Origin of the sequence: Sphingomonas elodea ATCC 31461 (assembly GCF_000226955.1) — a bacterium.
Classification (GTDB): Bacteria; Pseudomonadota; Alphaproteobacteria; order Sphingomonadales; family Sphingomonadaceae; genus Sphingomonas; species Sphingomonas elodea.
In genome coordinates, this window is record NZ_AGFU01000051.1 from 1 (window position 1) to 41482 (window position 41482).

A 41482-nucleotide genomic window follows, 5' to 3' on the forward strand; every position below is an offset into this window, starting at 1 on the left:
TCCGCACCGAAGGCGCCTGCCGTCGGGACATAGGTCGCCGTCGTACCGGCGATGGTCACCGCCCCCTTGGTCGGCGCGGTGCCGATCGCAAGCGTGGTGAACACGCCGCTCGGCGCCAGCGGTATCGCCTGGCCGGTGCTGCCATAGGCGACATCCGCGCTGGCATTCGCCGCCGTCGGCGCCGCCGGCGTGCTGACGGTGAGCGTCACGGTGCCCGGTGCCGAGGTGCCGCCGGGGCCGGTCGCGGTGTAGGTGAAGCTGTCGCTGCCGAAATAGCCGCTCGCCGGCGTATAGGTGACGACATCGCCTGCCACGCTCGCCGAGCCATGGGCAGGTGCCGTTGCGATGGCAATGGCAGTGTGCCCGCCGCCGCCGATGCTGGCGGCAAGGTCGATCGCGGTGCCGGTGCTCGCAAAGGGGACGACGACGCCCGAGCGGCCGCCTGCCACCGGTGCCGCCGCCACCGTGATTGTCTGGGTGATCGCCGTCGCCGCATTGTAGTTGGCATCGCCCGCCTGCGACGCCACCACGGTGCACGTGCCCGCGCCCGTGAAGCTCACCGTGCTGCCGCTGATCGTGCAGACGCCGGCACTTGCCGCGTCGATCGCAAAGCTCGGGGTGAGCCCGACCGACGAGGTCGCCGTGACCGCATAGCCGACGCCGCCGACCGGCGCCGGGACCGGCGGCGAGGAGGTGAAGCTCAGGCTCTGGTCGCCCTTGGCGATGCTGCCGCTGACCACGCTGGTCGTCGCCGTGGCCGCCGGGCTGGCGCTGTCGGTGACGGTGATCGCGTAGTTGTAGCTGCCGATCGCGGTCGGGGTGCCGCTGACCACGCCGGTGGCGGTGTCGAGGATGAGCCCCGCCGGCAGCGTGCCGGAGGTGACCGCGAAGCTGTAGGGCGCCACGCCGCCGGTCGCCGTGCTGGTCTGGCTGAAGGTCGCCCCGACCTTCGCCGTGGCGGGCGATCCGCCGCTGATGGTCAGCGTCGGGGGCCGCACGGTGAAGCTGCGCGTCACGGCCGGCGCGGCGTTCCAGCTGGCATCGCCGCCCTGGTCGGCCACGATCGTGCACAGGCCCTGGGCCGCCAGCGTCACGCTGGTGCCGGAGACGGTGCAGATCGTGCCCGTGCTGCTGGTGAAGCTGACCGGCAGCCCGGACCCCGCCGTCGCATTGAGCGTCACCGGCGATGCGGTGATCGCCACGTCCGGCAGCGCGGAGAAGATGATGGTCTGGCTGCCGCGCCCGACGGCGAAGCTCTGCTGGACCTGGGGCGCGGCGGTATAGTCGGTATTGCCGGCCTGGTTGGCGTTGACCCGGCAGCTGCCCACGCCGGTGAAGCTCACCGCCCCGCCCGAGATGGCGCACACCGCGCTGCTCGACGGGTCGATGGTGAAGGCTACGGCCAGGCCCGAGGTCGCGGTCGCGGCCGGGGTGTAGCTCGCGCCGCCCGCCACCGCGGCGCTCGGCGCCGTCGAGGTGAAGCTGATCGACTGCGTGCCTTGCGCCACGGCGAAGCTCTGTTGCACCTGCGGCGCCGGATCATAGCTGCCGTTGCCCGCCTGATTGGCGTTGATCGTGCAGGTGCCGACGCCAAGGAAGCTGACCGTGCTGCCCGAGATCGAACACACGCCGCTGCTGGCCGAGTCGATGGTCAACGCAACCGTGAGGCCCGAGCTGGATCCCGCCGTCACCGTATAGGTCGTGCCGCCCACCCGCGCCGATCCCGGTGCGGTGGAGGTGAAGGCGACGATCTGGCCGCGGTCGGAATTGACGGCCAGACGCACGATCTTGCTGCTGGCCTGCCCGATCGAATCGGTCACCGTGATCGTGAAGTCCGTCGCGGCGAGGACGCTGGTCGGCGTGCCGTTCAACCCGCCATTGGACGTGTCGAACGTCACCCCCGTCGGCAACGTGCCGCCACTGATCGCATAGGCGAGCGGGGCCTTGCCGCCGGATGCGGTGACCGGGCGGGTCGCGCTGAAGCTGGTGGTGTTCATCGTGGCGGTGATCGAGGTGGACACCTGCGTGACCGCAAGTTCGCTGTAGGCGGTGAACGACCGGGTGCTCGAATCGACGGAGGTGTTGCCGGCCGCGTCCGTCGCGCGCGCCTTGATGGTATGGGCAGCCGCGCTGAGCGCGGTCAGCGTGTAGGTCCAGTTGCCGCTGCCATCCGCGGTGGTCGTGCCATCGGCGCTGCCGTCCAGATAGACCGTGATCGTCGCATTGGCTTCGCTGGTTCCGCTGGTCGCACGGTTGGTGACGACGCGCTCCGAAGCATTGGCCGGAGTCGTAACGATCGGCGCGCTCGGCGCGGTCGTGTCCACCGTCCAGCTGTAGCTGGCGGCTGCGCTCGTACCACCGCCGCTGGTGGCACGGACCTGGAAGCTGTGGCTGCCGTCGGACAGTCCCGTATAGGTTCTGGGGCTGGTGCAGCTGGTGAAGGCTCCGCCGTCGATCGAGCATTCGCCCGTGCCGCTCGCCAGGCTGAACTGGAAGGTCGCGCTCGTGCTGTTGGTGAGCGTCGCAGGCGTCGAGGTCAGCGTCGGTGTCGTCGGGGGCACCGCATAGGTGAACTGGTTCGACGCGCCCGTGGAACTGGTGCCGCTGGGGGTCGTGACGGTCACGTTCACCGTGCCCGCGCTCGCCGCCGGAGACGTCGCGGTGATCTGGGTCGCGCTGTCCACGGTGAAGCCGGCCGCGGCCGTGCCGCCGAAGCTGACGCCGGTCGCGCCGGCAAGCCCCGTGCCGGTGATCACCACCGTCGTCCCGCCGCCGGTCGGACCCGTGGTCGGCGAGAGACCGGTGACGCTGGGCACCGTGACGAGATTGTTGGTCAGGCTGAAGGTGGCGAATACGGATCCCGCCGTGGCGTTCACCGAATATGCACCGCCGCTGCCGTTGGCGGTGAAGCTGCCGGCGTTTGCGATCCCTGAACCGTCGGTCGTGACGGTGATGCTGTTGCTGCCGTTCGAGAAGGTGCCGCTGGCGCCGGATGCCGGTGCGGTGAAGGTGACCGAGGTGTTCGGTATCACCGCGTTCGAGCCGTCGCGCACCGTGACGCTCAGCGGGGTGGCGAACACCGTGTTCGTCGAGGCCGTCTGGTTGGCACCGGTCGCGATCGCCACCGAGGCGGGTATCTGCACCACCGCGATGGAGGTCGGATCGCTTGCGGATGCGGAACTTCCGGCATTGCCGCCCGACAGCGTGACGCTGGGCGTCAGGCTCGTCGCGGCGTTGCTCGCGATGTTGAGCCGCAGGGTGAGCGGATTACCGCTGGCGCCGTTGGCGATCGTGTTGGTGTACAGGCAGCGGGTGGACGTGCAGCTCCAGCCCGAGCCCGAGCCGGAATTGTAGCTGAGGCCCGATGGCAGGCTGAAGGTGAGCGTGACGTTGGTGCCGGTGTTCGCACCGCTGGCGCTGGGCGTGATGGTATAGTCGACCGTCCCGCCCTGCTGCGGCGTGCCCGAGTGCGTCATCGTGACGCCGAGCGAAAGGTTCGAATCGATGTAGGGCGTACAGGTGACGGTGACGTCGGTCAGGCTGTTCGAGGTCGAGCCGAGATGATCGACCGTCATGCCGACGCCCTGCAGGCCGCTCGGCACATTGTAATAGCCGGTAAAGGTGCCGGTGCCGGTCGGGTCCGGCGTGACCCGCGCCCCCGCGGGGAGGCCGACATAGCTGTTGTTCACCCGGAAGCGGATGCGCATGCCGGCGCTGCCGCTATACTGGCTGACCACGGCCGTGAAGTCGAGCCTGTCGCCGGGCGTGAAGGGGTTGATGCCGGGGACCATGTTGGTGGAAATGTTATCGCTGTAGCCAGCTGCCGCAGCGATCACGGAAAGCGCCGCGGTACTAGTCGCGGTTCGCGAGGTCGTTTCCGACTGGCGCGGATCCCCGGCGACAAACCTGGCGGTGAAGTTGATCGATCCATCGTTGACCGATTGGCAACCCAGGCTCTGCGCCTGCGCCGCCCCAGGCGCGAACAGCGCGGTTCCCAGGGCCGCTGCGAGAACCACACCCCCCAGGCGCCCCGCCTTCGCAAGCAGCGAGACGTGCGTGTCCGACCGTACGTAACCCTTCATGAAGCCCCCTCACGGCCACGTCCATTTGGACTGACCATGTTCGCCAAACGACTGCATCAACATCAAATTTTGATTATTATTATAGTCGCGACTCGGGATTGGCTTCGCCATCTCCTCCATAATTTCTATTTCAATCGAAACATTGATGCAACCGGACGCAATGTTGCACCGCGAAGTAGCCTCCAGAGTGGATATGTTAATATTTTTTCAACACCCGCACCGGCTGCTGCAACACAACGAGCAATTTTCTACTTTGGCAGAGCGCCACAAACGTCTATCGCTTCCCTGCTTACGCACAACACCTTGGACGACAGGAGGGGAAACATGGATCCGTTCATCGGGCAGATCATGCAGGTTGGCTTCCGCTACGCACCGGTCAACTGGCTCAACTGCAACGGCACCGTCATGCAGATAAACCAGAACCAAGCGCTGTTTGCGCTTCTGGGGAATTCGTTCGGCGGCAATGGAACCAGCAATTACGCCCTGCCGGATGCGCGCGGTCGCGTATTGATGGGCGCGGGCGCCGGCCCGGGGCTGACGCCGCGCAACGTCGGCGCAGCGGGCGGCGTCGAGCAACAATCGCTCACGCTTGCGCAGCTGCCGATGCACAACCATACCGCGTCCTTCACGGCGACAAGCGCGCCGACCTTTACGGGCAGGCTGACGGCGATCAGCGGCGTCGCCTATGCGGACGAGGTGAAGGAGCCCCAGGCGGGCGCCTATCTGGGCACCGTGCAGGAGCCCGACACGACCCCGACCATCTACGTCCCCGCCGACAAGGCCGCGCAGCCGGGCGCACAGCCGGTGCCGTTAGCGGGCGTGAGCGGCAGCATCAGCGGCGTGCAGGGCACGGTCACGGTCAACCCTGCCGGCACCTCGCAGCCGGTCCCCGTCCTGCAGCCCTTCGTCGCGGTGACGACCATCATCGCCGCCGTCGGGGTCTGGCCCGAACAACCCTGACCTTCGCCAGGTCTGTGGCGACGCGCGGGAGATGCCGGCCGGCATCTCCCTTCGCCGCTCAGGCAAACAGTGCCTGGTAGCGCCGCACCTCGCCTTTCGGCAGGATCTGGGACAGATGGATGCGGTACGGGCCACCGCGGCCGCAATCGCATTCATAGTTATCGTCCATGAGGATGACGTGCCACGGCGCTTCGAAGGTCAGTTCGAACGGCTCCCGAAAGTCCGCCCCGATGATCGGCTGCAGTCTGCGAAGCCGCGCCAGCACGATCTCGACCGGACGCGGCGCAGTATTGATCCGCACCTTTCTGCCGACCCACGGTTCGAAATCCTCCGGCGTCATCAACCGTATCACCTAGCCCCTCCCATGCATTCACGCTTCTTCTGGCGCAGGATCGCGCAACGCGAAAGACCTGTTCTGCGTAATGCCCCGCCACCCGGCAGGCAGGACCGATGACGGCGCCGCTCCCCCCCTTCCCGTCCGGCGTCCGGCTGCGCCCGGTCCGCCCGAGCGACGAGCCCTTCCTGCTGCGCCTGTACGGCACGCTGCGCGCACCCGATCTCGCGGCACTGCCATGGGACGCGGCACAGAAGCGCGCCTTCATCGCCGAGCAGTTCCACCTTCAGCAGACGCACTACCGGCAGACCCGTCCGCACGCCGACTATTGGCTGGTGGAGAAGGGCCCCGCCGCGCCGATCGGCCGACTTTCGCTCGACCGCAGCGACACGGCGTGGCGCATCCTGGAACTGCTGCTGCTGCCCCGGGCGCGCGGCAACGGGCTCGGCACTGCGCTGATCCACTGGGTTCAGGCAGCCGCCCGCGCCGCCGCCGCCGACGCGGTGACCCTGCATGTCGAGACCGGCAACCATCAGGCCCTGCGCCTCTATGCGCGGCTGGGCTTTGTCGACGCGCCCTCCGCGCATGCCACCCACCGTTTCCTGCGCTGGACGCCGGGGGAAGAGGCGCAAGGCCGCACCGGCTGAGCCCCGCCGCGCCCGGTCAGTGCAGCAGGTTGGTGCGGGCGAGGTCGATCACCTCGCTGACGTCGCCGTTGAGCACCGCCTTCAGGGCCCACAGGCTGAAGCCCTTGGCCTGCGCCGCCTCGATGGCGGGCGGCATCACCAGTTCCTGGGTGGCGGTCACCACGTCGAGCAGCGCCGGGCCCGGATGCGCCAGCACCTCGGCGATCGCCGCTTCCAGATCGGCGGGATCCTCGACGCGGATCGCGTGCATGCCCATGGCGCGGGCAACCGCGGCGAAGTCCGGGTTCCGGAGGTCGACGCCGGTCTCCAGCAAACCTGCCGCCTTCATTTCCAGCGCAACGAAGCCCAGCGAGCCGTGATTGAACACGGCGACCTTCACCGGCAGCTGCTCCTGCACCAGCGTGAGCAGGTCGCCCATCAGCATCGCCAGCCCGCCATCGCCGGACATGCTGATCACCTGCCGCCCGGGGTGCGAGGCCTGGGCGCCGATCGCCTGCGGCAGCGCGTTCGCCATCGATCCGTGCGCCAGCGATCCGATCATCCGCCGCTTGCCGTTCATCCGCAGATAGCGTGCCGCCCAGACGGTGCAGGTGCCGACATCGTAGGTGAACACCGCAGTGTCGCTCGCCGCCATGCTCAGCCGCTCGGCGAGCTGCTGGGGGTGGATGGGACGGCGGCCCGATGCGCCACTGGCGAGCTTGTCGAGCCCGGCGCGGGCCTTGCGATAGCGGGCGACGCTGGTTTCAAGGTGATCGCCGTCGCGATCCTCCGCAATTCGCGGAACAGCGCCTCGGGCTTGGTCTCCTGGAAATAGCCGCGGCCGATCTCGGCGGAAGGGATCTGCGCGGCGATCGCCAGCACCGGCACGCGGGTGCGGTGGCAATCGTACAGGCCGTTGATCAGGTGGAGATTGCCCGGCCCGCACGATCCGGCACACACCGCCAGCTCCCCGGTCAGCGCCGCCTCGGCGCCGGCGGCGAACGCGGCGACCTCCTCGTGGCGAACATGGACCCACGCCATGTCGTCCCGCGCCCGCAACGCATCGGTAATGCCGTTGAGACTGTCGCCGACAAGGCCGTAGATCCGGCGCACCCCCGCGGCGGCAAGAATGTCGGTCATCAACGCTGCTACGGTCTTGGTCATGCGGGTCACCTCCGGCCGGACAACCCGCAAGGTCGGAAGAAGATGCCGTTTGGGACAATCATCTGAAGGTATGCCCCGATTGCGCTCTGGTCAGCGGGAGCGGCGGGCAGTAGGGGAGCGGCCGCCAAGGGGCCGCGCCGCTGGCGTGTCCTTGCCATCGGGCTATAAGATTGTACCACCGCCGACCTCACCGGGAGCGCCACGCCATTCGCCAGATTGCCGCCTTGCCCTACCGCACCCTCGGCACCGGTGCGGACGCGCTGACCCAGGTGCTGCTCGTGACGTCACGGGGCACAGGGCGCTGGGTGATTCCGAAGGGCAATCCCGGCCAGGGCCTGAGCGGCCATGCCGCCGCGACGCTGGAGGCCGAGGAGGAGGCGGGCCTGGTCGGCCTGATCTGCCCGACGCCGCTCGGCTCCTATCGCTACCGCAAGAAGCGCGCCAACGGCGCCTCGCTGATGGTCGATGTGGAGGTCTTCCCCTTCTCGGTCACGCGCGAGCTCGCGGCGTGGAAGGAACAGTCGGAGCGGCAACGCCGCTGGTTCAGCCTGGCCGAGGCCGCCGAGGCCGTCGACGAGCCGGACCTGCGGGACCTGATTCGCTCCTTCGGCCCCGAGGAATTCCGAGCGGCGACCCGCAGGGTGGGCGTGCTCGACACCGTAGTCCAGAAATCAAAGGTCAACCGAATGTTCGCGTGGTTCCAACGCCTCCTGCCCCGCCAGGGGAATTTCTTCGAGATGTTCGAGGCACATGCCGCCACCGTCGTGGCCGGCGCCGATGCGCTGGCGCGGCTGCTGCAGGACGGCGGCGCCGACCATATCCGCGAGGTGATCGAGCGCGAGCATGACGCCGACGAGATCACCCGCCAGGTGCTGCAGACGGTGCGCGTCACCTTCCTCACCCCCTTCGACCGCGGCGCGATCACCGCGCTGATCGGTTCGATGGACGACGCGATCGACGAGATGCAGGCCACCGTCCGCGCCATCGACCTGTACGAGATCCAGGGCTTCGAGCGCGAGATGAAGGACATGGCCGGCATCGTCGTCGATGCCGCCCGCCTCACGCTGGAGGCGATGCCGCTGCTGCGCGACGTCGCCAGGAACGGCGCCCGCCTGCACGAACTGACCGAGCGCCTCGTCCGCATGGAAAGCCATGCCGACGACATCCACGCCGCCGGCCTGAAGCGCGCCTACAAGGAGCTTGGGCCGAGCGACCCGCTGAAGTTCGCCGTGCTGCGCGAGCTGTACAAGCATCTCGAGCGCATCGTCGACGCGTTCGAGGATGTCGCGAACGAGATCGACGGCATCGTCATCGATCACGCCTGATCCATCATGCACGAACTTGCCCTGCCGCTGCTGATCGGCCTCATCCTCGTCGCGCTGGCGTTCGACTTTCTGAACGGCCTGCACGACGCCGCGAACGCGATCGCCACGGTGGTCGCGACGCGGCTGCTGAAGCCGGTGCACGCAGTCGCCTTCGCCGCCTTCTTCAACTTCGCCGCCTATTTCGTGACGATCGCCTTCCCCAGCCTGCACAAGGTGGCCGAGACGATCGGCAAGGGATTGATCGACAAGGATCTGGTGACGCCCGGCGTGGTGTTCGGCGCACTCGTCGGCGCGATGTTCTGGAACGTCGTCACCTGGCTGAAGGGCATCCCCTCCTCGTCCAGCCATGCGCTGGTCGGCGGGATGATCGGCGCGGGCGTGGCGCATGCCGGGGTCACCGGCATCCAGTGGGGCGGGCTCAACAAGACGCTGCTCGCCATCGTACTGTCGCCGACGCTGGGCATGGTGCTGGCGATGGCGATCATGCTGCTGACGAGCTGGCTGTTCCGCCGCGCGACGGCGACCCGGGCCGAGCGCTCGTTCCGGATCCTGCACCTGATCTCGTCGGGCGCCTACTCGCTGAGCCACGGCCTCAATGACGCCCAGAAGACGATGGGCATCATCACCGTGCTGCTCTATTCGACCGGCTATCTCCAGGGCACGTTCGAGGTGCCGCACTGGGTGGCGATCAGCTGCTATGTCGCGATCGCGCTGGGCACGCTGAGCGGCGGCTGGAAGATCATCGAGACGATGGGCTCGCGCATCACCAAGCTTTCGCAACACCAGGGGTTCAGCGCCTCGATGGGCGGGTCGATCATCCTGTTCGCGGCGTCGTGGCTGGGCATCCCGGTCTCCACCACCCACACCATCACCGGCGCGGTGATCGGTGCGGGCACCGCCCGCCGCGCGTCGGCGGTGCGCTGGGGCGTGGCGAGCAACGTCGTGATCGCCTGGGTCATCACCCTGCCCGCCTCCGCCGCGGTAGGTGCGCTGTTCTACCTGCTGACCACGCTGTTCTGAAGACGGCGTGCCGGCGGCGCCCGCTGCCGCCGGCACGTAACCACGTCCTTCCTCGTTTCAGCCAAAGCTAGGCCTGGATTCGGCGCCGTCCTCGCACCGCACAGCCGCTCGGAGGCGGGCGATGCAGCTCCGGTTCTTCTGCGCCGCATCTTGACGCTGCGACAATAGTGCAATGCCGATCCGGGACCGGCACTGATCTCGTTCCGCTGGACAATTTCCCTTGATTGGGCTTCAGCAGAAGCGGCGGCCAAGCAGCCGTTTCAACTGGGGGAATCTGTTCGTGTTTCATGGTATCGGGGCGGCGCGCAGCCGCCGCTTGTCGTATGTGCTCGGCAGCAGCGTGCTGGCATTGGGGATGGCGACTTCGGCAGCACAGGCGCAATGCTCCCCCGATCCGACCGTTGCCAACACCACGACCACCTGCACCGGCAACGATCCGGATGGGATCATCGTCTCCACGAACGGCAGCACGGTCGTCGTCGCGAACGGCGCCGCGACCGGTCGGATCCGCGTCGACATTCCGGTGGTCCCGAATTCCTACGACCGGCGCAGCGCGACCATTTCCGTGCTCGGCACGGTCGACGGCGGCGTGCAGAGCGGCATCACCGTCCTGCCCGGCACCGTCCCTGCCAATTCGTACGATTATACCGGCACCGCAGCGACCGTGACCATTGCGGCGGGTGCGCAGGTGACCGGCCGCTACGGCGTTGCCGCGGAGGCGTCGCGCAACGGCTCCACCCCGGCGCTGGCGTCGATCACCAATGCCGGCACGATCAGCGGCACCAGCGGCATCGCGCTGTTCGCGATCCAGCCGAGCAGTGCCGGCTTTCTGTCGATCACCAATGCCGCCACCGGCACGATCGGCGCGATCAGCGGCCCCGTGGGCTCGATCACCAATGCCGGCATGATCGACGGCGGCACGCGTTCGGCCATCCAGGAAACGAGCAGCTACAATATCGGGCTCGGCTTCGGCACCTGGACCAACAGCGGGACGATCCGCTCCAACGGCGCGGCCGCGACGATCGCCGGCCTTTCGCAGCTGCAGACCGTCGTCAACAGCGGCACGATCGCCAATAGCGGCAGCGGTCCGGCACTCCAGGGCGAGCACATCACCCTCACCAATCAGGCGGGCGGGCGTATCTCTACCGGCGGGCGCGTCGCCGTGGCGGCAGGGACGGAGCTGACCCTGGTCAATGCGGGCACGATCGTCGGCGACGTAGGCTCGAACCAGGGCTATGGCACCTATTTCTCGAGCTCGATCGATTCCACCGCGGGGCAGATCGTCGGCAACGTCTCGTTCGGCAGCGGCAACGACGTCATCTATGCCCGCTATGACGGCACCGCCACGCTCGTTACCGGCATCACCGGCGCGATCGACGGCGGCTCGGGCGTCAACAGCATGGTGCTGGCGCCGACCGCCGACCTGCGCCTGACCAGCGCCGTCACCCTCCCCACCAATTTCCAGCGGCTGCGGCTTGCCCCCGGCGACGGGGCGACGCTGACGCTCGGCAACGGCTTCGTCGCGCCGAGCGTGCTGGAGATCACCGGCGCGGGCACGATCGTCAACGACACGGCGATCGCGGTCAACGACCAGGCCTTTGTGCAAAGCTACACGCTGGGCGGCGGCAAGCTGGTCAACAAGGGGACCATCCAGGCGACCGTTCCCACCTTCTATTATGCGCTCGACCTCAACAACACGAGCCTCACCAACAGCGGCCGCATCGAATCGAGCGGCAACGGCATCAACACGTCGAGCACCGTCAACAACAGCGGGACGATCATCGCGCGCGATACCGCCGTGCGGATGTTCGGCGAAGGCTTCACCAACAGCGGCACGATCCGCTCGACCGGCGGCGTCGGCGTCGTGCTGGACGGCAACACCTATTATGCCGGCACCAACAGCGGCCGGATCGAAGGCGCGACCTACGGCGTCGATATCGGCTATGTGCTGAACAACAGCGGCACGATCGCCGCAACCGGCACCGGCACCGCCGTCGGGCTCGATTATTACGGCGTGTTGAACAACCTTGCCGGCGGCGTGATCAACGGCGGCGCCTATGCCATCACCGGCAAGAGCCCCTACGGCACGACGGACACGAGCAGCGCCGCCGTGTTCAACGCGGGGACGATCAACGGCAATGTCAGCTTCGCGCCGGTCAGCGGCCCGCTGCCCTATTCCGCCACCAACAACCTCTATGTCGCGCTGCCGGGCGGCGTGCTCAACGGCAATCTCACGCTGAGCAACGGCGACACGCTGGTCACGGACCTGGTCAATACCGGTCCGGGCAGCTTCGCCGGCATCACCGGCACGGTCACCGGCACCAACGCGCTGCTGCGCTACCGCGTCTCCGGCCAGCAGAGCGCGACGATCGGCGCGGTCGGCCCGTTCGCGACGACGGGCTATGAGCTGGTCGACGGCGCCCGCCTCCAGCTTACCGCCGGCGCGACCCAGACGCGCACGCTGGTGCTCGCCGGCAAAGGCACCGTCGAGCTGAACGCCACCGTCTCGACCACGAACGCGACGACCGTGAACATCGTTGCCGCTGCCGCGATCCCCGCACTCCAGACCGGCGCGGCCACGCCGGGCCTCACCCTGGTCAACCGCGGCACCCTCACCAGCAACCGCACCGACTATTGGGGCGGCGGCTATGGCGTGGTCTCGATGGGCGGTCGCAACACGCTGGACAATCAGGGCACGATCCGCGCGCTCTACACCGCCACCAACGGGGGCGACAGCTACAACGCCGCGGTGGTCGGCGGCGACGCGCTGATCAACAACGGCCGCATCGAACTCGACGGCAGCTACGGTACCTCCGGGGTCGGCACCGTCACCAACAACGGGACGATCATCCAGACCGGCACGCGCGAATCCAACGGGATCGTCAACGCCTTCCGGGTCGTCAACAACGGCACCATCCAGACCAGCGGCCCCGCCATCACGAGCTTCTATGGCGGAGTCGTCGTCAATACCGGCACGATCACGTCCAGCGGCGGCCGGTTCGGCCAGGGCGCCATTCGGCTCGATGGCGGCCGCATCAACAATGCGGGCGTGATCCAGGGCGATGTGTCGCTCGGATATAACGGCATCTATTTCGCCAATGGCGGCACGCTTGCCGGCAACCTCGCGCTCGGCAGCGGCGGGACGTTGCTGCAGGCGGGGGATAGCACGGGGGTGAGCGGGCGCATCACCGTCAGTGACGGCACCTTCGGCCGCGCCCTCACCACCAGCGGTTCGGTCGCGATCGGCGCCGCCCCGACCAGCGGGTTCACCGCAGCGGCCGTCGCGGCGATCGGCAGCACCACCACGGTAACCCTGACCGGGCTCGACAGCCGCTATGCCGATCTGCGGGTGATGGGCGACGGCGCGGTGATCAGCCGGGCGACGATCGCGGGATCGGTGTCGCTGATCCGGAGCACCCTGTTCGCCGAGGGCGATGCCGTTCCGCTCGCCGGTTTCACCAATGCGGGCACGATCGGCGGATCGGTCTACGGCATGACGGCCGCGATGACGAACAACGGCACGATCGGCGGCGCAGGGCTGACCGGCCCGGCGGTGAGCGTCTACAACTACGCGCCCTTGTCCTTCACCAACACCGGCCGCATCGCCGCGGGGGAGGCGAATAGCGGCATGGCGGTGCTCGGCGCCTATGACATGCTGACGGCAGCGAACAGCGGCACGATCGAGGGCGGGCTCTACGCGACGGCCTCGTTCACCGCTCTCGACGCGGCGGGCGCAGCGACGATCACCAACAGCGGCACGCTGCGGGCGACGGCGGGCACCGGCACCGCGCGCGCGTTGACGGCGGACATCGGCGCGGGGACGGCGACGGTCGGCACGGTATCGCTGGCCAACAGCGGCACGATCGTTGCCGATGGGCTGCGGGCCGTGGGCGTGGACCTGCGCCTGACAGCGGGCGACCGGCCGATCACCTATGCGCTGCAGAACAGCGGCAGCATCGCCGCGAGCGGCAGCGCGACCGCACCGGAGGTGGCGGCGCGCGGCGTGCGGATCGCGAGCCCGCGCGGCGCGACCAGCGGTACGCTGACCAACCAGGCCGGCGGCACGATCTCCGCGACCGGTACCAACGCCGTCGCCCTGCTCGCCACCGACACGACGCTGACCATCACCAATGCCGGCCGCATCACCGCGACCGGCCCCGGTGCCGCGGCGATCGTCGCATCGGGGAAGGACGCATTCACGCTCACCAACACCGGCACGATCACCGGCGCGACCCTGCTCGATGCCGGGACCGATCTGGTCGACAATGCCGGGGCCATGGGTGCCCTGTCGCTCGGCGCGGGGGATGACCGCGTGGTGCTGCGCGACGGCGCGACCAATCCGCGCATCGATGGCGGAGCGGGCACCGATCGGCTCGAGATTGCCGGCACCGCGACCGGCGCGGGGATCGCGCTCGGCGATGTGGTCAACATGGAAACCCTGCGGATGAACGGCGGCTTCGCGACGCTGGCGGGGACCGCAACCTTTGCCGACGTGCAGCTGGCCGGCGGGCGCTTCGTCGGTCTCGCCGGCTCGACGATCACCGCGCCGACCATCACGGTGGCGGCGGGCGCGACCTTCGGTTCGGCGGGCACGGTCAACGGCAATGTCGCGGTCGCCGGCACGCTCAGCCCCGGCGCATCGCCGGGCACGATGACGGTGAACGGCAATGTCGCGCTCGCGGGCACGTCGACCGCGCTGTTCGAGCTGACGCCGACCGCGTCGGACCGGCTGGCGGTGAACGGGCAGGTCTCGATCGCCAGCGGGGCGACATTGCAGATCGTGCAGACCGGCAACGTCACGCCGGGCACGGTGCTCGACCTGATCACCGCGACCGGCGGCATCTCCGGCAGCTTCACCCAGGTGGTGACCTCCGGCACCAGCTTCGGCCTGTTCTCGCAGGAGAGCGGCCGGATCCGCGTGGTCTCCACCTATGTCGCGCCGGCGGCATTCGACGGCGCGGCGCGGCGCGGGCTCGACTATGTCAACGCGGTGCTGGTCGGGGGGCGCGTTTCCCCGGCGCTGCTCGCGGCGGCCCCGCAACTGCTGACCGCGTCCGGCACCAGCAGCGCCGCCGCCTTTGCACGGCTCACCCCGCAGGCCTATGCCGCAACGCGCCAGATCAGCGTGGAGAACGGGCTGACGCTGGCCGATGCGGCGCGCGGCCAGGCCTTCGCGCCGGTGCGCGACACCCCCGGCCTGTTCAGCTTCGCGGCAGCCCTGGGCGGCACCCGCTCGCTCGCCGGCGATCCGACCCGGGGCATCGCGCGCACCACCACCAACGGCTACGGCTTTCTGGGCGGCATCGGCATCGCCGGCCCGCACTGGTCGCTGGGGGCCTTTGGCGGCTACCTCAACAGCCGCCAGACGCTGGCGGACACGGGCGCGCACACCAGCGCGGACGGCGTGGTGGCCGGCGTGCACGGACGCGTACGCCATGGCGGCATCGGCCTGAAGGCAACCATCGCCTATGACGGCGCCAAGGCCGACACCCGACGCCTGTTGCCGGTCGGCAGCGCCAGCGCGCGCTACGACCTCAGCGGCTGGACCGCCGATGCAAGCCTGGACACGCAGGTGAAGCTGGCCGGCAACTGGCAGCTGCGCCCGTCGATCGGCGCCACCGCCATCCGCACCCTGCGCAAGACCGCGGTCGAACAGAGCGACAGCCCGTTCGCGCTGACGGTCGCGAAGCGCCGCGGCACCGCGGTGTTCGTCGATGGCGGCATCACCTTCGCCCGCGCGGCGGAAGGCGGCACCGGCCCGGCGTTCCGCCCCTATCTGACCCTCGGCGCACGCTACCAGGTGCGGGGACGCGTGCCCTATGCGGTTGCGGGTTTCACGGGCAACGACATCGGCCTGCTCGGCGAAGGCGCCGCGCGTGCGCGCGCGCTGGCGACCGCGAAGCTGGGCGCGGATGTGGTGCTGTCCCCGCGGCTCGTCCTGTTCGGTGTGGTTTCCGGCGAAGGCGGCAATGCCGATGCCCGGGCAGCCGCACGCGGCGGCGTTCGCCTGGCATTCTGACGATCCACCGGCCCCGCGTCCCGGCGCGGGGCCGGACGGCCCTTGCCCCGCCTATCCGGCCCCCCGCGCCGCCCGCCAGGCGGTGATCGCGGGGCCGAGGTCGGCAAGATTCCGGAAGCACTGCACCCTTGCCGAGCCGGGTGCCCAGTCCGCGGTCCGCCCGCCGCCGATCCACAGCTGGCACCCCTTGTCCAGCAGATCGCCCAGCATCGCCAGTTGCGCCTGCCCGCGCGCCGGATCGAAACAGGCGGAGAAGGACAGCGCCACGATATCCGCGCGCTGCGCCCGGGCCGCAGCGGCGATCTCGGCGACAGGCAGTCCGCCGCCCAGGCTGCGGCACGCGCATCCGTCCAGCGTCGACCAGGTCTCGACCATGGCCAATCCGATCAGATGCTGCTCGCCCGGCAGCGTCGCCAGCAGCATCCGGGGCGACCGCGGGACCGCATCGGGGCTCGCCGCACGCCAGCGCCGGGTCGCCTCGGCGAGAAAGCGGAGCAGGCAATCGGAAAAGACATGCTCCTGGTGGATCGCCAGTCGCCCGCTCTCCCAGGCCTCGCCCACGCCGGTGGCAAGCGGCACCGCGACATCGAGAAGAAAGCGGCGCAGACCGAATTCGAGCACATGCCGCTGGAACAGTGCTTCCAGCGCCTCGGGGCGATCGGCCGCCAGATGACGCAGGGCTTCGTCGAGATGCGGCACCGAGGCCACCGGCGGCACCGGCGCTGCGGCACCCAGCGCCTGCAGCCGCCCCGCCAGCACCGCATCGCTTTCGCGCATCAGTTCGGCCGGGCGACCGCCCCGGTCGACCAGCGCGCGCAGCAGATGGAGGCGACGGACCTGTTCGGCGGAATAACAGCGGCGCCCCTGCGCATCGCGGACCGGTACCGGGAAACCGTAGCGCCGTTCCCAGATGCGCAGCACGTCCTTGCTCAAGCCGGTCTCGCGCTCGACATCGGCAATACGCAGCGGGGTCGGATCCGGATCGTTCAACGCCATCTGTCTAGGACAAACTCGCTTCAAAGCCGATCAATGCGGGCTCGACCGGTATAAACTCCCGACTTGTCCAAGACAACGCACTTGGCACCGGCAAGCAACCAACGCCAGAAGGCTGGCCGATCAGGCAACGATACTTGCCGGCCACTTCTGAAATTAGCCGGCATACCCCCACTAAAATTAAATAATACGTCGCCGTTAGAAGAACCATTCGATATTATTACACCTATATCTGCCAGTAACGATTACGACAAACCCCGATCATTGGATCACCTCATCCATTAATAAATCGGACTATTGGCGCCGTAGGCAAAAATAAACCATCAAAATTCGGCCCACCGCCCACCTCTCGTTTACATGGCACCTATAAGGTCGCGCAGGGGATCAGAGTTGCCGCAGTGAGAGGTTAGGCATGGCTCTGGTTAAGAATACCGGCGTGGCGGACAAGGCCGCGCCAGCAGCAGGCCGTCCGGCCGCCGCGTCGGCACGCGAGGCCGAACTCCGCCGCAAGCGTGCGCGCACGCTCGCCAAGCAGCAGCAGGTGGCCGAGCGGATCGCCGCGGCCAGCACCGAGCTCACGGCCGGCATCAACGAGGCGGCCGCCGCCGCCGAGGAACTGAAGCGCGCCTCGGACGAAATCGCCGTCGGCGCCGAGCAGGCGTCGAGCGCGGCCCAGTCCTCGCTCACCGCCTTCCAGCAGGTCGCCGGTGCCATCACCCGCCAGCTGCAGAATGCCGAGATCAGCCGGGACAAGGGCGAGGCCTCGCAGGCCGTGATCGCGCGCACGAGCGAGGAGATCGCCGCGCTGATTGCCAACGTCACCACCGCCTCGCATCGGCAGGCGGCATCGGTGGAAATGGTCGCCGAACTGGAGAAGCAGGCCGCCAATATCGGCGATATCGTCAAGGCCGTCGGCCGCATTGCCGACCAGACCAATCTGCTCGCGCTCAATGCTGCGATCGAAGCAGCGCATGCGGGCCAGCATGGCAAGGGCTTCGCCGTGGTCGCGGACGAGGTCCGCACGCTCGCCGAGACCTCCGAGCGCAGCGCCGCCCAGATCCAGGAGCTGATCGGCAAGATCCAGAGCGACGTGCAGGATATCGCCGGCGGCATCAACCAGTCCGCCGCGGCGATCGACGAGGAAGTCGCCAAGGCGGCGATCATCACCGAGCAGCTGGCACAGATCCGCGGCGACATCGCCGCCATCGTGCGGGGCATCCAGGAAATCGCCGTGGGTGCCGACCAGTCCAACGTCGCCACCCAGCAGGCGCTGAAGGGCATGCAGGAAATCGCCTCGGCCGCCGAGGAACAGTCGGCCGCGGCGGAGGAATCGGCGAAGACCGTGGCAGAACAGTCGATGGCGCTGTCCGAATGCGAGCAGGCCGCCCAGTCGATGTCCGATCTGGCCGATGACCTCAAGAACTCGTCCGACGTGGCGAAGAGCGCCGAGGAAGTCGCCTCGGCCTCCGAACAGCTTTCCTCGGCCGTGCACGAGATCAGCAAGTCCGGCAGCCAGATCTTGGCCGCGATCGAGCAGATCCGGAAGGGCGCCGAGGTGCAGTCGGCCGCGACCGAGGAATCGGCCGCCGCCGCGCTGCAGATCGAACGCGGCGTCGACCTCGCCCGCGAGCGCGCAACCACCAGCAGCGACAAGGTCGCACAGATCCGCGAGTTGCTCGGCCGCAACAAGCTGGCGGTCGACGCGATGGTCGCGGGCATCAACAATTCCGCCGCCGCCTCGCGCGCTAGCATCCAGCAGGTCAAGGATCTGGAGCTGGTGTCGCGGCGGATCGACAAGATCGTCGACGCCATTTCCACCGTTTCGATCCAGACCAGCATGCTGGCGGTGAACGGCGCGGTCGAAGCGGCGCGGGCCGGCGAATATGGCAAGGGCTTCGTCGTCGTCGCCACCGATATCCGCAACCTCGCCCATGACTCGGCCGAGAATGCCGACCGCATCAAGGACATGGTGCGCGCGGTGCAGGACCAGATCGCGGCCGTCGGCCAGGATCTGAACGAAATCGTTGCCTCGGCGCTCGCCGAAGTCGCCAAGGCGGAGAACTGCACCGCCGCGCTGATCCGTATCGAGGGCGACATTGCGGAAATGGAGCGCGGGACCAGCGACATTCTGGGCGCCTCGATCGAGATCGCGACGGCGATCGCCCAGGTGAAGGCCGCGATCGAGCAGATCGCCGCCGCCGCGCAGGAAGCCGACAAGTCCGCGAGCGAGGCGTCGAGCGCCGCGCAGCAGCAGGACCAGGGCGCCCGCGAACTCGCCATCGCCATCGAGGAGATCGCAGCCCTCGCCGACGAACTGCAGAGCGCTGCCTGAACGGGAGGCCGGCATGGCCCAGAAAGCAAGAACGCGGCAGCGGCGGGAAGACACGCCCGCCGGCGCCGAGAAAAGCCTCGCGGTACGCCAGTTCGTCAGGTTCGCGATCGAAGGCCAGTCCTTCGCCGCGGACATGGCCGTGGTGCGCGAGATCATCCGTCTGCCCGAGGTGGTGCGGGTGCCGCTCGCGCCGCCGGCGCTGGACGGCATCGCCAATCTGCGCGGCGACGTGCTGCCGATCGTCTCCCTCCGTCAAATGCTGGGGCTGGCAGAGCGTCCGCGCGACGAGGCGAGCCGGGCGATGGTCGTCCAGCTCGGCCAGCCGCTCGGCTTCGTCGTGGATCGGGTGTCGAGCGTCGCCAGCATCGCGGAGGAACGGATCGAGCCGGCAGGCGAGAGCCAATCGGTGATCGACAGCCGCTTTCTCGCCGGCATGATCCGCGATGCGGACGGGCGGGGCATCACGCTGATCGTGGACTTCGCCAGGCTGGCCGCCGAGGCCTTTGCCGAAACCGGGGCCGCCGCGCAGACCAGCCTGCGCGGCTCCGCGGGCGTGGCGGAGCGCAGCATTGCCCGCGCCGAGGGCGAGATCGGCGACGAGACCCGGCTGGTGAGCTTCCAGCTGGACGGCCAGGAATACGGGATCGCCATCGCCGATGTGCGCGAGATCGTGCATTCGCCGGAGACCATCGTGGCCGTACCCGGGGCCGAGCCGCACGTGCTGGGGCTGATGACGCTGCGGAACCGACTGCTGCCGCTGGTCGATCTGCGCAGCCTGCTCGGCCTCCCGCTCCGTCCGCTCGACGAGAAGAGCCGGATCGTGGTGCTCAAGATCGGCGAGGAGTCGGTCGGGCTCGCGGTGGACACCGTGACCGAAGTGCTCGGCGTGCCGCGCGCGGTGATCGAGCCGCTGCCCTCGCTGCTGGCGCGCGGCCGGGGCGAGATCGCCCAGGTCTGCCGGCTCGACGAGGGCCGCCGGCTCGTCTCGGTGGTGGACAGCAAGGCACTGTTCGCCCACCCGGCGATCCAGGCCGCCGGCCAGCTCGGCGAGGAAGAGGCCGCAGCGGAACAGGCGGAGACCGCGGCGGCGGCCGACGATCAGGGCCAGCTGATCGTCTTCCGGCTCGAGAACCAGGAGTTCGGCGTGCCGATCGCCTATGTCCGCGAGATCGTGCGCGTGCCCGAGCAGCTGTTCCGCGTCCCGCGCGCGCCCAAGGCCGTGGAAGGGGTGATCAATCTGCGCGGTGCGGTGCTGCCCGTGCTCGACCTGCGCACCCGGCTGGGGCTTGCCCGGCTCGACGCGCAGGAGCGCCAGCGGATCATGGTGTTCCAGATCGACGGCGTGCGCACCGGCTTCATCGTCGACCATGTCACCGAAGTGCTGCAGGTCGGCACCGAGGCGATCGAGGAGGCCCCCGCCCTCTCGGCCGCGCAGGACCGGCTGCTGCCGCGCCTCGTCAACATGGCGGCACGGGGCCGGATGCTGCAGCTGATCGACCCCTGCCACCTGATCGACCCTGCCGACCGCGCACAGCTGACGGACCTGCTGGACGAGGCGGCATGATCCGCTTGCTGATCGTCGACGATTCCGCGCTGGTCCGCACCCAGCTCGCCCAGCTCTTCACCGAGGAGGGCGGGTTCGAGATCCGCCAGGCCCGCAACGGCGCCGAGGCGGTGGAGGAAGTGCGCGCCTTCCGGCCCGACGTGGTGACGCTCGACATCAACATGCCGCAGATGGACGGGCTCACCGCGTTGTCGTTGATCATGACCGAGCGGCCGACGCCGGTGGTGATGGTTTCCTCGCTCACCGAACGCGGCGCGCTGGTGACGCTGGAAGCGCTGCATCTCGGTGCGGTCGATTACATCGCCAAGCCGGGCGGGACCATTTCCCGCAGCTTCGGCGACATCCGCCGCGAGCTGGTGTCGAAGGTGCGGGCGGCGGCGGGCGCGCGGCTGCGCTACGGCGAACCGGTGCGGGTGCGTCCGGCCCCTGCCCCGGCCCCCACCCCCCGCCCGGCCCTGCGGGTCCGCCGCAGGGGCGTGGTGCTGATCGGCGTCTCCACCGGCGGCCCGAAGACGCTGGAAGACATTCTGCCCGATCTGCCCGCCGATTTCCCCTGGCCGGTGGTGATCGCCCAGCACATGCCCGCCGCCTTCACCCGCTCCTTCGCCGAACGGCTGAACAAGGTGTGCCCGTTGACCGTGATCGAGGTCGCAGCCCCGGTCGCGATCGAGCCGGGCACCGCCTATGTCGCAAAGGGCGGCGCCGATCTGGTGCTCGCCGATCGGGGCGGGCGGCTCTATGCCATTCCCAAGCCCGAGAACCCGGCACATGCCTGGCATCCCTCGGTGGAGGTGCTCGCCCGCTCCGCGCTCCAGCATTGCCCCGCCCAGACCCTGACGGCGGTGATGCTGACCGGCATGGGCAATGACGGGGCCGACGGTTTCGCCGAGATCCACCGTCGCGGCGGCCACACGATCGCCGAGTCCGCCGACACGGCGGTGGTCCACGGCATGCCGCGCGAGCTGATCGCCCGCGACGGGGCGGAAATGGTGCTGCCGGCACAGAAGATCGCCGAGCAGCTCAATCGCTGGGCGTTCGGAGGCTGACGATGCCGCTCCGCCAGCCCCGCCCCGCCCCCGCCGCCGGATCGTCGGGACCGCGCGACCGGCTCGACGCGGCCGATCCCGCCGAGCGCCGCCGTGCCGCCCAGGCGCTGGCGGGGCAGCCGCGCGCGGTCCCGCGGCTCGGCGCCCGGCTGGCGATCGAGACGGACCGGGCGGTCCGCGCCGCGCTGCTCGATGCGCTGGTCGCGATCGGCAGCGATACGGCGCTTGGTGCCGTGACGGCGCTGCTGACCGCCGAAGAACCCGGCGCCCGTGCCGCCGCGTTCGAGGCCATCGCGCGGATCGAGGACGCGCGCGCCGTTACGCTGCTGCTGCCGCTGCTCGACGATGCCGCCGCCGATCGCCGCGTCCATGGCCTGACCGCCCTGGCCGACCGCCGCGATCCGCTCCTCGTCGCGCGCTTGATGCGGCTGCTGGGCGAGGAGACCGATGCCAATGTCTGCGCCGCCGCCGCCGATCTGCTCGGGCGGCAGGGCGATGCCGCCGCGCGCCCCGCGCTGCTGCGCCTCAAGGCCCGGTTCCGCGCCGAGCCGTTCCTGCAGTTCGCGACCGATGCCGCGCTCGCCCGGCTGGCGGAGGCCTGAGTGGTGCCCCATACCAAGGTAAGCGACGACGATTTCCGCCAGTTCCGCGACTATTTTCATCGCGAGACCGGCATCCACTTCGATTCCTCGAAACGCTATTTCGTCGACAAACGCCTCTCCGAGCGGGTTCGCGAGACCGAAAGCATCTCCGCCAAGGCCTATCTCACGCGGCTGGCGCAGGGTGGCGCCGACATCGAGCTGCAACACCTCATCAACGCGATGACGGTGAACGAGACCTATTTCCTGCGCGAGGAATATCAGTTCAAGGCACTGGTGGAATCGGTGCTGCCGGAAATCGTCGCACGGCGCAGCCATCGCCGGCCGATCCGCATCTGGTGCGTTCCCTCCTCGACCGGGGAGGAGCCCTATTCGGTGGCGCTCTACCTGATCGAGCGCTGGCCGGCGCTGGCGACCTGGGACGTCGAAATCCTGTCCTCCGACATCGATACCGAGGTGCTGGAGCGCGCACGGATCGGCCGCTATTCGCCGCGTTCCGTCCAGCATCTGCCCCGCGCTTGGCTCGCCCGCCACTTCACCCGCTGCGGGGACGACTATCAGCTGTCGCACGAGGTGCGCGACGCGGTGCATTTCACCCGCTGCAACCTCGCCGCCCCGCGCGAGACCCGCGCTTTCCGCGACATCGACGTGATCTTCTGCCGCAACCTGCTGATCTATTTCGACGATGCCTCGCGCCGGCAGGCCGCGGACGCGCTCTACGATGCGCTGGCGCCGGGCGGCTTCGTGATGCTTGGCCATTCGGAATCGATGGCGCGGATGTCGTCGCTGTTCCGCGCGCGCAAATTCCCGCAGGCGATCGTCCACCAGAGGCCGGAGGATGCGGCATGAACCCGGTCCTGATCGTCGACGATGCCGCGGTGATCCGCACCTATTACCGCACGATCCTCACCGCCGCCGGCTATCCGGTGGCCGAAGTGGGTGACGGCGTTGATGCGCTGGAGGCCGCGCTCCAGCAGCCGTGCAGCCTGTGCATCGTCGATGTGAACATGCCCCGGCTCGACGGGTTTGCTTTCCTCGAGGCACTCCGCCGGGAGCCGGTGGACCAGCCGCCGGCGCTCGTCATCACCACCGATCGCGGCGACGACATCGCGGGCCGCTGCCGGCGGAGCGGCGCCAACGCCTATCTGCCCAAGCCCGTGCGGCCCGAGACGCTGCTGGCCCAGGTGGCGCTGCTCACCGGAGGCCGGGCATGAGCCGGCTGCTCGACCAGTTCCTCGCCGAAGCGCGCGAGCTGCTCCAGGGCATTGCCACCGGGCTGATGCAGCTGGAGCGGGCACCCGGCGACGGGGACGCGATGAACGCGCTGTTCCGCTGCGTGCATACGCTGAAGGGCAATAGCGGGCTGTTCGACTTCCCCGAGATGATGCGGCTGCTCCACGCCGCCGAGGACCTGATGGACGCCGTGCGCGGCGGCAGCCTGGCCTTCACCCCCGCGCTCGCCGACCGGTTGCTCGGCGCCGCCGATCTCGTCTCGGCGCTGTGCGACCAGGTCGAGCGCGGCGGCGATACGCGCGGGCCGCAGGGCGAGGCGGCCGTGGCGCTGGCGACATCGCTGCGGGCGCTGCTGGCGCCTTCGCCCGAGGAAGGGACACGCCCCCTCGCCGCGGTGCAGCCCGCGATCGACCTGCCCGAGGCCGCGCTGGCAGCCGCTCGTGTTCATGGTGGCGGGGAAGCGCTTCACTTCCTCCGATACACGCCCGCCGCGGACTGCTATTTCAGCGGTGACGATCCGCTCCACGCGGTGCGGCAGGCGCCCGGCCGGATCTGGGGCAGGATCGTCGCGCCCACCGACTGGCCGCCGCTCGCCGAGCTCGACGCCTATGCCAACCGCCTCGGCTTCGAGCTGCTGAGCACGGCGCCGCGCGAGGCGCTCGACCGGCACTTTCGCTATGTCGCCGATCAGGTGACGATCGTGCCGGTGCCACCGCCCGCACCGCAGGCCGATGCCGTTCCCGATCTGCCCGCGCTGCTCGCCACCCAGCGCGCGACGCTGCTCGAAGCGGACCGGCCGGACTGGCACCCCGGCCGCGTGCGCGCCGTGGTTGCGGTGCTGGTCAACACCGCACGTCAGCTCGGTAGAACAGCGCTCGCCGAACAGCTCCCGGCGCTGGGCGAGGCCTTTCTCCGCGATGACGACGTAGCACCGTTGCTCGCCGCGGTCGATGCGCTCGCCGCCCATCAGGCGCCCACGCCCGAACCCGCACGCGCCGAGGAACCCGCCGCCGCCCGGAGCAGCCTGCGCGTCGATCAGGCCCGGATCGATCGCCTGCTCAACCTGGTCGGTGAGATGGCGGTTGCCCGCAATGCCCTCCCCTATCTCGCCCGCCACGCCGCCCGGCTCGACGGCGGCCGCGAGCTGGAGCGCGAGATCAAGGCCCAGCACGCCGCGATCAGCCGCATCACCGACGAGTTGCAGGCGGCGATCATGCAGATCCGGATGATGCCGGTGGCGCTGGTGTTCGAACGCTTCCCCCGGCTGGTTCGCGACCTGGCCCGCAAGCTCGGCAAGCAGGTCGATCTCGTGCTCGAGGGCGAGGAGACCGAGGCGGACAAGAACATCGTCGAAAGCCTTTCCGATCCGCTGGTCCACATGGTCCGCAACAGCCTCGACCATGGACTGGAGACGCCCGAGGAGCGCCGCGCCGCCGGCAAGTCCGAAACCGGCCGCCTTCTGATACGCGCGGGCCAGGAAGGCGACCGCATCCGCATCGAGATCCGCGACGACGGTCGCGGCATTGATCCGGCGCGCATTCGTGCCCGTGCCGTCGAGCGCGGACTGATCGCCGCCGAGGCGGCCGCGCAGCTCAGCGATCGCGAGGCGGTGCAGCTCGTCTTTCTCCCCGGCTTCTCCACCGCCGCCGCCATCTCGGACCTGTCCGGCCGCGGCGTCGGCATGGATGTGGTGCGCACCGCGGTCGAGCGGCTGCACGGCGACATCGCGCTGGAGGGATCGCCCGGCCAGGGCACCAGCGTGCGGATCGTGCTGCCGCTGTCGGTCGCGGTCACCCGCGTGCTGGTGATCGAAAGCGACGGCCAGCGCTTCGCCCTTCCGATCGACGGCGTGGTGGAGACGCTGCGGGTGCCAGAAGCCGATATCCAGGGCATGGCGAACGGCCGCGTCATCGTGCGACGCGGGCGGATCGTGCCGCTGCGCGCGCTCAACGCCGCGCTGGGCGTCGCCGCCGAGCCGCGCCGCAATTCCGCGGGCGAGCTGGCCATCCTCGTCCTCCAGCGCGGCGACGAGCAGGTCGGGCTGATCGTCGACGATTTTCGCGAGACGCTGGACATCATCCAGAAGCCGCTCGCCGGGGTACTGGCGGGGATCGACGCCTATTCGGGGTCGACGCTGATGGGCGATGGCGGTGTGGTGATGGTGCTCAATCCCAGGAGGCTGTGGTGATGCCGATCCGGTTCCTCAAGCGCAAAGCGGTGTGCACCGAGGGCGTCGACGTCGAGGCGGCGGAGACATTGCACGGCTGGCTCCTGGAAGCACCGGGTCGCAGCGTCGATCTTGCCGGCTGCACCCATCTCCATCCCGCAAATCTCCAGGTGCTGCTGGCAAGCGGCGCGCCGGTGACCGCGCTGCCGGCCGATGCCGATCTCGCCGCCTGGCTCTCCCCCCTCCTCGCCCCGAAAGGATGATTCATGCCCAAGACGATCCTGATCGTCGACGATAGCTCGACCATGCTGATGAGCGTGAAGGCCACGCTGGAAATGAACGGCTATGCGGTGGAGACCGCCGCCGATGGCTGCAAGGCAATGTCCAAGCTGCGCGCGGGGCTGAAGGCCGACATGATCATCACCGACATCAACATGCCCAACATGGGCGGGATGGAGCTGATCCAGCAGGTGCGCGGCCTGCCCGGCTATCGCTTCAAGCCGATCCTGACGCTGACCACCGAGAGCCAGGCGGCCAAGCGCGACGAGGCGCGGCGGCTGGGTGCCACCGGCTGGCTGGTCAAGCCGGTCGCCGGCCCCGAGCTGGTGAGCGTCGTCCGCCAGGTCATGCCGGGCTGAGGCAGCGCTTCTCCGATGCCGATGCGACGTGCCTCCCCCCGCCCGTGGCTGGTGCCGCTGCTGGTCACCGCGTTCGTCGCGGTGCCGGCGGGCGTGCTCACGGGCGTGTGGGGCGCGGCATGGGTGCTGCTGCACGGCGCGGCGATGCTGGCGCTGCTTCGCGTTCGCGCAGCGCCGGCACAGGTCGTGATGCCCGAGTGCGGCCCCGCCTGCATCGAGCAGCCCCCGCCGCCAATGGCGCCCCCGCCGCCCGCGCGGGGCCGGGACGACGCACGGGATCGCGCCTGCTATTTCGATACGCTGCGCGGCCAGATCGCCGGCGCGCAGGCCGATGCCGAGCGGGGCGTGACCGGCGTGATCGAACAGACGATCCGTCTCCACCAGACCTCCTCCCGGCAGCAGGCGCTCTTGCAGCGCTCGCTGGACGACGGCGCCGCGCTGCTGCGCGCTGCCGAGCGGCCGGAACAGATTTTGCGCACCCTGACCGAAATCCTCGACCGCAGCGCCGCCGAGCGCGCCGGCGACCATGCCCGGCTGGAGGCGCTGGCCGAAAGCACCGCGCGGTTGCGGCCGGCGGCGGATGCGATCGCCAAGATTTCCGACCGCGCGGTGCTCCTGTCCTACAACGCCGCGGTCGAGGCGGGCCGGGCGGGCGCGGCAGGCGGCTCCTTCGGCGTGGTCGCCGACCAGGTCCGCGCGCTGGCGGAGTCGATCGCCGCCGTCGCCAAGACGCTGGGCGGCGAGCTCGACGCGATCGCCCGCCGCATGCGCGAGGAGCTGCTGGCGAGCCGCACGGGCGCCGCCACCGGCATCCCCGACGTGACTAAGCTCACCGCGGAGCTGGCCGGCCTGCACGAGGATGTCGGGGCGAGCGGCCAGACCCTGCTCGCGCTGATCCACGAAATCGGCGGCAATCATGGCCGGCTGGTCGATGGGCTTTCCACCATCCTCGGCGACCTGCAGTTCCACGACGTGCTGCGGCAGCGGATGGAACATGTGACCTACGCGCTCGACCAGTTGGAGGCGCATCTCGACGCGCCCGACGATGCGTCGGGACCGGACCTGGCGGCCAGGCTCCGCGCGTTGCAGGATCACTATGTGATGGAAAGCGAGCGACAGGTGCAGGCCATCGCGCAAGGGGAGCCCGCGGCCGTGGCGGCCGCCCCGCGCATCCAGCTGTTCTGACCTCAGAGCCGCCGCAGCCAGCGATCGAACAGCCCCGGCCAGCCGCCCGCCGCCGCATTGCGCGGGCCGGTGCCGAAGCCGTGGCCCCCTTCCTGGAACAGGTGCAGCTCGAACGGGCGGGCGGCCTCCGCCATCGCGCGCGCAAGCAGCAGGCTGTTCTCGAACGGCACGGCGGCATCGTCGATCGCATGGACGAGGAACATCGGCGGCGTATCCGCCCCGATCCGCGCCGCCGGGGAGCGCCGCGCGACGAGCGTCGGCGCCGGTGCGTCGCCCAGCAGCGCCGCGCGCGATCCGGCATGCGCCGCGGCCCCTGCCATGGCGACCACCGGATAGAGCAGCCCGGCCGCCAGCGGCTGCGCCGCGGCGGCATCGGCCGCATCGACCGGGGGATAGAGCGGTGCCGGCCCCTCGGTGAGCAGCGACGCGGCGAGATGCCCGCCGGCCGAGAAGCCGAGCACCGCGATCGCATCGGAGTCGAATCCCTCTGCATCGGCGCGCGCGCGGATCAGCCGCATCGCGCGCTGGGCATCCTGGAGGGGCACGTCGGCACGGTCGGTCCAGCCTTCCCCGGGCAGGCGATAGGTCAGCACGAACACCGTATAGCCGAGCGGACAGAAGACATCGGCGATGTCCAGCCCCTCGTTGCGCACCGATACGAAGCCGTAGCCGCCGCCGGGAAGCACCAGCAGCGCCCGGCCGTTCCGCGCCTCGGGGCGGAAGAGCCGCAGGTCGGGCCGGGCAATGCCCGTGCGGAAGCTCTCGGGCAGATCGGCCGCCCTTGGCGCGGGACGGAAGCTTCCGCCCGGCGGGCCGGCGGGCCATAGCGCGATCGTCTCCGCCGCCTGCCAGCGGGGCGCGATCGGCACGCGCGAGGGTGGGATGTCCAGGGGTGGTTGCGTTCGCATCGGGGGTCCTCGCCGCTCACTCTATCGGCGCGCATAGCCCGAGGCCGCTTGCCGCCCCAAGCCAAACACGATAGCTCCGCATAGCGTGCGTAATCGTTTGTTCAAGCGCATGCGGGAGGATGCATGGTGGGATCGACCTTGGACCCGGCAACGCTGCCCGGCGCAACGACGCGCTGGACCGGTGAAGGGCTGTCGCGCACGGCGATCGCGGCGGGCCAGCGCATCCCCGCCTTTCCGCTTGTGCCCGCACGGCGCATCCGCGGCATCGACCTGTGGGACATGTGGCCGATCGAGCAGGCGGACGGCACCCCAGCAGCCCCCGGTGGCGTACCGCTATGGCTGGCGCTGACCGCCCCGTGTGCGGACGATCCCGAAGCCCGCCATGCCGTCGCGCGCATCCGCCTCGTCAGCGAACGGAAGGGCGCGTGGCACGTGCACGGCCCCGCCATGCCCGACGGCCTGTCTGCCGGGAGCCGCGAATGGTCCGGCTCCGCGCTGTTCGATCCGACAACGTCGATCGTCACCTTGTTCTACACCGCCGCCGGGCGCAGGGGCGAGACCGGCACGAGCTTCGAGCAGCGGCTGTTCCAGGTGCGCTTCCGCCTCGTGCTTGACGGCGACACGCCGCGCGCCGAAGCCCCGTACGACCACCGCGAGAGCATCGTCGCGGACGACCATTGGTACATGGTGGTGAACCAGCGCGAGGGGGCGGCGGGCACGATCAAGGCGCTGGGCGACCCCGGCCTGTTCCGCGATCCCGCCAGCGGCCGCCAGTATCTGCTGTTCACCGGTTCGAAGCCCGGTTCGGCATCGGCCTGGAACGGCGTGATCGGCGTGGCCGAGGCGGTGGACGACACGCTTTCGGCATGGCGGCTGCGGCCGCCGCTCGTCTCGGCGGACGGCCGCAACAACGAGCTGGAACGGCCGCACCTGCGCCATGTCGGCGGTCTCTATTACCTGTTCTGGTCCACCCAGGCCAAGGTGTTCGCGCCCGATGGCCCGATTGGCCCCACCGGCCTCTACGGCATGGTCGGGCCCAGCCCGCTCGGCCCGTTCACGCCGCTCAACGGCACCGGGCTGGTCGCCGCCAACCCCCTCCAGGCGCCGTTCCAGGCCTATAGCTGGTGGGTGATGCAGGACCTGCGCGTCACCAGTTTCGCCGACCTGCCCGAGGTGGCGACGATGGACTCGGTCGCCGAGGTGGCGGCGCGGCGCCGGCACTTCGGCGGCTATCCCGCACCGTGGTTCCGGCTGGAACTGGACGGCGCGCACAGCCGCATCGCCTGAGCCGGCTCAGGTCGACGCGCGCACGATCAGGATCGGCTCGATCATCCGGCTTTCGGTGGTCTCCCCGGCCAGCCGGCGCAGCAGCAGGTCGACGATCATCCCCGCCCCATGGCGGAGTTGCTGATCGATCGTGGTCAGCGGCGGCGAGACCTGCGCGCCTACCGGCAGCCCGTCATAGCCGATCACCTTCACCTGCCCCGGCACGTCGATGTCGAGCGCCTGCAGCGCGCGCAGCACCCCGATCGCGGTCACGTCCGATCCGGCGACGATGCCGTCGGGCATTGCGGCGATCCCCTCCAGCTGGGCGCGGATATCCTCGAAGGCGGCCCCCGGCTCGAAATGCGAGGGCAGTTCGATCAGCGTCTCGCTCAGCCCGGTCTCGCGCAGCACCTGCTTCACGCCCTGTAGCCGCTCGCCGAATTCCGGCCCCTGGGTCGGCCCGGCAAAGGCGATGCGGCGGCAGCCCCGCTCGATCAGGTGGCGGATGGCGAGTGCCCCGCCCTTGCGATTGTCCGAGCCGACCGAGCAGTGATTCTGGCCGGAGACCTGGCCGCCCCACACCACCATCGGCAGATAGCGGCGCGACACCGTCTCGATCACCGCGAACTCGGTCGACTGGCCGATCACGATGATCCCGTCGACCTTGCCGGAGCCGATATAACGGTCCAGCCAGCGATCGCCCTTGGGGAGGACCCGGGACAGCAGCAGGTCATAGCCATGGTCGCTCAGCGCATCCGCGAGGAAGCCGGTCATGGTGTTGAAGAAGGGGTCGGACAGATGCTGCGCAGCCTCGTGGCCCAGCGGTACCAGCACGCCGATGGTCATCGTCCGCTGGGTGCGAAGGTTCCGCGCGGTGGCGTTCGGCTGATAGCCGAGCCGCTCGGCCAGCGCGGCGACCCGCTCGCGCGTTTCCTCGCTCACCCGCCCCGTGCCAGACAAGGCGCGCGAAATCGTGGCGGTGGAGACGCCGGCGAGCTGTGCGAATTCCTTCAGATTCTTGATGTTCGACATGCAGCGCCGTTCCTGCTCCCTTCCGGCCACGCTACCCCGCACCCATCGCCGGCGATAGCCATGGCGCAGCGCGACGCGCGCCGACTATTCCGCGAAAAAGCGATTGCAGCAATGCACAATCGATTCCACAAACTGCAGGCGAACGGCGCGGCAGGCGCCGGGGGAGAGGATGATGATGGCACTGGATCGGCGCGAACTCCATCGGTGGATGCTCGGCGCGGGCACCGCCGCCCTGCTGGGAGCACCCGCTCGCCTGCGCGCGGCCGAGGGCGACCCGCTCCGCCTCGTCGATCCCGAACTGCGGGCGGCGGCCCGGGTCATGCTGGGCCAGCCGCTGCCGCCGCTGACCCGTGCGGGACTGCCGACGCTGCGGGCAAGCTGGGTCGCACCGCCGCCGCTTGCCGCCCCCGGCGTCGAGATCCGCCCGGTGCCGGGCAGGAAGGGCGCGCCCGACGTGCCGGTGGAACTGATCGGACTGCGCAACCGCGCCACGCCCGCCCCAGCGATCCTGCACATCCACGGCGGCGGCATGATCTCCGGCCGGGCGCGCAACATGACCGCCTTCTGCCAGGGCATCGCGGCCGAGTTCGACTGTGTCGTCGTCAATGTCGATTATCGCCTGGCACCCGAAACGCCGTTTCCGGGTCCGGTGGACGACAATGTCGCCGCCTTCGCCTGGCTCGTCGCCAATGCCGGCGCACTGGGCGTCGACCCCAAGCGGATCGCGCTGCTCGGCGGCAGTGCGGGCGGCGGCCTGGCGGCGATGGTCGCGCTGCTCACCCCCGGCGGCGGCTACATCGTCGTCGGCACCCATGAGGGCACCGATACGGCGGAGGCGCTCGCGGCGCGCGGCTATACCTGTTACGTGCTGATCTACCGCCTGCCCGGCGAGGGCTGGACGCACCGTCAGGACGTGCCGCTGCAGGATGCCCAGCGGGCCATCCGTCTGGTCCGGGCGCGCGAGACCTCGGCACGGGTGGCGGTGCTCGGCTATTCCGCCGGCGGCCATCTCGCCGCGAGTCTGGCCACGGGGTATGGCGAGACCGTCTACACCCCGCTCGGCATCGGCACGCTGATCAACGGCGGCGATGCGGACAATTTCGTAAACGAGTTCCGCGTCGCAACCGCAAAGTCGGGTCCATTCCACGGCGTTGCCGGGGTGTTCTACCAGAAGGCCAAGGGCCTCTACACCTTCGACCTCAACTTCCCCACGCTGGCGCTCGCCGGCAACACGATCACCCGCACGGAGAATGCCGCGCTCTTCTCCGAAGCCAGCTATGAGCTGTTCGGCGGCAAGCTCGTGCCGCTGCTCGGCCTGCGCTATTTCAAGGACACGCGCTCCTCGGACTCTCTGTCGAACGGCGACCGCGTATTCAGCCGGGCGACGCCGGACGCGCTCACCTGGCGCGCCAACCTCGCTTATTATCCGGCCAAGGACTGGATGGTCTTCTTCAACAGCGGCACCGGCTTCCGCAGCGGTATCCTTCAGTCCAAGGCGCAGGCGGACGCGGTGATCGCGGACGGCGTGCCGAGTGCGCTGTCGCTCTCGCCGGACAAGCTGCGCAACCTCGAACTGGGGATGAAGGGATCGCTGTTCGACGGGGCGCTGCGCGTCGCGGTGAGCATCTACGACATCAAGTTCACCAACATCCAGAGCGCCTTCAACACCTCGATCGGCCTCTCCGCCTTCGCCAATCTCGGGGACGGCAAGGCACAGGGCATCGACATCGAGACCACTTGGCGCACCCCGGTGAAGGGGCTGTCGCTCTCGATGGTCGGCAACCTCAACGATTCCACCTACACGGCCGTGATCCCCGCCTACACGAAGAGCGATCCACGCATCGCCAACGGCACGCGCCTGCTCAACACGCCGCCGCACAACTTCCGGCGCGATGCGACCTATGACCGCAAGGTCGGCGGGCTCGACTGGTTCGCCACCGCTTCCGCCACGGCGGTCGGCCGGGCGCGCAACGGCGATGCGACGGTGAACACGCTCAATCCGTACCAGCTGTTCCAGGCAAGCGTCGGCGTGCGCTTCGATCGCTACGAGGTGGGGCTGTTCGGCGACAACCTCTCCGACGAGCGCGGCCCGACCGCCGCGAACGGACCAACCCTGCTGGCCGGACCGCGCCTGCCAGCGGCGCGGTTCCGGAATCGGCCAGCTGGACCATGCTGCTGGTTGGCTTCGGTATCGCGGACGCGTCGTGCAGCGCCCCGCCTTCTCGATCGCCGAAAGTCGGGCATGCGGAAGCCTCTACGCTCACAGGGCGTTTGCCGCTCAAGGTCTCTTCTCGAACGCGATGTCCCCTCCCAGCGCACGGTACAAGGCAGCCGCCGCGGCCAGCTGATCGCGTCGCACGACCAGCGCGGCCTGCCGCGCCGCATAAGTGGTGCGCTGGGCGTCGAGCAGTTCCAGGCGACTGGTCTGACCCGCGGCATATGCCATGGCGGCCAGCATGGTCCGGCGCTCGGCTGCTGCGACCACGGCGCGCTGTTCGCTGACCTGCGCGGTATAGGTCGCTTGCGCGGCGAGCCCGTCGGCAACTTACCGAAATCCGGTCTGAATCGCCTTTTCGTAGCTGGCGACAGCGCTCGACGTCCGCAGCTTTGCGAGATCGAGGTTGCCGCGCAACTCACCGCCGCGGAAGATCGGTACGCTCACCGCCGGTGTATAGGACCAGCTGCGATTGGCGCCGCGGAACAGCCGCCCGAACAGGTCGAGCTCGAAGCTGGTCAACGCAGCCTGCGCGGCGAATTGTCCGACGGTGAAACCGCTGGTTCCGCCGCCTGTCACAAGGCCGACACCCGCACGCGCCACCGACGCAGGTTGGCGCTGGCGCGTGTAGCTTCCCTCCGCGCTGACCGCGGGTAGGACCTGCCCGCGCTGGACGCGCAACTGCACGCGCGCCGCCTCGGCGTTCAGCGCGGCGATACGCAGATCGCGGTTGCTGTCGAGCGACAGGGCGATCAGCCGCTGCAGCCGCGGATCGCCGAACATGCCCCGCCATTCGGGCAGCGCGTCGGTTCCATCCGCGACCGGATAGGCCTCTGCAACCGGCGCGGCGGGAAGGGTGAGCTTCGGCGTCATCGAGCAGGCGGTCGTCGCCAGCAGCAGCAGGAGCGAGAGGGGACGCATCGTCACGCCTCCCGGCCCGCGCGGCGATTCTGCCAGCGCTCCGCCAGTCCCACCAGCACCACGAAGAACACCGGCACGAACAGCAGTGCCAGCACCGTTCCCGTAATCATGCCGCCAAACACGCCCGTGCCGATCGCATGCTGCGTCTCGGCGCTCGCCCCTCGCGCCAGCATCAGCGGCACCACCAGCATCACCGCGACCGGGATCGACCAGCTTTCATAAAGCGCGGCCAGCACCAGGAAGACGACCAGCATCGAGAGCAGGATCAGCATCGGCGCCTGCGCGCCCGCCTCCCGCTCCTGCAGCGACTGACCGGTCCATTCGATTCCAAAACCCGGCGGCAGCTGCGACGCCAGCCGCTCCATCTCGCGCATCGCCTCGCCGCTGGAGGTGCCCGGCGCGGCGGTGCCGGTGACGCTTACCGAGGGATAGCCGTTATAGGTGGAGAGCTGGAGCGGGCTGGTGCTCCATTCCGGCGTCACCAGTTCGGCAAGCGCGACGGTCTTTCCTTCGGCACCGCGGACCCGCAGCCGTAGCACGTCTTCCAGCTGCATGCGGTCCTTGGCGTCGGCCTGGACGATCACCTGCTGCAGGCGTCCCTTGTTGGGGAAATCGTTGACATAGCTGCTGCCGAGCGCGGTGCCGACGATTATGTCGTCAAGCCGTTCAACCCGGTGGAAGTCGTGGCGCGGGTGAAGGCAGTGCTGCGCCGCGCGGGGCCGGGGGCATCGAGCGGCGTGCTTCGGATTGGCCCGGTCGAGATAGACACCAACGCGCATCTCGTCCGCACCGCGCAGGGCGCAGTGGCGCTGACGCTGACCGAGTTCCGCCTGCTCACCCACATGGCGCGCACCCCCACCCGCGTCTTCAGCCGCAGCGAACTGCTCGATGCCTGCCTGCCGGGATCGGACGCGCTCGATCGTACGGTCGGCAGCCATGTCAGCAAGCTGCGCCGCAAGCTGGAACAGGCCGGCGCGCCCGACATGCCCGAGGGCGTACGCGGCGTCGGCTACCGGCTCAGTTCGCGCACATGAAAAAGCGGATCTGGATAGGCCTCACATCCGCGCAAGCTGCGTCGCTCGCGTTCTAAAGTCCCGCACCGCAGCGGTATCGATGTCAAGGGCGGCCACGTCGCCTCGAACCGCGCCGAGTCTATGCCCGAGAGAGTATCCATCGGTACAGGCTCGGCAGCAGCACCAGCGTCAGCAACGTCGAGGTAACGATGCCGCCGATCACCACCGTGGCGAGCGGGCGCTGGACCTCCGCCCCCGCGCCGCTGGCGATCGCCATCGGCAGAAACCCGATCGAGGCGACCAACGCGGTAGAAAGCACCGGCCGCAGCCGATCGCGGGCGCCCTGGCGCACCGCGGTGTCGATCGGCAGCGCCTCGCCCTCCCGGCCGTCGCGCAGGCCGTTGATGTGGTCGATCAGCACCAGCCCGTTGAGCATCGCGATACCCGACAGCGCGATGAAGCCGATCGCTGCGGTGATCGAGAAGGGCATGCCGCGCAGCCACAGCGCCAGCACGCCACCGGTGATCGCGAACGGGATGCCGGTGTAGACGATCGCCGCCTCTCGCAGACTGCCGAGCGCGGCATAGACCAGTGCGAAAATCAGCAGCAGCGCGAGCGGCACTACGATCGCCAGCCGCCGCTGCGCCGCCTCCAGCTGGTGATACTGGCCGCCGAATTCGATGCGATAGCCTTGCGGCAGCTTGATCTGCCGACCCAGCTCGGCCCGCGCCTTGTCGACATAGCCGGCAAGATCGCTGGTCGACAGGTTGACCATCAGCGCGGCGCGGCGATTGCCATCGTCGTGTAGGATCGGCTCGACCATCTGCGTTTCCCGCAGGCGGGCGACGCGCGACAGCGGCACCATGCCGAACGGGCCGACTCGCAAGGGCAGCGCAAGGATCGCTTGGCGGTTCGCGCGCAACCCCTCGGCCATGCGGATCACGATTGCGTGACGCGCCGCATTGTGTGGGATGAAGCCGACTTCGGCCCCGGCCACGGCGTCGCTGATCGCCTTGTTCACCTCCTGCGTGCCGATCCCCAGCCGCAGCAATGCGGCATGGTCGAGCTCGACCACGATGGTTTTGGGGCGCCCCGAAGTCTCGAACGCGACACCTTCCGTGCCCGGCTGTTTCTCCAGGATCGCCTTGGCCTGCGCCGCCGCGCGTTCGAGCACGTCATAATCGTCGCCATAGATCTTCACCGCGACGTCGGCGCGCACGCCCTCCAGCATTTCGTTGAACCGCATCTCGATGGGCTGAGCGAATTCGAAATGCTGGTCGGCATAAACCTGTTGTGCGACCTTCTCGATCCCGGCGATCAGTGCTGCCTTGGTGCGCGGCTTGCCTTCGCCCTCGGGCCAGTCCTTTTCAGGTGCGTAGAAGATGTAGAGGTCGTTCTGCTCGGGCGGCATCGGATCGGTAGCGACCTCGCTGGTGCCGATGCGCGAGAAGGTGTGGGTGATCTGCGGGAAGGCCTTGCGGATCGCAACTTCGGTCGCCTGCTCGATCGCGAGGCTGCGCTCCAGCGACATGCCGACCGGGCGATAGACCATTGCGGTGATCGCCCCTTCATCCAGCTGCGGGGTGAACTGCGCGCCGAGCGTGCGGAAGGCGAGGAAGGTCGCCCCCAGCAGCGCTGCCGCGCCGATCACCAGCAGCAGCGGGTGCGCGAGGGCCGCGGAAAGCACCGGCGTATAGGCGCGGTTGGCAAGGCCGATCAGGCCCTTCTCCTCGCCGGGCTCGGCATGGGTTGCCGGCGCTCGGAGCAGCCAGGCCGAAAGCATTGGCACGATCGTGAAGGTCCAGGCGAGCCCGGCGACGATCGCCAGCATCACCGCCTGCGCCATCGGCTGGAACAGCTTGCCCTCCACCCCGCCCAGGCTCAGCACCGGCACATAGACGAGCGCGATGATCGCGATGCCGAAGAAGGTCGGCCGGGCCACGCTGCGCGCCGCCTCGGCGACGATCGCGCGGCGTTCCTCGGGCGAGAGGTCGCCGCCCTTTTCCTGCCGCCGGGCCGCCAGCAGCCGCAGCCCATTCTCGACGACGACGATCGCGCCGTCGACGATCAGCCCGAAGTCGAGCGCGCCCAGGCTCATCAGATTGCCCGACACCCCGATGGCATGCATGCCGGTGACGGTGACGAGGAAGGCGAGCGGAATGACGAGCGCGACAATCAGCGCCGCCCGCCAATTGCCCATCACCACCAGCAGCACCAGCGCCACCAGCAACGCGCCTTCGCCGAGGTTCCGTTCCACCGTCGCAATGGTGCGATCGACCAAATCTGCGCGGCTGTACTGCCGGTCGATCACCATGCCCTTGGGCAGCGCGTCCTGGATTTCGGGCAGCGCCGCCTCGATCCGCAGCGCCACCTGCCGGCTGTTCTGGCCGACCAGCATCATCGCGGTGCCAAGCACCGTCTCGCGCCCGTTCTGCGTTGCTGCCCCCTGGCGCGGACCATGGCTGGTGACGACGGTGGCGAGGTCGCGCACCTGTATCGGTAGCACGCCGCCCGCGAACTTTACCGGAATCGCCCCGATCTCCTCCGCGCTCATCACCCGCGCGTCGGTGCGCACCGCAAAGCGCTCTGCCCCGCGTGCGACGATGCCCCCGCCGGCATTCTCGACATTTCCCGCCACCGCCTGCGCCAGTTCGGCCGCGGTGACGCCGTGCGCGGTCAGCTTGGCCGGGTCCGGCTGGACGACATATTGCTCCTCCAGCCCGCCGTTCGAGTTGACGTCAGCCACGCCGGGCACCGCGCGGAGCATCGGCCGCACGGTATATTCCTGCGCCTCGTACAGCTCCATCAACTGGCGCTCGGCCGACATGCCCTGCGGCGGCTGGCGCCATTCGAGCGTATAGTAATAGATCTCGCCCAGCCCGGTGGTGATCGGCGCGAGCTGCGGCGTACTGCCCGCCGGCAGTTGGTCACGCACCGCGTTCAGCCGCTCGGTGACGAGCTGGCGCGCTTTCAGGGGGTCCGTCCCGTCCTTGTAGAGCAGGGTGACCTGGCTCAACCCGGTCTTGGTGAGCGAGCGGGTCTGGTCCAGCCCGGGCTGGCCGCCCATCGCCCGCTCGATCGGCAGCGTCACAAGCCTTTCGATCTCTTCGGGCGCAAGGGCCGCCACCGGCGTGTTGATCTGCACCTGCACGCCGGTGATGTCCGGGATCGCATCGATCTGCAGGCTGAAATAGGACCAGAGCCCCACCGCCGCGACGATCGCGCTCACCGCCGCGACGGCGAGCCGATGATGGGTGACCCAGTGAAGCCAGCGATTCATCGGGTCAGCGCGCCAGCGGGTTGCCGCCGTTCAAGGCGCGCAGCTGGAGCAGCGCCTCGATCGCGTCGCGCCGGGTATCGAGAATGGCGCTGGTCGCCTCCAGATAAGCTTGCTGCATCTGGGTGTAGGTGGTCAGCGGCACCGCCCCCAGCCGATAGTTGCGATCGGCCTCTGCGGCGGCGGCGGCGAACCGTTGGGGCGAGGCGCCGTCCCATTTCGCCAGCGCCTCCCGCTTGGCCTGATATTGCGCGGCCTGGTCGAACACCTCGCGCAGGATGCGGCGCTCGGCGGCGACCAGCGTGGCGTTGGCCTGGGCCTGGCGCCCCTCCTCCGCCGCGACGTCCCCCGCCTGCCGGTTCCACAAGGGAATGCTGGTGGTGAGACGCACCCCGACATTGGTCTCACGAATGTCCGAGCGGGCCCGATCATAATAGGGCCCGACACTGACCACCGGGATGCGCGCCTTGCGCGCCAGATCCACCCGTAGTCCCTGCTGTTCGAACTGGGCGCGCAGCGCCTGCAGCTCGAAATTGTTGGCGCTGGCCCTTGCGGCGAGCGTCGCATCGGGGGGCAGGTCCGGCAGGCCCATGTCCGGTCGGACAATACGGACGCGCGCGGCGAAGGGCGCGCCGCGCAGCTGGTTGAGCTCGTAGAGGATCGCGTTCGCCTCGGCATCGGCCGCCGCCGCGCTGCGCTCGGCGCTGATCGCGCTCGCCTGAAGCGCGGTTGCCTCGAGCTGCGGCGAGGGGCCGGCGGGGTCGCGCGCGACGATCACCTGCGCCAGCGTCCGCATCCGGTTGGCGACCGCGCGCGCCGCCGCCGCCTTCTCGTCCGCCGCGAACAGCCGGTAACCGAGCGAACGCGCCCGCGCCGCCAGCGTCGCGTCGAACTGCTGCAGTCCGATCCGCGCCAGCGCAACCCGCCGGTCGGCAATCGCCCGCCGCAGCGCGATGCGTCCGCCGAACTCGATCGGCTGGGTGACCGAGACGGCATAGGTCATTCCCTCGCCGTTCAGCGCGCCGGTGGTGATATCGGTGGCCCGGCGCTGGCCGAACTCGATGGTCGCCTCGGGATCGGCCCAGCGACCGGCGGCCTCCCGCTCCATACCCGCGGTCTCGATCTGGCGCTGGTAGAACTGCCGCTCCGGATTGTTGGCGACCACGTCCTGGGCCAGCGCATCCAGCGACAGTGCCGGCCCGCCTTGCGCCAGCGCCGGTGTCGCCAGACACATCCCCAGGGCGGCCGCCAGCATCCGCATCTTCGGTCTCCGATCCATGGTGGCGCCCCTACCGGCGCTGGTCCGCGGGCGTCGACTAAAACCGCGTTCAGACTCTGAACTGCAATTCAGTTGACCCCGCGCTCGCCGCACGAAACACCGCAGGCGTGACGCAGATCCTGCTCCTCGAAGACGATTCCGGCACCGCCGACGAAATCCGGCTGGAACTCACCGCCGCCGGCTTTGCGATCGTGCACCGGACCAGGCTGTCCGAGGCAGCCGAGGCAGTACATGCCGGCGGCATCGACCTGCTGATCGTCGACCGCCAGCTGCCCGATGGCGAGGGGCTGGACCTGATCGCGGCCCTGCGCGCCGACGGCCTTCGTACGCCGGCGCTGGTGCTGAGCGCGCTCGGCAGCCTGGATGATCGCGTGCGCGGCCTGCGCGCGGGCGGCGACGATTACCTCCCCAAGCCGTTCGCGCTGGTCGAGCTGCTCGCGCGCGTCGAGGCGTTGCTCCGCCGCCCGGACGAGCGGCGCGACACAAGGCTGATCGTCGGGCCGCTCGATCTCGACCTGCTGGAGGGCAAGGCGAGCCGTGCCGGCCGCCCGCTCGACCTGCTGCCGCGCGAGCTCAAGCTGCTCGACTATCTGGTGCGCCGCCCCGGCCGGATCGTCACCCGCTCGATGCTGCTCCAGGATGTGTGGGGCTACAGCTTCGAGCCGAACAGCAACGTCGTCGACGTCCATATCGGCCGCCTGCGCCGCAAGGTGGATGGCGAGGGCGAGGTACAGTTGATCCGCAACGTGCGCGGGCAAGGCTATGTCTTCGATGTTCCGGCGTGACCCCCGCACCCGCGCGACCTGGCGCTGGGGCGGTGCCATCGCCGCGATCCTGATCCTCCAGTCGCTCGTACTTGCGGGCATCTTCTGGGTGACCGCGACTAACAACCATCGCCGCGCGATCGAGCATATCCTGGCGGACGATTGCAGCTTCTTCGCGCTGACCCCGCCCGCCGAGCGCGCCGACGAGCTGCGCGAGCGGCTGGCCCGCGACATCCACCGCGAGCGCTTCCTGGCACTGTTCGATGCGAGCGGGCGCCGCATCGCCGGCAATGTCGCGAGGATGCCCAGGCCTGCGCCCGATACCGGTACATCCTTTGTCGCGCCGGTCGCCCCTACCGAGCTGCCCGGCAAGACCAGCGACGTCGCCCGGCTGACGCTCTGCCCGCTATCGGACGGGACGCGCCTGCTCGCCGGCATGGACCTCGACGATACCGAGGAAGCGCTGCGGCTGACCTGGCAGTCGCTGCTGTTCGGGCTGCTGCCGGGTGTCGTCCTTGCGCTGGGCGTCGGTCTGGTAGCCGGGCGTCGCGCGGCACGACAGGTGGACACGGTGCGGCTGCTGACCGAGCGGATCGTCTCCGGCGATCTCAGCCAGCGTCTGCCCGTATCGGCCCGGCCGGACAGTTTCGGGCTGCTCTGCGCACACATCAACACCATGCTGGACCGGCTGCAGATGCTGGTCGCCGAAGTGCGCGGCATCGGTGACGACATTGCGCACCAGCTCCGCACCCCCCTCACCCGGCTGCGCGCCGGGCTGGAGCGCGGACTGCGCGAGGCCGAGGATCGCGCCGGTTTCGAAGCCGTGATCGACCGCGGCCTGGCGGAGATCGACGGCCTGCTCGGCATCGTCGCGGCGCTGCTCCGCCTGCGCGAGCTGGAGGACGGCGAACGCCGCAGCCGCTTCGCAGCCGTAGATCTGATGCGCCTGGTCGAGGATGCCTGCGACCTCCACCGCCCGGTGGCCGAGGATCGCGGCATCACCCTGCACTGCGCGTGCGCGCCGGTACCCCCCATCGAAGGCGATGCCAGCCTGCTGATGGAGGCGGTGGCCAATCTGATCGACAATGCGATGAAGTTCGGCCCTGCCGGCGGCACCGTGACGGTAGGCCTCGCCTGCGATGCGGGCGTGCCGCTCATCACCGTGGCCGATGAAGGAAAGGGGGTCCCACCGGCCGAGCGCTCGCTGGTGACGCAGCGCTTCTATCGGGGTCGCCGCGACGGAACGGGCGCCGGGCTGGGGCTGGCCCTCGTCACGGGCATCGCCGAACTGCACGGCTTCACCTTGTACTTCGCGCCCGAGGGCAGTCTGGTGGCGATCCGCTGCGGCCCGGGCCGGCCCTGAATGACGGGAGAGGATCCAGCATCGTCGTGATCCATTCCAGTTGATTCGTTCGCGGTTCAGCCTCAGCCCTTCCTTACCGCGCTGCCTCCACGACGTCCGACTTGGGGATTAGCGCGGATTTCGACCGAGCTGAATCGTCGAGGGATTCCCAAAGGGG

30 protein-coding genes and 1 pseudogene are annotated in these 41482 nt (G+C 69.3%); 20 read left to right on the forward strand and 11 right to left on the reverse strand.

The features are described 5' to 3' along the window. The coding region (locus KK7_RS0114220; protein ID WP_010545311.1) for a beta strand repeat-containing protein at positions 1–4082 on the reverse strand (4082 nt) is incomplete at its 3' end. A gap of 324 nt (positions 4083–4406) precedes the next feature. Here KK7_RS0114220 and KK7_RS0114225 point away from each other — a divergent pair. After that, complete coding sequence (locus KK7_RS0114225) at positions 4407–5042, forward strand: phage tail protein (protein ID WP_010545312.1); 636 nt, start codon at positions 4407–4409, stop codon at positions 5040–5042. A gap of 58 nt (positions 5043–5100) precedes the next feature. Here KK7_RS0114225 and KK7_RS0114230 read toward each other — a convergent pair whose 3' ends face one another. After that, the gene (locus KK7_RS0114230; protein WP_237709220.1) at positions 5101–5394 is read right to left on the reverse strand and encodes a DUF6916 family protein; all 294 of its coding nucleotides are present in this window, start codon (positions 5392–5394) and stop codon (positions 5101–5103) included. 98 nt (positions 5395–5492) lie between these two features. Between KK7_RS0114230 and KK7_RS0114235 the strand changes: the two genes are divergently transcribed. After that, the gene (locus KK7_RS0114235) at positions 5493–6023 is read left to right on the forward strand and encodes a GNAT family N-acetyltransferase (RefSeq protein WP_010545314.1); all 531 of its coding nucleotides are present in this window, start codon (positions 5493–5495) and stop codon (positions 6021–6023) included. Between the two features lie 16 nt (positions 6024–6039). Here KK7_RS0114235 and KK7_RS23430 read toward each other — a convergent pair whose 3' ends face one another. Both KK7_RS23430 and KK7_RS23435 read right to left on the reverse strand, forming a co-directional pair. Then, complete coding sequence (locus KK7_RS23430) at positions 6040–6657, reverse strand: thiamine pyrophosphate-dependent enzyme (protein WP_010545315.1); 618 nt, start codon at positions 6655–6657, stop codon at positions 6040–6042. 2 nt (positions 6658–6659) lie between these two features. After that, positions 6660–7166 (reverse strand): thiamine pyrophosphate-binding protein, encoded by a 507-nt coding sequence (locus KK7_RS23435; RefSeq protein ID WP_010545316.1) that lies wholly within the window; start codon positions 7164–7166, stop codon positions 6660–6662. A gap of 224 nt (positions 7167–7390) precedes the next feature. Here KK7_RS23435 and KK7_RS0114245 point away from each other — a divergent pair, with 224 nt between their 5' ends. From KK7_RS0114245 to KK7_RS0114255, 3 genes are all read left to right on the forward strand, one after another. Then, positions 7391–8491 (forward strand): DUF47 family protein, encoded by a 1101-nt coding sequence (locus KK7_RS0114245; protein WP_010545317.1) that lies wholly within the window; start codon positions 7391–7393, stop codon positions 8489–8491. 6 nt (positions 8492–8497) lie between these two features. After that, positions 8498–9511: an inorganic phosphate transporter gene (locus KK7_RS0114250; protein ID WP_010545318.1), complete on the forward strand. Its 1014-nt coding sequence runs from the start codon at positions 8498–8500 to the stop codon at positions 9509–9511. A 355-nt stretch (positions 9512–9866) separates the two neighbouring features. After that, entirely contained in the window at positions 9867–15530 is a 5664-nt protein-coding gene (locus KK7_RS0114255) for a hypothetical protein (RefSeq protein ID WP_040598664.1), read from the forward strand. Between the two features lie 51 nt (positions 15531–15581). Here the strand turns inward: KK7_RS0114255 and KK7_RS0114260 are convergent, their stop codons facing one another. Further along, positions 15582–16526: a MerR family transcriptional regulator gene (locus tag KK7_RS0114260; protein WP_010545320.1), complete on the reverse strand. Its 945-nt coding sequence runs from the start codon at positions 16524–16526 to the stop codon at positions 15582–15584. Positions 16527–16935: 409 nt separating this feature from the next. Between KK7_RS0114260 and KK7_RS0114265 the strand changes: the two genes are divergently transcribed. From KK7_RS0114265 to KK7_RS0114310, 10 genes are read left to right on the forward strand one after another with little or no spacing between them, the layout of a single operon-like run. Further along, complete coding sequence (locus KK7_RS0114265; RefSeq protein ID WP_010545321.1) at positions 16936–18855, forward strand: methyl-accepting chemotaxis protein; 1920 nt, start codon at positions 16936–16938, stop codon at positions 18853–18855. A 13-nt stretch (positions 18856–18868) separates the two neighbouring features. Further along, positions 18869–20419 carry a chemotaxis protein CheW gene (locus KK7_RS0114270; RefSeq protein ID WP_010545322.1) on the forward strand — a complete coding sequence of 517 codons (1551 nt, stop codon included), beginning with the start codon at positions 18869–18871 and terminating at the stop codon, positions 20417–20419. Next, positions 20416–21465 (forward strand): chemotaxis-specific protein-glutamate methyltransferase CheB, encoded by a 1050-nt coding sequence (cheB, locus tag KK7_RS0114275; RefSeq protein ID WP_010545323.1) that lies wholly within the window; start codon positions 20416–20418, stop codon positions 21463–21465. Before KK7_RS0114270 ends, cheB begins: the two co-directional genes overlap by 4 nt. A 2-nt stretch (positions 21466–21467) precedes the next feature. Then, the gene (locus KK7_RS20770; RefSeq protein ID WP_010545324.1) at positions 21468–22067 is read left to right on the forward strand and encodes a HEAT repeat domain-containing protein; all 600 of its coding nucleotides are present in this window, start codon (positions 21468–21470) and stop codon (positions 22065–22067) included. Between the two features lie 3 nt (positions 22068–22070). Beyond that, positions 22071–22913 carry a CheR family methyltransferase gene (locus tag KK7_RS0114285; protein WP_100207605.1) on the forward strand — a complete coding sequence of 281 codons (843 nt, stop codon included), beginning with the start codon at positions 22071–22073 and terminating at the stop codon, positions 22911–22913. Further along, entirely contained in the window at positions 22910–23278 is a 369-nt protein-coding gene (locus KK7_RS0114290; protein WP_010545326.1) for a response regulator, read from the forward strand. The genes KK7_RS0114285 and KK7_RS0114290 overlap by 4 nt, the downstream gene beginning before the upstream one ends. After that, complete coding sequence (locus KK7_RS0114295) at positions 23275–25485, forward strand: chemotaxis protein CheA (RefSeq protein ID WP_010545327.1); 2211 nt, start codon at positions 23275–23277, stop codon at positions 25483–25485. Before KK7_RS0114290 ends, KK7_RS0114295 begins: the two co-directional genes overlap by 4 nt. Then, on the forward strand, positions 25485–25727 hold the full coding sequence (locus tag KK7_RS0114300; protein WP_010545328.1) for a hypothetical protein: 243 nt from the start codon (positions 25485–25487) through the stop codon (positions 25725–25727). Before KK7_RS0114295 ends, KK7_RS0114300 begins: the two co-directional genes overlap by 1 nt. A 3-nt stretch (positions 25728–25730) precedes the next feature. Then, on the forward strand, positions 25731–26102 hold the full coding sequence (locus KK7_RS0114305; RefSeq protein WP_010545329.1) for a response regulator: 372 nt from the start codon (positions 25731–25733) through the stop codon (positions 26100–26102). Between the two features lie 21 nt (positions 26103–26123). Then, complete coding sequence (locus tag KK7_RS0114310; RefSeq protein WP_193378026.1) at positions 26124–27287, forward strand: methyl-accepting chemotaxis protein; 1164 nt, start codon at positions 26124–26126, stop codon at positions 27285–27287. 2 nt (positions 27288–27289) lie between these two features. Here KK7_RS0114310 and KK7_RS0114315 read toward each other — a convergent pair whose 3' ends face one another. Then, on the reverse strand, positions 27290–28156 hold the full coding sequence (locus KK7_RS0114315; protein ID WP_010545331.1) for an alpha/beta hydrolase: 867 nt from the start codon (positions 28154–28156) through the stop codon (positions 27290–27292). A gap of 162 nt (positions 28157–28318) precedes the next feature. Here KK7_RS0114315 and KK7_RS0114320 point away from each other — a divergent pair, with 162 nt between their 5' ends. After that, entirely contained in the window at positions 28319–29482 is a 1164-nt protein-coding gene (locus KK7_RS0114320) for a glycoside hydrolase family 68 protein (protein WP_010545332.1), read from the forward strand. Positions 29483–29488: 6 nt separating this feature from the next. On the opposite strand, the gene KK7_RS0114325 is transcribed toward KK7_RS0114320, so the two are convergent. Continuing rightward, positions 29489–30493, reverse strand: coding sequence for a LacI family DNA-binding transcriptional regulator (locus KK7_RS0114325; protein WP_010545333.1), 1005 nt, complete (start codon positions 30491–30493; stop codon positions 29489–29491). A 175-nt stretch (positions 30494–30668) separates the two neighbouring features. Here KK7_RS0114325 and KK7_RS20780 point away from each other — a divergent pair, with 175 nt between their 5' ends. Next, positions 30669–33365, forward strand: a complete 2697-nt coding sequence (locus KK7_RS20780; protein ID WP_474753599.1) for a TonB-dependent receptor domain-containing protein — start codon at positions 30669–30671, stop codon at positions 33363–33365. Here the strand turns inward: KK7_RS20780 and KK7_RS23890 are convergent. Both KK7_RS23890 and KK7_RS0114340 read right to left on the reverse strand, forming a co-directional pair. Continuing rightward, positions 33255–33629, reverse strand: a pseudogene (locus KK7_RS23890) (TolC family protein); the annotation flags it as partial. The gene KK7_RS20780 and the pseudogene KK7_RS23890 sit on opposite strands and share 111 nt — an antisense overlap. Before the next feature lie 2 nt (positions 33630–33631). Further along, positions 33632–34408, reverse strand: a complete 777-nt coding sequence (locus KK7_RS0114340; RefSeq protein ID WP_083836100.1) for an efflux RND transporter permease subunit — start codon at positions 34406–34408, stop codon at positions 33632–33634. Between KK7_RS0114340 and KK7_RS20785 the strand changes: the two genes are divergently transcribed. Beyond that, the gene (locus tag KK7_RS20785) at positions 34304–34663 is read left to right on the forward strand and encodes a winged helix-turn-helix domain-containing protein (RefSeq protein WP_237709221.1); all 360 of its coding nucleotides are present in this window, start codon (positions 34304–34306) and stop codon (positions 34661–34663) included. The two genes, KK7_RS0114340 and KK7_RS20785, sit on opposite strands and share 105 nt — an antisense overlap. Before the next feature lie 118 nt (positions 34664–34781). Here the strand turns inward: KK7_RS20785 and KK7_RS0114350 are convergent, their stop codons facing one another. Both KK7_RS0114350 and KK7_RS0114355 read right to left on the reverse strand, forming a co-directional pair. Then, positions 34782–37922: an efflux RND transporter permease subunit gene (locus KK7_RS0114350; RefSeq protein WP_010545338.1), complete on the reverse strand. Its 3141-nt coding sequence runs from the start codon at positions 37920–37922 to the stop codon at positions 34782–34784. Positions 37923–37926: 4 nt separating this feature from the next. After that, the gene (locus tag KK7_RS0114355) at positions 37927–39198 is read right to left on the reverse strand and encodes a TolC family protein (RefSeq protein WP_237709222.1); all 1272 of its coding nucleotides are present in this window, start codon (positions 39196–39198) and stop codon (positions 37927–37929) included. Between the two features lie 107 nt (positions 39199–39305). Here KK7_RS0114355 and KK7_RS0114360 point away from each other — a divergent pair, with 107 nt between their 5' ends. Both KK7_RS0114360 and KK7_RS0114365 read left to right on the forward strand, forming a co-directional pair. Continuing rightward, positions 39306–39983, forward strand: coding sequence for a response regulator transcription factor (locus tag KK7_RS0114360; RefSeq protein ID WP_010545340.1), 678 nt, complete (start codon positions 39306–39308; stop codon positions 39981–39983). After that, positions 39970–41325 carry a sensor histidine kinase gene (locus KK7_RS0114365; protein ID WP_010545341.1) on the forward strand — a complete coding sequence of 452 codons (1356 nt, stop codon included), beginning with the start codon at positions 39970–39972 and terminating at the stop codon, positions 41323–41325. Before KK7_RS0114360 ends, KK7_RS0114365 begins: the two co-directional genes overlap by 14 nt. The last annotated feature ends 157 nt before the right edge of the window (positions 41326–41482 follow it).

Excerpts from the sequence above, each read along its gene's own strand:
- KK7_RS0114340 (WP_083836100.1), bottom strand. The coding sequence starts at position 34,408 with ATGCGCGTTGGTGTCTATCTCGACCGGGCCAATCCGAAGCACGCCGCT.
- KK7_RS0114225 (WP_010545312.1), top strand. The coding sequence starts at position 4,407 with ATGGATCCGTTCATCGGGCAGATCATGCAGGTTGGCTTCCGCTACGCA.
- KK7_RS0114295 (WP_010545327.1), top strand. The coding sequence starts at position 23,275 with ATGAGCCGGCTGCTCGACCAGTTCCTCGCCGAAGCGCGCGAGCTGCTC.
- KK7_RS0114310 (WP_193378026.1), top strand. The coding sequence starts at position 26,124 with ATGCGACGTGCCTCCCCCCGCCCGTGGCTGGTGCCGCTGCTGGTCACC.
- KK7_RS0114235 (WP_010545314.1), top strand. The coding sequence starts at position 5,493 with ATGACGGCGCCGCTCCCCCCCTTCCCGTCCGGCGTCCGGCTGCGCCCG.
- KK7_RS0114255 (WP_040598664.1), top strand. The coding sequence starts at position 9,867 with ATGGCGACTTCGGCAGCACAGGCGCAATGCTCCCCCGATCCGACCGTT.
- KK7_RS0114305 (WP_010545329.1), top strand. The coding sequence starts at position 25,731 with ATGCCCAAGACGATCCTGATCGTCGACGATAGCTCGACCATGCTGATG.
- KK7_RS23435 (WP_010545316.1), bottom strand. The coding sequence starts at position 7,166 with ATGACCAAGACCGTAGCAGCGTTGATGACCGACATTCTTGCCGCCGCG.
- KK7_RS0114355 (WP_237709222.1), bottom strand. The coding sequence starts at position 39,198 with ATGGATCGGAGACCGAAGATGCGGATGCTGGCGGCCGCCCTGGGGATG.
- KK7_RS20780 (WP_474753599.1), top strand. The coding sequence starts at position 30,669 with ATGGCACTGGATCGGCGCGAACTCCATCGGTGGATGCTCGGCGCGGGC.
- KK7_RS0114290 (WP_010545326.1), top strand. The coding sequence starts at position 22,910 with ATGAACCCGGTCCTGATCGTCGACGATGCCGCGGTGATCCGCACCTAT.
- KK7_RS0114365 (WP_010545341.1), top strand. The coding sequence starts at position 39,970 with ATGTTCCGGCGTGACCCCCGCACCCGCGCGACCTGGCGCTGGGGCGGT.
- KK7_RS0114260 (WP_010545320.1), bottom strand. The coding sequence starts at position 16,526 with ATGGCGTTGAACGATCCGGATCCGACCCCGCTGCGTATTGCCGATGTC.
- KK7_RS0114270 (WP_010545322.1), top strand. The coding sequence starts at position 18,869 with ATGGCCCAGAAAGCAAGAACGCGGCAGCGGCGGGAAGACACGCCCGCC.
- KK7_RS0114325 (WP_010545333.1), bottom strand. The coding sequence starts at position 30,493 with ATGTCGAACATCAAGAATCTGAAGGAATTCGCACAGCTCGCCGGCGTC.
- KK7_RS0114250 (WP_010545318.1), top strand. The coding sequence starts at position 8,498 with ATGCACGAACTTGCCCTGCCGCTGCTGATCGGCCTCATCCTCGTCGCG.
- cheB (WP_010545323.1), top strand. The coding sequence starts at position 20,416 with ATGATCCGCTTGCTGATCGTCGACGATTCCGCGCTGGTCCGCACCCAG.
- KK7_RS23430 (WP_010545315.1), bottom strand. The coding sequence starts at position 6,657 with ATGGCGGCGAGCGACACTGCGGTGTTCACCTACGATGTCGGCACCTGC.
- KK7_RS0114300 (WP_010545328.1), top strand. The coding sequence starts at position 25,485 with ATGCCGATCCGGTTCCTCAAGCGCAAAGCGGTGTGCACCGAGGGCGTC.
- KK7_RS0114350 (WP_010545338.1), bottom strand. The coding sequence starts at position 37,922 with ATGAATCGCTGGCTTCACTGGGTCACCCATCATCGGCTCGCCGTCGCG.
- KK7_RS20770 (WP_010545324.1), top strand. The coding sequence starts at position 21,468 with ATGCCGCTCCGCCAGCCCCGCCCCGCCCCCGCCGCCGGATCGTCGGGA.
- KK7_RS0114320 (WP_010545332.1), top strand. The coding sequence starts at position 28,319 with ATGGTGGGATCGACCTTGGACCCGGCAACGCTGCCCGGCGCAACGACG.
- KK7_RS0114265 (WP_010545321.1), top strand. The coding sequence starts at position 16,936 with ATGGCTCTGGTTAAGAATACCGGCGTGGCGGACAAGGCCGCGCCAGCA.